Here is a 46,676-nt window from a genome sequence, read left to right as displayed (position 1 = left end):
TTGTCAAGTCTTATTTCTCTTTTTCGTACAAAAAAAGAGCGGGCTATCTTTTTCGATAACCTGCTCTTTTTCTTGATATTTGGACCTGCACCTTAACTAAATGACATTGCCCTTAAGGGATACTGTTTTGCGATCAGAATTTACAGGAAAGTCAGATTATTTATTAAAAAGCTTCATCATCTTAATATAACGGATTAACCATGTATCTGATCGGATTTACCGAATACCTTTTGTCCGTAAGTCTCGTCGGCAGACCACAACCTTGTTTGTCCGAGCTCCATCGTCCACAACCTCTCCAGTGGGAATCCGCGCCGTTCCCATTCGGCAAGAAGCCGGTCCAACGCCTCCTTCGGCGAATCGTCCGCAAGCCGGAAGGCATCGTAATGCATCGGTACGAAAATGCTCCCCCCGACGTCGACGAATGTCTGCACCGCTTCCTCCGGTGACATATGCGAGTCGCGCATGAACCACTCCGGCTCGTACGCCCCAATCGGAATCAAGGCAACGCGAATCTCGCCGTACTTCTCACCGATTTCGCGGAAGACTCCATCATAGCCGCTGTCGCCGGCGAAATACAGACAATCCATGCCATGGCGCATCACCCAGCCACCCCAATGCGACGTATTCGTGTCCCACGGCGTCCGACGCGTCCAATGTTTGGCCGGCACGAAGCCGAACGTTACGCCACCGATGCGCTTCTCGGACCACCAAGAGAGTTCCTCGACTCGACGGAAGCCCCTGCGGCGGAACCACCCGGCGAGCCCCTCTGGTACGAGCGAGACGAAGTCGCCCGGCAGACGGCGCAGGCTGCCTAAGTGAAGGTGGTCGTAGTGCGCATGCGACAACACCACAACGTCGATCGGCGGCAATGCCTTAATTGGGACACCTGGCGACGTCAGCCGCCGGGCAAAACCCATCCTCGCCGCCCACACTGGGTCCGTCACGATGTTAAGCCCACCGAGCTGGACAAGGAACGTCGAGTGCCCAATGAAAGTCACGGTCGGCTTCTCTCGGTTGCCGGAAAGTAGCACCACATCCGGTTCAACGCGGGGCACCAGAAAAGATAAATCCTTCTTCTTCGATCGGCGCTCCTTTTGCCATTGTCGCAAATCCGCTAAAGATTTGAGATTGGAAGAGCCGTCTGCATTTAAATACCTCTTAATCATTTGTATACCCTTATGCTCCTTCCGATGGGCATCCTTGGTCCTCATCGCCGACGAGCAGTGCGGGGCGGACATCGCGAGTCGTATCCCCACTCAAGCGACACTGGCGACCTGCCGATATTTACACGATCTTAGTATGATCGGGATAGCAATCCTGCTTAATTCGTCAACATTATGGACGATACCTGTGCTGCTCACACTGTTAGCGCTTTGGTGTAGGAACTATTGCAACATACTACCATTAATAATAAGCTTGTGGTTAAAAATTTTGAATTGATAATTCGGCAGCTTTCTAATATATGATTTAGACTGGCCTGATAAAAGAACAGAGCGGCGGACCAATACGCGAATATAAAGTCCTAGACTGCCGCTACCTTTATTCAGCTATCGTATCCGTCGTTCAATTTCCCCTATACCCTTCCTTAAGTTTCCACCTCCAACTCAAGCCTTTCAGAGCTCCATTTCCATAACTCGACAGCACGCTCGCGATTGTACGATTCCTCGGAAGATGCAATTTTTCGGGGACCGTCCCAGTATGTTCCGCTTTCGACCGAGCCGCTTAGCACAAGGTTTGCAAGATCGGCCCCGGATTGTTTGGTCGTGCGAATACTGGAGCGAACGAAACGCAATAGCGGCATGATATTATTCCACATAAATCGTAACAGAGGACTATAATCCCTCGTGAGGGCTGAGCCTTTGCCAGGCATCATACCGGGATTAAATGCTGCCACCGAGATGGAACGTTTGGATTGCTGAATTTGACGGGACAGCTCATAAGCAAAGTACAGATTGCAGAGCTTGGAAGTGGTGTAGCGAACCTGACCTTTTGCTAAATCAGACAGATTACCTAGCAGCCGATCGGATTCAACAGGATCAGCCAATATGGCGGGACTTGCGTAACGAGGAGCCGGCATTCCGGATTTCTTGCTGAAATCATGAGTATCGCTGCTTACGACGACGATACGTCCGTTTTCTTGAAGGTGATTTATTAATAACCGCACAAGCATGAAGTGACCCAGATGATTCACGCCAAAAGTGGCTTCAATACCATCGGCAGTCATTTGTGTACTTTGCACAAATTGAGTACCGGCATTGCAGACAATGACATGAAGTGGAGGAAGCTCCGCCTTTGAAAACTGCTCGACAAAGTGATGAATGGATGAGCTCGAGGCTAAGTCCAAAACCATCGCTGAGATATTAACATTTCCGGTAATCCGGATCAACTCATTAGCTGCTTCGTTGCCTCTATGTTGACTGCGTGCAGCAATTATGACATGCCATTCATGTGAAGCACTAGCAATAACTTGGGCTGCTTCAAACCCGAGCCCCGTATTTCCTCCTGTAATGATGATGGTTTTCTTGGCTTTCTTCATAATTATCATCTCCTGTCTTCGTTATATACAATACGATACGATATCGTATCGTATATGTCAAATAAAAAAACCTTGCTTCATCGCTGCAAGGTCCTTATTTGGGTTCTCTCATGCCGTTTACGACCAGCGCTATTCCTTGTTTAAGGGAAGCATCCAAATCCGTGGATGGGGGCTTAAACAACAATTGATACATAACAAAGCCAATCAACAGATCTGAAACCAGGTCAACATTGACCTTATCACTTAGCTTCTCTGTAGAACGGTGTTGAGTAATAATACTTGAAATTTCTTTAGTCTTGGGAAGAGAATGATTTTCCCAGAACGATTCGGATATTTGGGAACTGCCGGATATGGTTGAAATCAGCAGCGAGAGCATCTGCTTTCCAAGCGGCGTATTCATCTGCTGAGCGAAATTACGCGCAAGTTCGTATAAGACCTCGTTAAGATCCCCTTCTGCAGACGCTTTGAATTCAGGCTTTATTTGTTCGAGTGCTTCAACAATTAGAGCTTCCTTATTGTCCCACCTTCGGTAGATTGAGCTTTTCCCGACACCTGCACGTTGAGCGATCATTTCTATGCTTAGTTTCTCGACGCCGTACTCGGCGAGCAAGGACAATGTTGCATCCAAAATGCTGCGATGAACCTCGTTACTTCGTGGCCGACCGCGAGATTCGCCGGAAACTGAATTTTGCGTAATATCAATCTTTGTTCCCTCCCAGTCCTTTATTGATAAACATGTAAGTAATTATATCACAAAGATAGGCCCCCTCAACTCTCCACATTAGGCCCTGCAATCGTCTATAGGGTAACATGCAAATACTATATTTTGTGCAAAGATTACCATAGAACGTATATTATAAAAAGAGACTATACTACTGCCCGTTAGAATTAATGAGTGCCGTGCTACTTCACTTCGACTTTCATAGTGTTTGTATTAATAATGTATTCCTTTTTCTCATCTCCTATGGAAAACTTAGCAATCGCTGAGATCTCATACACACCTGGTGTGTCAAGTTTATGAGAGTATTGCTCTCTTAATTCATCTTGCGATTTTAAATTAGATCTTATTGCAGGTAATGTCATAACAAACTGGTTCACGTTTTTTCCTTGTGAGTCTTTAACGCTAAAGTAAAACACTCCCCCTGCATGCGTTAACTCGTAATCTTCAGTCGAAACGTTTTTCAGAGACGCTCCCATAACTAAATCCTTATTTACCTTGGATGAATTGGGTGCTGTAATTGTTGCAGAAAATGATGACTCGTCTGGAGTCTTCGACTTGTTTGAGCATCCTGTAATGCCGACCATTAACGCAATTGCTAATATAACAAAATATTTTTTAGACATCAGAATTAAGCTCCTTCTTGGTGAGTGACTAAGATTTGTCCTTTCCCCTGCCCTGCTGCAAGCCTTTTCTGCGTACTCTCTCAACCGCTTCCTTGCTGCTTTTCACGCCGAGCTTCTTCAGGATTTTGTTCACCTGATTTTTTAACGTGCTTTCCGCTTTATACAGCTTTTGTTCCATTTGTGGCTGTGTGTAGCCCTCTTCAATCAGCTCGAACACTTCCCGTTCCGCGGCGGTTAGCTCCTTCAGCTGTTCCTCGCGCTTGAGCCGAGAAAATTCCTTCAACAATGCCTCCATCGCTGACGGATGATGATAAGCGCTGCGGATCGCCTGAGGAATTTCCTTGAAGCGGGTTTTATCTATGTAATTAACGGCTCCGGCCGTAAAAGCTTGCGTAATCACATGCTCATCGTTTACAGATGTGAGCATGATGATTTTGGCGGGATGAATATCATGCATTTCCACCGCGGTATAAATCCCTTCCATCCCGCCTGTGGTTAGCTGTATATCCATAAGCACGACGTCGAACTCAAGCGTCTGCGCCAGCCGGATCGCTTCTGCCGACTGCATCGCCGCGCCAACGACGAGAATATCGTCCTCATGATTCAAGAAAGCCGTCATCGCTTTGATCCAATCCGGGTCGTCCTCAACCAGAAGCACTTTAATATGTTCATTTTTCAATTCGGAGCGAGCCTCCTTCATTCGTGTATCCGCCTAACCCGTGGAAAATGCAGCGTTATTTTTGTCCCCTTATTTACCGTACTTACAATATCGACAGATCCGCCGCTTTTGCGCATGACGTTGTAGACGTAGGATAAGCCAAGTCCGAAATTGCTGCTGCTCTTTTTCGTGCTATAGAAGGGCTCAAAGACATGAGCCAGCGTATCCGCCGCAATACCCGCTCCGGTATCCTCAATCGCCAATGAAACCCCTTTGCTATTTTCGGAGATAACGATCTGAATCGTGCCTCCGCCCGGCATGGCTTCGGCTGCATTCACGAGCAGGTTGCCGATGGCTTCCTTCAGATGCACGGCATCGCACATCAGATCCGGTCTAGCTAAGAAGTCCATATCGACCGACACCCGATCCTTATCCAACCGTTGCTGATTGTGCAGGATACATTGCTCCACCAGCTGATCCAAGCGGCAAAGCCGAGGCGTTAACACAATATCCTTCATTCGGCTATGTATCCGCTCAACCATCGCGAGCATATGCTCCGAGGAATCGGAAATGATTTGCAAATGCTGCCGGGACAGCTCGTCCTCCTTGAATACAGCCCGCTTCAGATTTTCCGAGCTGATCGCGATTTTGCCGATCTCGTTCTTGATCGTATGGTTAAGCAGATTCGCTCCCGTGCTTACGGCTTTCATCGCGTTATCAAGCGGATCACGTTCAATGCGCAGCTTAATGCCAAGCACACCATAGACAAACAGGCAGAGTAAAGCAACAACAAAAGAATAGATGAGGAAAAAGGATACATACCGAAAAAACTCGAAGCTCGGAAAGATGACCTTAGCCACATAAATAAACACGAGCGCAGCAAGCAATGTCGGTACCATAATTAACGTTGTGACCAGTCGGTTGCGGCGTCTGCTGCGATTATTTTCCTTCAGAAGGGAAACAATCAGCAAACAGCAAGCGCCTATATAATACGGAGCAGTCCAAATCAAGAGCAGCGTATAATCGATATTGAGTTCCGGATTGAACGGGGTAATAGCAAGCGTAACCAAGGCCGGAATCAATAACAGGCCCTTTAACAGCGCTTTCCACTTTGAGCTGTGGAGCAGCTCAGCATATACAAGGCTGAATATGAGGACCCCATAGGGAGTCAAGGTTAAGTTAAGGAACTGCAATGCGTTAGCCCATTCCTTCAGGTCGGCATCCCGCAGCTCGTCGGTTAAACCTCCAACGGATGCGCAGCCGAGAAAAATCGCCGCCCAGCGGTTTACTTCACTTCGTGGATTACTTGCTACGAGAACTAGGGCTGCTGCTAATAACACTGAGAAATAATAAAGCATCCTGTGAAGTCCTCCTTCCATCGGTGAATCAAGCTTTAGATAAACTTTCCCGTCTTCTCCAAACCACCCATGCGCTCCAGCCATACAACAAAGCACTGACATAGAAAAGCGTATTAATCGTCAGCCAATCGATCAAATAACCGCCGATTATGACCGCAATACCCGATGCAACCGATGTCCAGAAATGATAGGAGCCAATAAGCTTGCCTCTCGACCCCGCTGCAGTATGGTCCGCGATCAGCAGCTTCTCGCTCGTTTTCTGCATCGCGCTGCAAGCTCCCATTAGCAATTGCAGTCCAATAACCCATGCGTAGGAAGAGATCCACGGGAATGCCAGCATAGCAACCATCATACCTAATGAGCTTGCAATAAGGAGTGCATGGGCGTACCGATCGAGCCTATGGGACAAGAGCTGAGAGACAGCGGCCGAGCTTATCGTAAACACGGCGAAGGCCAGTCCGTATTTAGAATAACTGTTACCCAAGTTTTTAAGAAACAGCAAATAATAAGGATAGATCATCCCCGCAGCCAAAGTAAAAATACTTTGTGAACGAATGAGCCAACTTGTATTCAACCGCTACTCCCCCTTGTACTTTTCATGGAAATAATTCGTGAAGAGAGCGGTCGGATCGTATTGCCGTTTCTTATCGAAGAAGCTTGCTTGTTCCGGATAGGCGGACCGGAATTGCTTTACGGTCGGGTAAGCGACATAAGGAAGATAATAGGTCCCGCCTTGCCTAAGGGCGGCGTCGATAATACGCTGAATGCCCTGCTGCGCTTTCTCCTGTCCTGAATCCGTTAAAGAAACATTGAACAGAAGCACCAGGGCGAACATATCCTCTCTCGCATACGATAACGCGGCCTCTTGATCTTGGTTTACATATCGAACCGTGATGTTCAACAGATTCAAATCTTCCTCCTTTAGCAGGGGACCAAGTACCTCGATAAAGCGATCGAATTTTTCAACGGGAATAAAATATTCCTGCAGCAGATCATTCCGGCCCGCTTTACGGTACTCCATAAACTCAGAATCTGAGCGCATGACGTTATTGCGACTAATTCGGTTGCCGTCTTGCTTCTTAAAGTAGCTCGTTTGTAAGTCCCATAACACCTGCTTGCCCCAATCAAAGGATCGGTTCAAATGGAATAACAGCTTGGCAGGAATGACCCCTTGTTCCTTGGTCGCGAGCTTATTATTTCCCTTCAGAGGCATTGTGCGGTCCACACGATAGTTCATGGCATACATCTCAGTTAGATAAGAATCCGGTGCAACGGAGATACGCGCAATATGCATGTGGACATCACGATCGGGAAGAACCTTGGATGTGAAGTAGGAAACGTAGTTTTCTCTTGCGAGAACGTCCGTAGAGATCGTATAAAGCTCGTCCTCTGCAAGTGACAATGTAACCTCTAGTATAATGCCGAATAAACCAAAGCCGCCAAGCGCCAGCCGGAATAACTCTGGATTCTGGCTGCGGCTTACCTGAATAACCTGTCCATCCGCCATTAACAGCTTAAAGGACTCCACGCTCTTGATTAATGATCCATTCCGGATATCTCTGCCATGGGCATTAATGCTGATCGAACCGCCAACGGTAAAAATATTTTGGGACTGCATCGTTTTAATCGACAAGCCATAAGGATTAATTCTATCCTGGATATCTGCCCATGTTGCGCCTGCCTGCACCGTAATCTTCTTAGCGCTTGGATCGAATGATACAATTTTGTTGAAGGCCGATATATCGACAACGATTCCGTCCTCATAATAGGTATGGCCGCCTTGGCTATGTCTCTGCCCTGCAATGGATACCTTAAGATTCTTTTCTTTCGCTTCCAGAATAGTTTCAATCAGCTGCTGTTCTTCTTTGCCCGTTACAACCCGCTCTACCTTAACAGGATGAAGCTTACTGTAATCTGTGATGAGATAGGGATCCTGATCCGTTGAATTTGTATGAATGTAAGAGTATATACACAAACCGACAAGCAGCGCGAATGCTAACGCTTTTTTCATCCTATTTCCCCGCATTGTTTTCTCTAATTGTACTATACTTTCAAAAACGCAGGCAGGCTGCCCTTCAAGTAGATTTTCCCACCTGAGAAGCAGCCTGTGTAATAGAATTTTCACGATTTCTATTTTTGCTTAGCTGAACGAGTTTACTCCGGCTCTTCAAGCGTCATCCGTCCGAGTTTTCCCGAGCGAAGATCGCGTAAAAGTATCCCTGCAGCCTTCTCGTAATCGACATTCCCGCCGCTTACTAAGCAACCGCGTCGCCGGCCAATGTCTTCAAGAACGTCAATAGCCGCTTGCATATCCGGCAATTCGGAAGGAAGCTCCTCGATTCCATAACGATCCTTAAGGACCGAGCCGTAGCGTTCAACAAGAATTCGCAGGACGAAGCATGCAACTTCTGCGATATCGATGACTTGCTCCTTAATCGCTCCTGTAGCCGCGAGTCTAAATCCAGCAACCGGATCATCGAATCTAGGCCACAATATCCCCGGGGTATCCAAGAGCTCCAGCTCTCCTCCGAAACGGATCCACTGCTGCCCCTTCGTTACACCCGGACGATCTCCCGTGAGTGCAATATTACGTCCCGCCAGTCGATTGATCAATGTGGATTTCCCCACGTTCGGAATTCCTACAATAAGCGCACGGACGGGGCGAGGCTTCATTCCTTTGTTGATTTGACGCTGGATTTTCTCCTGAAGAAGCTCCTTTGCTTTACCTGCAAGCTCTTTCACTCCGGTACCCGCATTGGCATCTATCGCATGCGTGGAGTGTCCTTGTTCACGGAAATGCCGGCTCCATTCCGCCGTCATCTCTACATCCGCCAAATCTGCTTTGTTAAGCAGAATAAGCCGGGGCTTAGTACCGGTTATCTCGTCGATCATCGGATTGCGGCTAGACTGCGGGATTCTTGCATCTAACAGCTCGAATACGACATCAATTAATTTAAGCTTTTCCTCGATTTGACGTTTTGCCCGGGTCATATGACCGGGAAACCATTGTATGGTCATGATTACACCCTTCCTTACCAAAAAGCATGACGAAGGAGGAATCTCTTCCCCCTTGGCGTTAATGCGATATAAAGCTGAAATCCTTGATAGGCCAGAAGATCAGATCTGCACGCCCAATGATGCGTTCCACGGGAATGAAGCCGATCATTCGACTATCCTCGCTATTAGAACGGTTGTCTCCCATTACGAATAACATCCCCTCCGGCACGAGGCCATCCGGATTCCTGCTGTTCGGGAAGTTGCTGCGGTCGGGTTCGTTACTATTGTATAAGACTCCTGCTGCGTGAGCCTTCTCATGAGCATCCTTTAAGTAATTCTCTTCAAGCGGCTTCCCATTTATGTATATAGTGTCGCCCTCGACTTTAACCGTTTCTCCCGGCAAGCCGATTACGCGTTTAATGAAATCCCGTCCCTCGTCCGGAACATGGAATACAATGACTTCTCCGCGCTCAGGCTGACGGATATCATACAAGATTTTGTTAACAATAATCCGTTCCCGATCCCAGAAGTTCGGCTGCATGGACGGACCGTCAACGATAAATGGACTAACGAGCAGCCACCGAATGACGAATACGAGCAAGCCGGCTATCGCTAGCGCCTTGATCCATTCCGTTATTTCGTTACCCGCACGGGAAGGCTTCTTGGGTTCCCCTGAACTAGGGTTACCTGAATCAGAATCTCCTGAGTGCGTTTCATGCAGCTGATCCGGTTGATCATTGTTAATCGCTTGTTCATCGGCAACAGGATTTGTTCCTAGCTCGGCCGATTCGTTTGGTTTATTATTCCGAAGATGTTCCATTCGTAACCGCCTCTAACTTTCTTTAGAAAATGCAAAAAGGAGGACTTGAACTTAAGCCAAGCCCTCCTTTGACGCAAATTATCGAATTTCTTTGATCCGTGCTGCTTTACCGCGCAGGTTGCGCAAGTAGTACAGTTTCGCGCGACGAACTTTACCGCGGCGAGCCACTTCGATTTTCTCTAAACGCGGGGAATGTACCGGGAAAGCACGTTCAACACCAACGCCATAAGAAATTTTACGAACCGTGAATGTTTCGCTGATTCCGCCGCCGCGACGTTTGATTACAACGCCTTCGAACAGCTGTACGCGCTCACGGGAACCCTCGACGACTTTTACATGCACTTTAAGCGTATCGCCTGGACGGAAATTAGGAATGTCCTTGCGAAGCTGCTCTTGTGTAATCGCTTGAATAAGGATACTCATAGAGTTTTCACTCCTTCCATAACAGACGTTCGTACCCCGCTCCCCGAATGCTCTCATTCGGATCATGGCGTGCAGCGGACCGTCCTACTTTTGTCTTACCGTCTATTAACTCCATTCAGAGTCGCAGAGGTTACACAAAACAACATTTGAAATTTTATCACATAAAAGCGTGAATTACAACCATAAGTTAGTTATAACACGGATCGGCTACCTTTCAGCGCGAAATCAAACTGTAAAAACAACTGTATGTAATACAGGTCAAGCTGCCGCCCGAGTCCCCTCAGCTATCCGTTTTACACTCATTCTTCACAGCTTCCCGTGTTTTCCGTTCTGTGTTCAACCATTTACGTTCTTCAGGCGTCAATTCTGCTTGCTGGAGCAGCTCGGGTCGTCTCGTAAGCGTTCGCTGCAGCGATTGACGTCTGCGCCATTTGGCGATTTCTGCATGATGGCCGGATAATAAGGCGTCTGGGACCTTCCATCCGCGAAATTCCGCAGGACGCGTATAATGCGGATATTCCAGCAACCCCTCGCTGAACGAATCCGTAATCGCCGATGTTTCGTTGCCTAACACGCCAGGGAGCAGCCGCACGACAGAGTCAATGATGACCATAGCAGGAATTTCGCCGCCTGTTAGGACATAATCTCCTATAGAAAGCTCGTCCGTCACAAGAAACTCCCGTATACGTTCGTCATAGCCCTCGTAGTGACCGCAGATGAATATTAGGTGTGATTCCTCCGATAACTCCTGAGCCTTCTGTTGCGAGAATGTGGCACCCTGAGGACATAAGAGAATGACACGAGGAGGCTTCTTCTCTTCCTGTATTTCGCTTAACAAATGCTCTACAGCTCCGAAGATTGGCTCTGCCTTAAGCACCATTCCGCCTCCGCCCCCATAAGGCATATCATCAACGGTATTATGCTTATTGCCCGAGAAGTCGCGGAAATTAACCGTGGAAAGCGAGACGATTCCTTTGTCCCTAGCTTTCCCTAGAATACTTGTACCGAAAACACCCGCGAACATTTCCGGGAATAATGTCAACACATCAATCCGCATCGCTAGAGCAACCCTTCCATCAGGTGCACTTGAACCTTGCGGGCAACGATATCCACGTCGAGCACCACATCATCAATAACGGGAAGAAGAAGCTCTTTGCCCTTGGTCAGCTTAACAACCCAAATATCGTTGGCTCCTGGGGATAGAATATCCGTGATGATGCCTAATGGCTCACCATCATCGGTTTCGACCGCGCAACCTATAATATCGCGGAAGTAATATTCTCCTTCATCCAGCTCAACGCGTTCCGCCTCGCTTACCTTTAGCTCCCAGCCTTTGTACTTCTCCACCTGATTGATATTATCGAAGCCCTTGAGCTTAAGAATGAACATCTTCTTCTGCTCACGGGAGGACACTATCTCGATTGTAATCGGTTGCCCGGATTCTGGCGGGAACATCAATAGCTTGTTGCCCACCTTAAAGCGCACTTCCGGGAAATCCGTCTGCGGCCAGACCTTTACTTCACCTTTGATGCCGTGTGTATTTACGACTTTACCAATATTGAGCAAGCGCTCTTCCGTCATGGAAGCAGCCCCTTTCCGCAAGAAAACTTCAGCAATTATAATAATATAGCACCGAAGCCTTGTATCGCAAATCCGTTAAGCTGCGTACGGCAGCGCTTGCGTCTTCTCATGCCGTTTTTTCTGCATACCGAGCAGCACCAGTATCATCAAATAATAGCCCCAATAGAGGATAAATTCCTCCAAGGAGGGATTCTGTGTATAACCGAGAAACGCTTTGAAGAAGATTCCCACTTGACCGTTAATAACAGGCTGATTGCCCGTATCGCGAATATACTGGGTTTCGTCGACGGGATGCTCCGGCATGAATGCCGTAATGTTGTATACTTCTCCTCTTTCCCCTCCTGCCGTTTTGTAAAGACTGCCCAGCACACCGATATCCTGCATAATACCGACAGCCTGAACGAGTAATCCGGCGGAGATTACCATAAGGAACACGCTAGTTATTCTAAAGAAGCTTTTGAGCTTGATCTTTTTCGTTCCCTTGAAGAAAAGATAACCCACAACCATCGCCAGTATTAAGCCGATAAGTGCCCCCCAGCTTTCCAGTGCCTTCTGAATGTCTCCGCCCGTAATGGCCGCAAAGAAAAAAACCGTCTCCACGCCTTCGCGCACGACAACAAGAAAGGAATGGACAACCATATTGACCGCTCCGCCAACTGTTAGTATCGCGGCGATCTTATTCTCGACTTTACCTTGCAGGTTGCGGCTTTGCTGGGTCATGAACATGACCATATGAGTCAGTAATCCGCACGAGACAAGCATAATACCGATTTTTAAGTAATTTTGACTGCCCATGGTTGCAAAACCCGTTAGTAAAATCTGAAAAACAAGCGCAACGCCATAGCTTGCGACCAGAGCCAATATCACTCCGACCCAAACCCATTTATTCCATCTTGTTTGGTCGATCCGGGTTAAGTAAGTCAGAATAACCCCTACAATCAATATCGCTTCCAGCGCTTCACGAAAAGTGATTAAAAACGCTTGTAAATCCATAATTTCATCCTCAACCTTTTTCCGTGTTTTAGTTAAGGAAAACACTTGCGCCTAGGGCACAAGTGTTTCCGCTTTAGATTTCAATTGAATTAACGAAGAATGATGATTTCCTTCTTGTCATAGAAAACGCCATTATCGAATAATTCAGCTACTGCGCGAAGCGGGATAAAGGAGCTTCCATTAACAACCTCAACCGGTTGATCCAACTCAAGCTTCTCATTAACTATACCGTTCTGAACAATTATAGCTGAACCGACAACAAGCTCGGTTTTCTTACCGTCTTTAATAATCGATACCTTTTTCGCCAAATGGTCATAACTAACCTCAGCTTTGACTGCATCGGCAATTAAACGAACTGGAACTAATGTGCGGCTTGTATTTTTGTTAATGTAAGGTGCGTTTAACGCTGTATGGGCTTGACCATCCACCGTATATTTAATATTGCCGATTTTCAGCTGAGTACCATCAGTAACAACGAGATCTTTCAGCATTTGAAACGAGCTGCTCTTGGCGGCAGCAAGATCGGAATTATCGATCGCATTGGCGAATTGCTCTGCGAACACGATTGCCTCAATATACTTTTCATTACCTAGAAATACTTCTTGTGCAGCTAGGAACATAATGCCTTCCATAGCATAACCGCGGGCTCCTTGAAGATCTCCATCTGCCAGCTTTGTATAGGCATTCGTCACATACTCGGACACCTTGCCGATCATTGAACGTTGTAGAGCGGCTTGAATTTTATCTTTGTTCACTTTGCTCGCATCGCCGGAGGCAAACACATCGCGGATATAATCGGCGTCTACCGCGCTGCCGCCTTTCAAGTAGGTATATATCGTCATGTAGAAGAAGTATGCTTCTGTCATGGCTGCAGGCTGATCGGCCGCAGCTTTCGTTGGAATGCTTTCCGCATAAGTCAGAACAGCCAGCGCGAAGGTTTTGATAAGTGTTTTGTCCAGCACCTGACGGTGAACGTTAAAGTCATTCGCGTTGCTTTCAGCAAGGTCAGCTTGCAGCTGTTCGATCGTGCCTTTCAAAATCGCTTCCATATTCAAGCTAAATTTCGAATCGCGTTTGACTACAGTGCTTTGCAAAGCACCCTCATAGATTTGAATGACCTTGTCAAGATCGATTTTAGCTGAAGCGAAATCTCCCTTTGTTAGGGCAGGTCTGATATTGTTATTGATCAAGTCGCGGATCGAAAAGTAGAAATACCATTGCAGGCCTTTATCAATCGCTTGCTTGGCTTGACCCACATTTAATGTACCTTTGATGGCATTGTCCAAAACAAGCGTGATGTTATCATCGATTTTCGGATTGTCTGCTTTAATCGTAGCATCAATACGTTTGACTTCTGTTTGAAATTTACTTACATATGCCGCTTGAACATCAGCCAATACCGTGTTTTCTGTGAATAAAGCTTTAATGTCTGCGAAAGCCTTAACCCGCTCAGCTATTACCGCATCTTCCGTAATATTGAACTTGCTCTCAGCACTAACAACGGATGCTAACATAAATACAGAAGATAATACCAGAGTAAGGCTTAACATGATCGACAATAATTTGCGCAATTTGATCTCTCCCAATTTCATCAATTTTATAAAATCCCTTTTCTACGGGCAAACCATACGGCACCGCCGCCAATCAACACAACACCGCCAATGGCCATAACCGAAACCCATGGATTGGTTTTGTCGGAACGGTCCATCGGGGCGTGCTCAGCACCCGCTTCTTCAGAGATCGAATCGGGTGAAGCTTCTGCGGTTGCAGGATCTCCAGCTGCAGCCAAGGACGTTTCGGATGGGGCAGCTTCAACAGTAGCAGCAGCCTCGTTTGCTTCGGGCTCCTCAGAGGGAGCAGCACTTGCGCTCTCGCTTGCAGCAGCAGTTTCCGACGCCGAAGGCTCGGGCGCTTCGCTGGCGACTGCCTTCCCGGTTTCCTTCGGCTCCTCCGAATTGTTCACGGGCTGCACCGTTGTACCGGGCCCTTCTTTAGAGGGTGTGGTTTCCTTCACGGGCTCTTTCTCTTCACTAGGTTCTGGCAGCTTTACGTATACCTTGTAGGGAAACGAAGGCTTTACCTTTGCGTAAATGAAGTTCACTTTCACCTTAAACACTTCAGGTTGTACTTCTTTCTTGCCGACTCCGAACAATCCGGGATTGCCGAGCGCCGTTAACGCATCTTCGAAAGCTTGATTGATATCCCCTGAACCTGAGTTCATATACGGCGATAAAGTGTCATACGTTGCTTTCGCTTTTGCTAGCAGAAGCTTCGCTGCGGCATAATCATTCAAATCTTCGATCGCATATTTAAATCTGCGATCCAAGTTCATAACAAGAACGGCTTTGAAATTGGCAATGGTCAGCTTCGCGTCTTTTTCTTGAAAATTATTATCCAGAGTATCCGCAACAGCAGTGCCGAAATGCGATTTGATTTCCGTCCTTCTGACTTTGTAGGCTTCCTCAGCCTTTTTCCAATCGGGTGAAGCGCCGCTTATGGATGCTTCTACCAATTTGAACGTTTCCGCAACATCTTCGGTATTGGCATCCCCGTAGGAATAGGCCAAAGCATGGGATGGGGCTAGAAATAACAACGCGATGGCAACCGCCAATCCATATTGAAACCATCGTTTCATCTGAACACTCCCCGTATGTAGTTCGCTTTCCATGGATAATGATAATCAATCTCAATTGGACTGTCAATCCCTTTTGAAGTAATATTTTTAATTGTTTATGGTTTTTGTTTCCATTCGTATAGAATGATGTTGGCGTATACCGGATCAAAAAGTGCATTCGACTTGAATTCGGCAATTGGTGCCACTTGAGAACGTACACTTGGATCCTGCTGTTCAAATCCATGCAGGACATGATCAGTCAGCAGCACTCTCTTCCCGGAATTAGCAGCAACTATGGCATTAAAATAATCAAAGGTCAGGATTCGCCGATTCTCATAATCGGCTTGCAAATATTGCAATACCCGCGTCTCCTCCCAAGTGTATAGAACAACTGGAGTCTCCAAGCCTCTTACATAGTCATGAAGTTGATATACCGACGGAAGCTCTTCCGCTTGTTTCCTCAATAAGTCTGCACCATAAACGATCTGGGTGATCAGAAGCCCAGACAGAACAATGATTATTGCTGCTGATAGAGCAGCATGACCTTTACGGTACCTCTGCCGTATAGACCATAAGGAGAAAACCGTACGAATAGTAGCAGCGTAAAAAAGCAACAGAAGCGGACCTGCGACTGGCGAGATATGGCGCGGTTTTTCAATGTTTTGTCCGAATAATGCCCATACCAAGTAAAATCCGATACATGTAATTAACCATGCAGTATAACGTCGATTATGATGCTCTGATTCCTGGAAACCGCCTTTACCATGATACGTTTCCGTTCTCCTTAAAAGCCATTGCCCCGCGTAAACAGCTGTCAATAACAGCAAAAGCAATGCACCAATAACCGCTGATCGACTGAGCAGTACATCCCCGATCAGATTGCTCCCGAACAATTGGGCGATCCGTTGTCCAAACGGTATTTGGGTAGAAACGATCCCTCCTCCCCACTCCGAGAAGTGTCCCTTCACAAAAGCGATGGACAGCTTCCAAAAGCCGGATATGGTGCCTTCCGATAACGCCAGCCCGACGATCCATATGAGCTGGATTAAGCCAGCCGCCATGATGGATAACGCCAACCGAAGCCGTTTTCCTTCTTGATCCTTATTAATCTTGTACTGCTCAGCCCACAGCAGCAATATCGCGACTCCGAATGGGAAGAAAGACAGTCGCGTACCCATTAGAAATCCAAACAGGACAAGCACAAGCGCATGCCGGGCGCCAGATTTCGGGTGTTCCATCGCATGTCGAACGCTCCACAAAAACCACCAGAGCACAGCGATACCCGCGCACTCAGACATTGGCCTTGCAGCCATCAGCCATAAATAAGGTGTTGTCAGCACGAGTGAGGTAAGCCATAAGCTTAAGCTTGTGCTTCCTTTCACATACCTTCGTGCTAACAAGGTGATGGGAATGGCCGAACTAAAGGCAGCTACAGCATTAAACATGACCAACGCTAGAACAGGATCGGCCACCCATCGATGGATGATGGAAGCACCTGCAATAAAGTATGGGTATCCCGGAAAATGAGGCTGCATCGCTAGAAGATCATACCGCTCCAATGCCAAGACAAAATCCACCTCGTCCCAAGAACGGGCAAATGGACTTGCATACATCAAACTGAGATAAAAGAATCCTATAATGACGATAATGGCGGAACATACTGATGCAATTCTGACGGCGGCGATTCGCGACATGCGGTTTTCCTCTCCTCATTCTAAGGATCATTTCGGTCACTTTTTGTGACCGGCCGCCTCATTTCCTTGTATATAGCCGGAATAACCGAGTTCACGTATTCCTTGAATTTAATAAACGATTGTCCTTTCGTACGAACCTGATAAGTGATAGGCACTTCCTCTAAACGGAAGCCCTTTCTGATTAAATTCAGCGTCAGCACCTGCGCGTAGTTGTAATCGTGAATGATTTCCGCATTCTCCATCGCCTCGCGGGAAAATCCTCTCATCCCCGACTGCCCGTCACATATCCATTTGCGAAGCAGCAGTGATTGCAGAAACGTAAAAACATAATTACCCAATCTGCGATGAAGCTTCATTCCCCGGATTTGACCTTTAAACCGGGAGCCGAATGTATAGTCGGCTTGGTTAGCCATAATCGGCGAGATAACTTCAGGAATCAGCTCCGGCGGGTATTCATTGTCCGCATCGATCATGAGACCGATATCGGCATTTAATCGGCAGCATTGCGCCAAGCCCTCGCGTACGGCCGCCCCCAACCCCCGGTTCTTCTCGAAGGATACGATGTAATCTGCACCCGCTTGCTTTGCAACGACGACCGTATTATCTTTGGAGCCGTCATCGATCACGATGACCTCCACCGTGTATTCCGGGTGAAAAAGACGCGGTACTCGACTGATAACAGCGCCTATATTGCTCTCTTCGTTATGCGCGGGCATAAAGACGACGATTTTCTTTTTTTCCACGATATTAACCTTCCGTTCTCTTACGAGTCTTTGATGTGATCGAGCTTCATCGCTTCTGTTAATACCGGTCCGCGGCTATGGCTTGGATATGGAGCACCTAGCAGATAGCTAAGTGTGGGAGCCATGGAGATCAGCGAATGCTTCTCGTCAATCCGATGTCCCTGCTTGATAGTTGGACCATGCATGAAAAACGGAACGAATCTTTCCCCTTCATCCAAATGTCCATGTCCGCCTATTCCATCGGCTTGTCCATGATCGGCGCAGATGACCAAAGTCGTGTTCTTCATCATACCCCGGCTTTCCAGCCAACCGACAAAATCCTGGATCAACCTGTCGGCTTCCGCGATTTTCTGCAAGTATTCGTCGTATAGGACACCCCTGCTATGTCCGGTTTGATCGACACCGATCAATTGAGCAACCAGCAAATCCGGATTTTGCTCAGCCATGATCAGCTTGGCGCGTTCGATGATATTTCGATCCGCAGCGTCGTTATGCATGACGGCCGTTACGCTTTCCACGTCATCCCCCATGGAATCGATCAGATGGGCGATTCCAAGCAGACGACCGGTTTTGCCGACCTTGCGCAGCGAATCGAAGATACTCTCTACCTTGATGCCCAGCTTCCATACCATATTGGAGCGAATACCGTGCTCTCGCGGATAAGTTCCGGTAAACATAGAGGAAAAACAGACGACCGTACGCGCGGGGTATACGGTTTCCATCTGCGCATACTCCGTCCCTTCGGCTCTCAGCTTTTTCAGGAAAGGAGCATTCGCCTCTTCAAAGCGTTCTTTACGCATGCCGTCGATCACGATAACGATGACTTTATCATTTATCGCCTTCTCTGGTACAACGGCATTGTTCGTCAAGGAGCCATCTTCCTTCGGTTTCCAATCAAACAGATAAGCGTGAAGAATATAGCTGTACAGCCATAAACAAACGATAAATACAATCCAGGGAATCCAATGATCAGCTCTGAAATCAATGACATCATTGAGCGATGCGGTTGAATCGAAGAGTGAATAGAAATGATTCCAGATGAACAGCAGCAGCAAAAACTTAGGCATTTGCTCCTGAGCGTTCCCGCTTGTCGAGTCACTGTTTTTTAAGACGAGCTTCCAGAATCGGGTAAAATTCCACCATGACGTTCCAATCCGCAAATGATAGTAGAAAGTACCCCAAAAATAGACGGTGAAAAAGAAATACAAACCGAGTGCAAGTAAATAAAGCGTTAAGCTAGGAGCTTCCCATAGGAGCAATACCGCCAACAAAGGAAACCATAAATAATTACGCAGAAAAAGGGGGAAATCATAAAAATAGTAAATAGCGAACAACGGTAAAACAAACAGCAGTCCGAGCCCCGCCGAACACCAGAAATCGGTATCGGACCACTGCGCGAAGCGATACAACAAAAATACGCCAACTACGAATATCGGGGTGAACGGCTTTCCTTCATTCAGCAGATTCCAACATCTCGCCGCGACAATTTCGAAAGAGGAAGCTTTTTTCATGAGGGTATCCTCTCCTTTGCAGATTTTTGTTTATTTATAATCCATGCTTTCATTTCCCGCCAACCAATCGGCATACGAAGCAAGGAATAGCCTCCCATAACGTAAGCGAAAGCAAACTTGAACGTATGCGACAACAACGCTGCGGCATAAGCTTCCTTCCAACCGATGCCTAGCACAACAAGCGAAGCGCTCAAAGTGCTTTCATAAGTGCCGATGCCTCCTGGTGTAATATGGAACACTTGGCCGGCAATCGTTACACTGTTAGCCCAAATGAGAGAAACCGCTCCCAAATTCAGTTCCATCATGCGGGCGATCCCATAAATGACGGCAGCCTCCAGCATCCAGCTGACCGTAATGCATACCATGACAAAAAGCCCTTTGCCAGAAAACATCGTGGACTTGAAGTGTGCCCAATGCCTTTGCACAAAGGGAATTCTATGAAGAGGGGTCAGCTTGATCGCAACGACCGATACAATGAATCCCATTATAAGTATAAGGATCCACGCCCATGAAGCGGACAATCCGATCCACAATACTCCGATCAAAGAAATAACGCCTAATACGAGCATATCCATCAAACGCATAATGGCAACCGAGTGAAGAGCTTCATCCCACGTTTTACGTGCGTTTTTCATCAGAAATCCGGTACGGATTATATCTCCCGCTTTTACCGGAAGCAAATGATTGACAAGCAGGCTGTAGATAATTCCGTGAAAATAGATCCGGAAGCGCTCCTGTGATCCAGCATACATTCGCCAAGCTTGCGCCTTCAGCATAAAAGAGAGCAAATAAGTCCCAAACATAAACGCGAGCCATTGCGGCTCCTGGGCCAACGTACCCAAGTGGCGAAGGAAATCAGCCCAATCAAACCACTTCCAGGAAATAATAAGAAAACAAATAAACAACAATGCAGCAAGAAACGATTTCAAGCCTGTTTTAACTATCACGGAAATAACTCTCTCTTCCAATTTTAATGAGAACTATTCTCAACTATATGCATTGTTTTGTATTATAGCAGGTCTTCCGATCGAATGATAGATAAACCTCAAACATTCCATTAGCGCAGGCGTAAAGCAGATCTTTCATCAATTTGATTCGAAATAACTGTTATACCATTGCAGGAATTGTCTCATACCCTCTTCAATTCCGGTCTGGGGCGTGAAACCCGTTGCTAACCGGAGCTTGTCCGTGTCTGCATATGTCGCCAGAACATCCCCATCCTGCATGGGCAAATATTCGATGATGGCTTTCTTGCCAACACCTTCTTCTATTATTTGTATCAACCTCATCAGTTCAATCGGTTGGTTATTTCCGATGTTATAAATTTGATAGGGTGCGAAGCTTGTGCTCGGATCTGGATTCTCACGGTTCCATCGTTCATCGGGCTTAGGCGGTTGTGTTAGAAGTCTGACGGTACCTTCAATAACATCATCGATATAGGTGAAGTCTCTTAGCATTTTGCCATAATTGTATACTTGTATTGGATTACCCTCGGCGATTTTACGGGTAAATGAATAATAAGCCATATCCGGCCTTCCCCAAGGTCCATACACGGTGAAAAACCTCAGGCCCGTTGTAGGCAGCCCAAAAAGATGGCTATAGGAGTGAGCCATCAATTCATTGGCCTTCTTGGTGGCGGCATATAAGCTAAGCGGATGATCCGCGCGGTCATGAACGGAATAAGGCATCTTTGTATTGGCACCATACACTGAGCTGGACGAGGCATACATAAGATGGCCTACTTCATGATTGCGGCAAGCTTCCAGCACATTCATAAATCCGACAATGTTCGAATCGATGTAAGTGTGCGGATGGGTCAGACTCGACCGAACGCCGGCCTGACCGGCAAGATTAATAACAGCAGCAAAGGTAAAATCGCGAAATACTCGGTCTAATGCCGTCTTGTCTTCCACTCCAGCTTGAACAAACTTAAAGGAGCGGTTTTCTTCTAACATTTCCAACCTGGATTGTTTTAATGAAAGCTCATAATAATCGTTCATATTATCTATACCGACTACATGATATCCATCGGCTAGCAGCCTCTTGGCCAGATGAAATCCAATAAACCCGGCACAGCCGGTAATTAATATAGGTGAAATCACAATGATCACCCTCGTCCCCTTCACATTGAAAAAAGGGACCGATATATGCATAAATGCATTGACGGTCCCTGCTTGGCTATTCTGAAATAATGTCCACGATGACGCGCTTCCGCTCCTTAACAGCTGCGGAAGAGACTACGGTGCGTACCGCCTTAGCGATACGTCCCTGCTTGCCGATTACTTTGCCGACATCGTCGGGATGGACGGAAAGCTCGTACACCAGGCCTCTCGCGTCTTCCTTGACCTGAATTTGCACGTCTTCCGGATGATCCACCAACGCTCGGGCAATAACCCGAATCAATTGTTCCATGGCTCAGCCCTCCGGTACTTAGACGATTACTTCTGGAGCTTGGATTCGTGGTATTTCTTCATGACGCCTGCTTTGCTAAGAAGTGTGCGAACGGTATCGGACGCTTGCGCGCCGTTTTGCAGCCATTTCAAAGCTTTTTCCTCGTCGATTGTAACTTGAGCCGGTTGGGAAACCGGATTGTATACACCGATTTCTTCAATAAAGCGACCATCACGCGGGGAACGGGAATCCGATACCACTACGCGATAGAACGGAGCTTTGTGAGCACCGATACGTTTCAAACGAATACGAACTGACATTAACTTTCACCTCCTTGACTAAATAAACGCTGGGAAAACCTTTAGAACGGGAACTTCATGTTTTTGCCGCCGCCGAACATGTTTTTCAGGCCTTTCATGCCGCCCTTAGGACCCTTGGGACCCATCATGCCGGAAAACTGCTTCATCATTTTCTTCATATCCTCGAACTGCTTCAGAAGTCGATTAACATCCGCTACCGTTGTTCCGCTGCCTGCGGCAATCCGCTTGCGACGGCTGTAGTTGATGATATCAGGCTTCTTCTTCTCCACCTTCGTCATCGACTTGGCGATCGCTTCGGTGCGTGCGATTTGCTTCTCGTCGATTTTGAAGTTTGGATTGCCTTTAAGCTTGTTCATTCCGGGCATCATATCGAGTAACTGATCCAGCGGCCCCATCTTGCGAACCTGCTCCATCTGTTCAAGGAAGTCGTCGAAGGTGAAATCCGCGGTGCGCATCTTGCGCTCCATCTCTGCAGCCTTCTCTGCATCCATGTTACCCTGGGCTTTCTCAATAAGCGACAGCATATCCCCCATGCCGAGAATCCGCGAAGCCATCCGATCCGGATGGAACACCTCAAGCTGGTCAATCTTCTCGCCCGTTGAAGCGAATTTAATAGGGCAGCCCGTTACGGCTTTAACCGATAATGCAGCTCCGCCGCGTGTATCTCCATCTAACTTGGTAAGCACGACACCGGTTAATGCCAACTGCTCGTGAAAGCTCTTCGCTACATTAACGGCTTCTTGTCCAGTCATAGCATCGACGACTAGCAATACTTCATCGGGATTGACCGCCGAATGAATGTCCTTAATCTCCTGCATAAGTTCTTCATCGATCTGCAGACGTCCGGCAGTATCGATCAAAACATAATCATTGCCTTGGTCTTTGGCCAATTGCACGCCTTGCTTCGCAATCTCAACCGGGCTGACCTGATCGCCAAGCGTGAATACGGGCGCTCCGATCTGTTCGCCGAGCACTTGCAGCTGCTTGATGGCCGCAGGACGATAAATATCGCCCGCGACGAGCAGCGGCTTGTGATTCTGAGATTGCAGCAGCTTAGCGAGCTTGCCGGTTAAGGTTGTTTTACCCGCACCTTGCAACCCGGCCATCAGAATGACGGTTGGAGGCTTGTTCGCCTTCTTGAGCTTCTCTTGCGAGCCGCCCATGAGCTCCGTCATTTCCTTGTTAACGATATCGATAATGACCATCGCGGGAGTGAAGCTCTTCATCACTTCCTGACCGGTGGCACGTTCTTTCACCTTGGCGATGAATTCCTTAACGACTTTGAAGTTTACGTCCGCTTCCAGCAAAGCGAGGCGTACCTCTCGCATCGCATCATTTACGTCGTCTTCCGATACTTTACCTCGTGTCTTCAGCTTAGAGAATACGCTCTGAAGTCGGGTTGTTAATCCTTCGAATGCCATAATCCCATCCCTCCTTAGGGAACGGTTTTCACTTAATCTATTTCGTTATCTTGACCTCGCAGCTTAGCCACTGTCTCAGTGAGCGATTGACGCCACTCCAGCGGCAGACTCGCAATTTGCGACTCAAGCAGGTCGATACTAGACTGAAGATGCTCATGCCGTGAGACTAATCGAAGCTTAAGTTCATATTCTTCTAGAACCTGCTCAGCACGCTTTAGATGCTCGTAAACAGCCTGTCGGCTAATTTGAAAATCAGCGGCGATTTCACTGAGTGAATAATCATCGTGGAAATAACATTTGAGAAACGTTTGCTGTTTCTCCGTCAACAATGGTCCATAGAAATCATGCAGCACGTTGATCCGGTTTGTTTTCTGCAGTGCATGGTCATCCCAGGGCAACTAGCTCACTCCCTTCGTCAAGCACTAACGCGTCAAGGTAAAGAGCTTGACACCCAACTCACTTTTACTATGTTACGAAATATGCGGAGTGTTGTCAAGGGAATTTCCTTTACAGTGATCCTATTCCGTTATTGAGACAACAAGGAATAAAAGAGAATACGCCGAATAAGAAAATAAGCTGGTCACCTCTTGCTTTACATATAGCCTGTTGTCTTATATCAATAAGGAGCTGTTAGGTTAGATGAAACAAATTACTCTTCGCCAATCACGACATTCCGATGTTGAGACAATTGCTAATCTAAGGGCAATTGTACTTCGTAATGATTTAACCAGGTTAGGAAGGTTTGATGAACAGAAGGTGCGTCAACGCTTCCGCGATGCATTTGACTCCGATCACACTTGGATTATCGAGGCAGATTATTCATTTGTTGGCTGCTTCGCTTTTAAACCGACGTTAGAAGGTTATTTATTGGAACACTTCTATATTCATCCCGCTTTCCAAGGTAAAGGGATCGGCAGTCAAGTATTAAAAAACCTGCTTGGACAAAACAATGTAAAAGGAAAATGTGTAACATTAAATGTCCTGCAAGGAAGCCCTGCTAGACATCTTTATGAACGGTTTGGTTTTCAAGTTGACAGTGAGGATCCAATAGATGTTTACATGTCTAAAATTTGATACACATAGTAATCTTGTGCATGTACAGCTTTAAAACCAACAGATTCATATAACCCTAAGGCATGATCATTTTTCGTTTCGACCTCTAAGTGTACCGAATGACCAGCTGAGCTTTGATCTTTTAAGACTCTACGCAATACTTTTCGGCCGATTCCTTGCCCTTGCCACTCCGGTAGAATCGAAAAGCCATATATCCACGATTCCCCAGCCTCTAGCTTTAACCGGATTTTCCCTATCGTTTCCTGGTTCACTTCGATCATTAATATTTGACCGCTGTATCTGCTTTCCATCTCCCTAGCATCTTCTTCGTTCATACCGAACGCTTCAACTGACAAACGGATACGCATGTCTAAATCATCCGCAATTGCCAGTCGCAATGTAACATCGTCATCTTCCTCAAGAGATCTTTCTTGCCACTTCATCTGATGTTCCGAGAATGCATAATCTGCACCTTGTTTAATCAAAAAAGCTTTTGCTGCAACTGATCCAGCAGGTGCATTCAATAAAATTTTCTTGTATCCGATTTCTTTAGCTGTTTCCATGCCTTGTTGGAACAAACGATTGAAATGTCCCTTCCGTCGTTCACTTGGTTTAACCATGCCGCATACTTCGACTGTAGAACCAAAAGGATATAACCCCATAAACGCTACTAGTTCGTCATTTTCATAATGAAGAAAGTCTAGCTGAAAAGATTCGCGGCTTCCGAGCATTTCCCAGTTAAGTTTTAGTTGTACATAATCATAGGCTTCGCACTTTTTTTGCAGTTGTTCAATATCTTGAAGTTGCCGTTTCGTTAACATCGTTGTCTCCTATTAATTAGATAATTATCCCCTTTAAGCTTTATCGAACCAACAATAATTTCACCAATAAAATGAAATAAAGTAACTTGATTATTTGTGCTACTGATAAAATTAATTAGCCAAATAGATCTGGAATCCCAACCCAAAAAAGCAATTGTCTGTCCTGCGGATATCTATGCAGTTCCTAAACAGGTCGGTCTTATGGGCTTCGATGATATCGACACGTTGAAATATATTTCTCCCAGATTATGCTCCGTACGCGACATAACGCCGAAACAATTGGTACGAAGCATTACATTTATTTTTGGTTGTTTGCGATATAGTTCAGGCCCCAATTCTCTATTTGGAGAAGGATAGGATAAAGGCTCTTCCCTATCTCTGATAGCGAATACTCTACTTGGGAGGGATCTCGGAATACACTTGCCTGTTAATCAGCCCATCGCTTTCGAGCTCACGCAGCTGGCGACTGAGTGTTCGCTGCGTACCAACGGTTGCAGGGGCTTATCTTGTCGGAATGAAGTATAAACCTGCCGAATGTAAAAGTTAGTGGTATTGTACAAGTGTTTGGCATCTAAACACATCTGCTCGAAATATGGGAATAAGCGGTGACTATCCTTGATCCAAATCTGAAAAGTTTTGTAGGTGGCATCTGCCATGATTTCACCTCCTTCGACCAATACGAACATACGTTCGCTAATCTGGTTTTATTTTACCATAATATGCGCGATAGAGAGAGGTCTTTGAAGATATTTCACGGAAGTCGCCGATTCACCACCCTCTTAGCTCCTTGTGTCGCTTGAAGAGGGCGTCCTCTCGGCGGATATGATAGACACGGAACGCTTCACGTGAAAAGGGATTCTTTCAGTTCTAAAAGCCAAAGGAATCAACTGATTTTCAAGCTCAGCTTGATGATGGCATCGGCTGCCATTCGCGCGACAGCCTCCGCGCCTTGCTCATTCAAATGTGTATTGTCTTCGATCCCTTCAGGGTAGTTCGGAAGTTCGCACGGGCGCAGCCAGGTCAGCCATTCTCTCGATTTGGCGTCTCCCATTTCCTTGAAGGCGACGGCGCTTCGGCCGCACAAATCAATAAAAAGGACTTTTTCCTGAACGGCGAGCGCTTCCATCGACCTGGGATAATCGCCATGCGTGTTGATCAATAGACCGTCGACGTCAAAATGTCTGCGGCAAATGGACGAGATGAGCACGGGATGAGCCCCCTTCGCTCTCGCTCCGTCGATATATTGCTGCAAATACCGATGGTATGTGCTCCAAGGACTTGTATGAATTTCGGCATCTTCCTTACTGTCATTATGACCGAATTGAATGAACAAATAGTCGCCCGGCTTAATCATCTGCAAAATCTCCTCGAGCCTTCCTTCCTCGATAAAGCTCTTGGAACTTCTCCCGCACACTGCCTTATTTACAACCCGAACGGAATCGGGGATAAATAAATGAAGCTTATTCCCCCAGCCCTGCATGGGGTGCGATTCAGGCGGATAATCCGCCATTGTCGAATCACCAGCCAAATAAATCGTTTGTTTGTCCATAGCATCCACCTATTTCGTTAGATTGGTGTAGTTGATTTGACCTCTTCAATCCTGCGGTATCGAAACCGCGAAAATTCAGCCTCTCCGTTACCTGCCGCATAAATACCCAGACGAAGACCAATAAATTCGCCAAACGTATTATGGTTATAACCTGAGGCTTCAATCGATGAAGGATGCCGATTCCACCCAATACCATCAGTACTGTAAAACATCGTCACGGTATGGTGATCGTTCCTAAGCTTCAAATGAAGCCGGCAGCCCAAGCCTTGTACAGGATAGCCTTTGGTACCTCGCCGCATTCGGGAAATTTCATGCTCCGTAAAGCAAATCCCCGCATAACAGCGGTCGTTATAAAAGAGCACAAGACCCGCTTCAGCTTCAGGCCCGACCTTAATCTCAACTTCAGCTTCATAGGCCCTGTTGGGCGGAATGACGACCAGCGGTCCTGAATCCGCCGGTGAATCCCCTTTGGCCTTCAGCTTCAAGATGCCCCCGCCTGCTACATAACGTTCAGGATCCAGTTCCTTGTAGAATCGCCACTGCCAACCGAGCGCAGCACCTTGGAAATCGTCAGACAGCTCCGGAGTATTCCCTTTTACCGGCTTCATCTCTCCGTCCGTATCTTGCGATACGATCGGCCAGCCGTCTTCCGTCCACTCAATGGGGCTCAGCAAGGTTTGCCTTCCTAGCGTGTAATAATCCTTTTCATAGGCATGATAAACGAAATACCATTTTCCATCAGGTGTATCGATGAGCGTACCGTGCCCCTTGGACCACCAGCGTTCTTCCTTCGACCAAGTATGCACAAGAGGATTATAGGGAGAGTTCTCCCAAGGCCCTAAAGGATGTTTGCTCCTGGCTGCAACCGCCATATGGGTCGTCGCAGGACCAGCCGTTCCGCCTTGTGCGCAAATCAAATAATAATAATCGCCTCGGACTAGTAGCTTTGGGGATTCGAGAGCCATGCCTTCCACGACCCAATCCTCAGGGATTGGCCATCCTTTATAAACCGTTTGTAAGTCGCCGGTAACGGAAAGGCCGTCCGGGGCTAATGAAACAGCCCTTCCGTAGTTTACGTACAGGTACCTTTGCCCATCCGGCGCCAACAGGTGCCCCGGGTCTATCCCGTCTACTCTCAGATCAATCGGGTCGGACCAGGGCCCTTCCGCTTTCTCTGCATAGATGACATAATTCGTCCCGTTATCTGGAAAATAAATGTAAAAGAGTCCGTTCACATAGACCAGATCCGGTGCCCAAACATCTCCGACATAAGTCCGGAGAGCATGGCAAAGGGGGACCCAGTCGGTCAGATTGCGGGAATGCCATACGAGAAGCCCTGGAGCATACATGAAAGACGAGTGTGTCATGTAATAATCTTGACCTACCCGGACGATGGAAGGATCGGGATAATCGCCCCTTAGAATATCGATCGGATAGGTTGCGTTTATTTTCGAATTGGACATGGTCCTTATACACCTCACAGAAAAATCTTCCCGTCGTGGATAGCCCCCTCGACGATCCATGATACATCTGCATCAGTCAAGTGCAGACTTTAACACTTTCTAGTGTTACGAAGTAATCATTACTGCCGAATTGCGTGCCGTCTTTTTTATACCAGACCCCATTTTCCCCCGTTACTCCGACTTTCAGCGTATAGCTTCCATGTGAAAGTTTCGGGGAAACGTATTTCATATTAGAATCTGGTACCAAACTGTAAAAATCAATAATTGCGCGATGAATAAGTTCGTCTGTGTCATCATAGATGGAAAACTCCGCATAGCCGCCATGACAATCACTTGTACCGTAAACAATAATTTGTGATCCTTCAAAGGTATAAATTACTGAATCTCCTCGCCCATTTGAACGAAATGGCAAAGGTTCATCCATTCCTTCAAGAAAAACCTGGGAGATCGATTCACTCGCCCATACCGGCCAATATTCAAGAATGGAACATGTATCCTCTTTAACTACTGTGATGGGCAACCAAACCTGTGTGGCACTTGAAGCTTGACGAGGAAATGACCAACGATCTCCCATATAGATCGGTACTGTTTTCCCATCTGCTTCTAATGTAAAGACAAATGAACACTGAGAGTTATAGGTTAAACTGCCTTTCGGACAAAATAACCCTTGTTCTTTCCAAGGTCCATGTAAGTTGTTCGAAACGAAATAATAGTTGTCATTTCTTTCCCAGCTCGTTTTATTGGAGAACATCATAAAATAGCTGTCCCCGTGGCGGAACATTGCCGGCGATTCACCGCCAGGCGCAATATTTTCCGCAACCTTTTCCACTGCGGTCAGATAGTCATCGCTTAATCGATAAATGTTGCCTTCGTGAATCAATAAATAGGCTGTTCCATCCTCGTCAACGAAGGTACCCATGTCCCACATTTTAATGGGCTGCCCTTCGAAAAGCAGCGGTCCTTGAAACTTGAATGTACCGTCAATCGTATCGCAAGTCGCAAGCCCTATGCACGGATCCGTGTATTTCAAATTATCCGTGTGCATCAGCATGACAAAGGTGCCGGTTTTATGATTCTTTAGTACCTTTACCCGTTCTCCAATACGATCAGGGCCAAGTAGCCCTTGCTCCTGCGGCGGCAATACCAAGCCTTCAAAATGCCAATCCGACAGGTTATAAGAGGAATAACACGAAAAACCCACGAACTTATTAACATCGTTCGTTTTGTATTCTCCAAAAAGGTAGTATTTATCGCCTTCCTTTAACATACAAGCACCGTGTGCGTTGACCGTCTCCCCATTTTGATCAAACCACGGTACCCCGTTGAAAATATAAGCTTTATCCCTCATGATTTTATCCTCATCCCCGCTTTCCTGAAAAATTCGAGAGAGTATGATTCGGATCAAATTTCCGATATGTTTCACAAATTTTCGCAAACTTCTGTTCGGATGCATTCATATTGATTCCCCAGGCCCAGCAAGCTTCCACGGGCTTACGGAGAATATACTCATGCTTGCGCACAATACGATCAATATCGTCAGCATCGTAAATCAAGCTGCCATCCTGCATGCGAAGACTTTCGATCGAAGGGTAGCGATCGGTGTAATAACAGTCGGTTTCTAGTACGATGCCACCAGCGCCCAGCACCTCCTTAGCCACGGAGTAATACAAGTCGACGAAATCGCTCACACGGGGATAATCTCCGTAGAACATGTACATAACCCGCAGATTGTCATGCCTATTCAACAGCCGCTGAAAGACGTTTGTATCACCGCATTCAATATCAATTGTTGTATTGGGCGCATATCGGTGAATTTCGTCTATAATCAGTGAGAAACGGTCGGTCATAAAATCGGCGATCTGTTCACTGACTGTTTGCCAAGGCTTGTGTGATAACCCTTCTAGCTGCAAACTGCTTTGTCGCAGGCACAGGTTCGCTGTCTCCCATGGAGCTAGTACGCTTTCCCAGCATAGCCGAACTACATCGGCTTGCGCGTCTGCGGGAACATCGAAATTTGCGCTTGCCCATTGCTGAAGTTTCCGCGGATCGCCCCTAAGCGCAGTAATCTCTCCATCGCCAGGCTTCAAGTAGACACGTAGTCCGGCCTTATGTGTTCTTCGTACGAGGTTCAACCACCGCTGCTGCAAGCCGTTCTCATAAATGCCGTCCCGACTGAAACCGATGGCATCGAACGCGCCGCTACTAATAACTTTATCCAAATAGACTTCTTCGACATGAGAGAGATGACCTCCAGAATCCCAGGATTGCGGATGATGCCAGCCGGGAATCGTTACATACATGCCTGCTACACGTTCCCTTGTTCGTCCTATATCGGGTTTCCAGCCATTCTCTTGCATTGTGGTACGTTCGAAATTAGGTAGCGAACTCACATCCATTGCGGCCCATGCAACAGATGCGATTCGCTCTGTCGTCTCCTTGCTGTCGAATGGTTGCTCAGCCACAGTTAGCGGCCATTCACCTTGTCCCAATACAGTAAATCGTACAATTGCTGTCTCGTTAACAGGCAGCTTAAGCGTCATTACAGCTGACTCTACATCCTGCTGAACCGTGACGGAGGCATTAGCCGACGTCCGCACTGACAATCCTGCGTCGTTTGCTTTCGTATAATAAGCTGCTTCCTGTTGACTGAGGGCGATGGATTCGGAGAAGATGAAGTTTCCTTCCAGTGGTAGTGTATAATAGTCATTCCCCGCAAACCCAATAGCTTGAATCGCAATGTCAAAATAAGGCATATCCTCATAGAACACGTAGTCAACGCAAACTGAACCGCTAAGCCCTTCTTCTTCAAAAACCAAACGAAACATCGGGTTATCCGGCTCCTGCTTGTTAGGTATGAATAACTTGGCATACCAAAGCTTCCACTTCTCCCCACGTTCGGAGGTGAGTGCGAATTTATGCCCGTAAGCACCAATTAAATCCATGCCTCCAACACGGAACGATCCTGCTCCACTTGAAAAGGAAAGACGTTCATCGAAGGGGAATTGTCCGTGACAAAGTCGAAAACCAATCCATCGATCGTGGGTGTTGAAGGTAAAAAAGTCAGACCGGACTTCAATACGTGCCTGATCCGCTTTGAAATAATACTTACCTGTTTCCATAGTCAGACCCATTCAATTCACACTCCTACTAGTAATGTGTCGGCTTTACTTGCCATTAACCTTTTAACGCGCCGATCATGACACCCTTCATAAAATACTTTTGCAAAAATGGATATAAAGCCAAAATCGGCAATGTCGAAACTAGGATGGCAGCGTACTTTATCGTCGCGGCAACCTCTTGCTTGGACAGGAATGTGACATTCTGACCCATCATAATTTCCGTTTCGTTATCAATCAGTATTTGCCTCATCACAAGCTGTAGTGGATAGAGCTCACGATCTCTTAAGAAGATCATCGCATTGAACCAGCTGTTCCAATGGGCTACGCCGTAATAAAGAACCATAACCGCAATAACAGGCTTGGCTAAGGGCAGATAAATTCGGAATAGAACCATCCAGTGTCCAGCGCCGTCCATCCGTGTGCATTGACCGTCTCCCCATTATTATCAAACCACGGTACCCCGTTGAAAATATAAGCTTTATTCATCATGATTTTATCCTCGTCCCTGCTCAATTCTCGTATAGACACTGCGAGTAATCGATCGCTTCCGCATCATGCCCTGGTTTGCGCGACAGTTCGCCTAGCAGACTTATATAGAAAGACTTAATATAAAACAAAGTGTCCGAGTTGATTCCTTAACCAATTTCCAGGTTCAGCTTGTTGATGGCATCGGCCACCATTCGTGCGACTGCCTCTGCACCTTGCTCATTCAAATGCGTATTGTCTTCGATTCCTTCGGGGTAATTCGGATGTTCGCCCGGGCGCAGCCAGGTCAGCCATTCTTTTGATTTGGCGTCCCCCATTTCCTTGAAAGCGACAGCACTTCGGCCGCACAAATCGATGAAAGGGACTTTTTCCTGAACGGCCAGCGCTTCCATCGATCGAGGATAATCGCCGTGCGTGTTGATCAGAAGGCCATCAACGTCAAAATGTCTGCGGCAAAGAGGCGAGATGAGTACGGGATGAGCCCCCTTCTCTCTCGCCCCGTCAATATATTGCCGTAAATGCCAATGGTACGTGTTCCAAGGACTTGTATGTCTTTCGGCATCTTCCTTACTGTCGTTGTGACCAAATTGAATAAACAAGTAGTCACCCGTCTTGATCATTTGTAAAATTTCTTCAAGTCTTCCTTCCTCGATAAAGCTTTTGGAGCTTCTCCCACACACGGCCTTATTCACAACCCGAACGGAATCAGGAATAAATAAATGGATCTTGTTCCCCCAACCTTGCATGGGGTACGAATGAGGCAGATAATCCGCCATTGTCGAATCGCCAGCCAAGTAAATCGTTTGTTTTCCCAAAGCATCCACCACCAATTATTAATAAGCACCGGTTTGCATATTCCAGCCCGGCGCTTTTTTTGCTTGATTTATTCCGTTATAGACACTCAGACGCCGAACTTATCCGCCAGCCTTTGGGCTAGCTCATCGTCTGAGAGAGGATTGCGGTGCGTGTTCTCCAAATAAATGTGTTTCTCCGTTTCCGGCATCAGAAAATTCTTGTACCACGCGAAGAAATCGGGGCTGTCGCCATGCATGCGAAGCCAGCGGCGGAGCGTGTCCATGTTCTCCACCGTGCTCTTGATATTCGTCAGCCAGTCTGCCCGGAAGAAATTCGCCCATTTCCCATGCTCGGCTTCCTTCATCGCAGCAAGGCCCTTCTCGTATTTCCACATCGCCTGTGAAGCATAAACGAAGGCTAACGAGTAATTTCCCTCGTGGTAAGCCTTATACGATTGACCCAGCTTATCGAAGCCCTCGCAGCCAGACAAATGCAGCTCAGCGTGAAACCGCAAATGATCCTTTAACCGAAGGCGGTCAGGCTCCACCAGCTCCGGCAACAGCTCTTCAATCCGGCCCATCAGCTCGATCCAACCCGGAATAGCGTCAACGCACTTCCGGCGCAGCCGCTCGACCTGCTCCGGAAAATCGACTTCTCCGGTTACCCAATACAATCGTCTGTCCCGTTGATCCGCCTTCCCTTGAAGCCAGTGTCCGACGATTTGGCGGGCCGGATGGTGATAGAATTCGTCTCCCGCCCGGTCGTCTTCGTTCGGACCATATGAAATCGTCCGTCGCGCATAGTCGCGGAACATCTCGGCGATTTCCGGAGAACCCGAGGGGAACATTCGGCGGACAAACGACCCAAGATGCTCTTCAGTATCCGCCTTCCCACGCGTCCACAACTCCCGTATCAAGTCCAGCGTATATACGTGCGGCCGGATGTTGCCGCTGTTGACGAGCACGTAATCCTTAGCGCTGACCCGAAATGCCTCCCCTATCTCTCTTCTTATCAACTCGGCATCGGCCGGGAACAACGTTAAATGATTGGAGGCCTGCAGATCGTGAAACGTCACATGGTAGTAAATGCCGTGCTTCCCTTTTTCATGCGGCTCGGGCAAAGCCGGTACCCGCAGATTCAGGTTGCCGTGGCGCCGGGACACCATCTTGCCGTATCCATTGTCCGCCCAAACCTTGATAACGTCGTCCGGAACATTGACATGACCTGCTTTATATAATTCCGAGATCTCCCCATACAATGCCACGCAATACTGCGGATCGGCTACCTTGCTGCGAACCATATCGTATTGTTTGCGTATGACTCGGCTGATCATTTCTCCGCGTTTCTCGGGCGTGTCGAATGCGGGATCGTTTATCCAGAAAGGCTGGTCTCCTTGTCCGCGGAAAGATAGAACCCGAACAATGTTGCGGTCCTTCTGCTTCTCGATCGCTTCTTCCCACAATGCCTCGAACAGCTCCGGGTTCTCTTGATAGCTCGCTTTCTTTCCTTCATACGCTCTCAGAAACATCTCGGCGCCTAATGGCTCTGCATGGTGGTGAGTAATCCATAATCCCATCTCTGCCGCCAAATCGGCATGGATCCCGTGCTTCGGCAGATCGGTGCCGGGTATGACCATATTCCCTCCGCAGCGCAGCAGCGCCTCGAAGACCGGCTGCCATACCTCGCGGGTCGGCGGGTATTCCTCCTTCCACCCGATCAGGCACACCTCGTCATTGACGAACCAGCCGCGGAACCGGACGAACGGTTCCGGCGAATCGTAATCGTCGGCAGACATTTCAATTCGGCTGCGCTGTACGGGAGGCAGGTCCGCCCAAAACCAGAACGGATCGATGCCGAGATATTTCCCGCTATACTCAAGCATGCCGAAAACCAGTCCAAGATCGTCTGACGCAGCAATATGAAGTGTCGTTCTATCGCCATCTTGGAAGAAGCGGAAGCAAAACGCCTCCGGCCGTTCCGGGCACCGGTCTTCAGGTACCGCATAGCGGATCACCACGTCTGCAGGAGTCTCCGCCGCTGCCGAAGAGAACCTCGGAACTGCCCCCAGCACCTGTTCATGATCCCGCTTCACCATCTCCCAAGCATGACGGATAGGCGAAGCCGGATTGGGCGGAATGCGGTAAATCGTATTGTTGTCAATGATAAACACCAACTTATATCTCCTCCTCACTAATAACTGAGGTGCTTTTTTTTATTGATTGTAAGATGGGGTTAACCTCTGGCCAGTGCATGGAAGTTCTCTTCAACATAGCCATTTAGCTCAAAAGCGTTTTGGTTGGGTACAATTATCGCCGGAGATTAATTAGAGCTGCTTTTTTATAACTAATTCTTCGAAAACCACCATATTTTCCAGAGGACCGACGTCGGGATTATCCCTTAAGCGATCCGATGAACATGCCTTTGTTGAAATACTTCTGCAGGAACGGATAAATGACCAGCAATGGCAATGCCGTAATCAGGATCGCCGCCATTCGCGCCGCCGGGGTGTATTCAAATATCGGATCGATGAGTTCACCGATTTTTTCGTCCTCCAGAATTAACATCTGTCTTAAAAATACCTGCAGCGGCCATTTCGAACTGTCGTTCAAATAGATCACGGCCGAAAAATAGGTATTCCAGTTTCCTACAATACCAAACAAGGTAAACGTGGCAATCACAGGCTTAGACAAAGGGAGGATGAGAGTTGCAAACAATCTCCACTCCCCGCATCCGTCGATCCTTGCAGATTCCTTAAGTTCATAAGGCAGCGATGTGAAGAAGCCGCGTATGACGATTACGCTAAACGCACTTACGGCTCCCGGCAACCAAAGCGCCCAATACGTATCGACAAGATGAAGCCCGGATACGACCAGGTAAGTTGGGATGAGGCCGCCGGAGAATAGCATCGTAAATAGGATCAAAAAATTAATCGCCGATCGACCCCTGAGCCAGCGTTCCGACAATCCATATGCCATCAAAGCAGTCAACGTCATACTAATGAAGGTTCCGAAGGCGGTAATGATGACTGAGCTCTTGAACGCGCTGACGAAACCGGGGTTGTGCAGCAAATATTGATAGGCTTCGAGCGTCCAGGAGCTTGGGATGAGGAAGAAGCCTCGCGTGTAGTAGTCCCCCTGCGGTGCGAACGAAGTTGACACGATATAGAGCAGTGGAAACAGGATCAACAGCGTGAAGACGATCAGGAAGGCGTATACTAAGACCGTAAACACCTGGTCTCCCTTCGACATTTGTTTCATCTTTAGTAGACTCCCTCCTCTCCGAACCGCTTGGCGATCTTATTGGCTGCGACAATCATCACGAGTCCAACGACGGATTTAAACAATCCGACCGCGGTCGAGTAGCTAAAGTCACCCTGCACGAGACCTATGCGGTATACGAACGTTTCGAATACGTCCGACACTTGGAGGTTCAACGGATTTTGCAGCAAGAAAATATGCTCGAAGCCAACATCGATAAAATTACCGAGCCGCAAAATAAACATAATCACAATGACTGTTTTCAACGACGGCAAAGTAATATGCCAAATCTGACGCAGCCTGCTGGCGCCGTCCACCTTCGCGGCCTCATACAATGCTGGATCGATCGAGGCAATCGCCGCCAAATAGATAATCGCGCCCCAGCCGGCCCCCTGCCAAATATTATGGAATAACCAAATGAAGCGGAAACTCCCCGAGTTTGACAAAAAATTGATGCTGTCAATCCCTAAAGTATTGAGGAGCACGTTCACTCCGCCATCCTGTGTACGAAGGAACAACATCGTGATCCCGACGATAACGACCCAGGATAAAAAATGAGGCGCATATAATATAGTTTGAATCGAGTTCTTAAAATATTTGTTGCTCACTTCATTGAGAAGAAGCGCAACCATGATTGTAATCGGGAATGCAATGAACGTATCCAGCAGGTTCAGGTACAATGTGTTTTTTAATAAAAGCAAGAAGTCGTGCTCCGAAAAGAGGCGAACAAAATTTTTGAGCCCGATCCACTCGCTCTTCCAGACGCCTCGGAACGGCGAATAGTTCTTAAATGCGATGAACACACCGAACATCGGTACGTATTTAAAAACGAGGAAAACCAACAAACCCGGGAAGATCATCAAATAAAACGGGAAAGCGCGCTTCAGATAATCATTTCTTTTATTCGCCGAGGGTAATCTTTCGGATCCAACGGACTGCGCAAGTGTAGCGGGTTGATTCATGGTCTCCAAGCTCCCTTCTATTGTGTCGCAACACAAGCGCCAAGATGAGAACAGGCCGCAAGTGAGGATGCGGCCTGTTCTAACCTGGCTTGTGAAATCGGTTATTTCTTGGCTGCTTCGTTGATTTCTTTTATAATTTGTTCACCGCCGCCTGCAAGCCATTCCTTGGAAGCCTGTTCGATATATTCGATCGGCTGGTTGCCAACTATAATCCGTACAACTGCTTCTTCGAACTTGACGTCCAACGTAGCCCATTTATCCTTATACGCTTCCGAGTAGAATGTGAATCCAAACGCCGGATCCTTCCAGACATATTTCTTTGCGAGTTCCTCATAGGCATTATGACGGTCGATTTCTTCCTGGCTTGACCAGAGGTAGACAATGAAATCAGTGCCAGGGCGTTTAAACAGGTTGCTGTTCAAATAGCGCGGTTGGTTGTTTTCCCACTGCTCAGTAACTTGATAGGTGCCGTCGGCATTCTTCGTGTAGTCGACTCCTTCAATACCATTCTTCATAATCGAACTGCCTTCATCGGTGACCCACCAATCGAAAATTTGCAAAATCCGATCTATCTTCTCATCATCCGCCTTCGCGTTAATGACCACCTTTAGCGTGCCCGTCTTTTCGGCAGTGCTTCCTCGGACACCCGTCGGTCCGACAGGCGGAGCCATTGGCACAAGCTCCGGATTCAGGCTCGGGTTGGCCTTCTTGATATCCTCTTGGAGGACATGGTAGGCGTTATGATAGTGGTACAGCCCTATCTTGTTGCCTTTCTGCATTTCAAGAACTTCATTCCCTTTGCGAAGCACAAAGTCTTGATCCAGTACTTTTTCGTCGTAAGCCTTCTTCAAGAAGGCAAGATAAGCCTTATACTCCTCTACTTGCGTATGACGCGGGATCAGCTTTCCGTCTTTCTCCATCCAATCACTTGCAATGCCGAACGCATTCCGGACCAGCGGGTTCATATTCATGCCGATCGTGTCACCGTTAACGCCGTTCTGGTCGGGGTCCTGCGTCGCAAACGCCTTAGCGATTTCATAAAGCTTGTCGACCGTAAACTCATCTTCAGTGGGAAGCGATATGCCAAGGTTATCCAACCAATCCTTGCGAATTTGTACCGTGTCCCGCGCTATCCAGGAGATACTCGGGATCCCGTATAGCTTACCTTCCGGATTCAGCAGCTTCATCGCTTCGCTGTCGAGCGGGAATGCCTTATTCAGATTCGGGTATTTCGCCCATACTCCGCTCAAATCTGCGAATGCGCCTTCGGATGACCAATTCAGAAACTCGGCTCCGGAGGATCTGTAAATGTCCGGAAGATCGCCGGAGGCTGCCATAACCTTAAACTTTTCATTATATTCTGGTCCGTTAATGAGCTGCAGCTTGATGTCGACATTGAATTTCTCGTTCAAATACTTGATGGTCGCATGATCATCCGTCCATTTCCCGCCGCTCCAATACTGTGTAGCGATCGTAATCGGGATCTTCTTTTCATTTTTTGCCGGTTCCGACGCTGGGGCTTCCCCCGTGTTTGTCGACGTGTTATTCGTCGACGTGTTTTCCTTCGTTGCATTTCCGCCGCTGTTGCTAGTTGAACAACCGACGATCAGGCTGAGAGACAGGAACAACATTGCGACCGCTTTCAAAAGCTTCATAGTAACGCTCCCCTTATGGTGTTTTTTATTACAACTCTATTTTATAGCCTCTTCAAGCCTCTAAAATTGTACAATCTAACGAAATGTTATCCTTTCTTATGAACGGGATCCTTACCGAAATGACCGTTCCCTGATTCGGGAAGGAATGGATATTGACTCCGTAGTCTTTGCCGTAATAAAGCACCAACCGATTGTGCACGTTCGTAAGCCCGAGTGAGTCAGACGCTTTCACTCCATGATTTGGCTGTTCGGTGATCCTCATCAGCCGCTCTTTCAGATTTTGCAGAATTATGGCATCGATTCCGGACCCATTGTCCGCAATCTCAATAATTAAGTCATTTCCTTCGGGATACGCGCTAACCATCACAGCGGCCTTCCCATTACGGGGCTCAACCGCATATTTCACGGCATTCTCGACGATTGGCTGTATAGAAAGCTTGATGATGCGCGCGTGCAAATATTTATCGTCCACATAAACCTTGCTTTCGAAATGCCGGGTAAACCGAATGTGGATAATCTCGAGGTATCGCTTCAGATGATCCAATTCCTCTGCAAGACTAATCTCCGACTGCTCCAGCTTTGCCGTAAACCTGTAAAACGAAGCCAAATTTTCCGCCATCTTTTCGATTTTGGGGACCCCCTCCAGATAGGCGATGCTTTTGATGATATCGAGCGTGTTGTATAAGAGGTGCGGGTTGATTTGATTTTGCAGCGCTTGAATCGTCGCTTCCTTCTGAAGCAGCTGCGTCTGGACTTCTTTAAGCTCCATTTTGTATACCGTATTTACCAGCTCACTCAGCCGTCCGGCCATACGATTGAAGCTTAAACTCAGCAACTGGATCTCGTCGTGCCCTTGAGTGACGGGCGCCCGTACGGTTAAATCGCCGGTCTGCAGCTTTTCCATCGCTTTTTTCAGTTGGATCATCGGTCGGGTGATGTGATTTGCAGCGATCGGCACCGCAAGCATGATGAACAGGATGAGCAAAACCATCACAACGACGGCGGATATCTGCGCGATTTGGAGACCAGTGGCCATCTCCTTCAGAGGCACCAACGCAATCGTCTTCCAACCGGTCAGTTCGGAAATGCTGTAGGAAACAAGATACTGATTGCCCTGCCATGTCTGAAGGTTGTTTGGCTTGTCCAACGCAAGCCATGAAAGCTCGGTTTCCTCGATTGGGGAAGCGAGGATGTCCTCGCCGGGGTGGTATACGATTCTTCCGTCCGAGGATACCATAAGGATGTAGCCGGTATCGCCTATCCGCATATTTCCAATCATGTTCTTGATTTCGGTCAATCTCATATGCAATACAAGCCGACCCGATAGGGTTGTGTCCTTCACGTCAAAGATTGGAATGGCAACAGCAATGAGCGGAATGGTTCGACCGTCCTCGTAGAACGTCGGGAATAATTCCAGTTTTGTATTCAGGGGCCGCCCGTACCACGGAAGTCTTGCCAGTTGGGCATCCGTGAAAGAGCCCGACGCCTGCAGAACTCTCCGATCCTGCGACATGAGATAGATGTTCTCGATCTCGGGATAATTAAACGCAATGTACTTGTTGAGAGTGTCTCTGATCATGTAACGATTCTCCAGACTCATCGTCGAATCGTCTCTGAGCCAATCCTGAATCAAGCTCGAATTGTCCTGCTGCAGTATGCTTGAATAACGCAGCACACCCGCGTTCATGGCGTATGTGGATCTGGCAATCTGCCCAATATAAGTTTCCAACTGATGATTCAGACCTACCGTCGTGGTTTCGGCGATATTGTAAAAATCCTGCTGCGTCGCCCGGCTGTAGTAGAAATGAGAGATATAGTTCATGGATAATACAGCGACCAATGCGATACTGATAAAGCTGGCGACGATTTTCTGCCTTAAGGATAGACGTTGGAACAGCTGCTTCATATTCATTTTCATATCCCCATACTCTTTCGATATTCATTCGGGGACATCCCCGTCACATTTTTGAACACCCGTATAAAATAATGCTGGCTTGAAAAGCCGACCTTCTCGGCAATCAAGTAAATTTTATCGTCAGAGCTCCGAAGCCATTCCTTCGCTTTCTCAACCCGTACCTGGTTAATATAGGTAATGAGCGACTCTCCGGTATACCTCTTAAACAGCGAACCGAAATGGGAGATGCTTACATTCGTATACTCCGCCATTTGTGTCAGGGTAAGATCGTCCTGGTAATGGGCATGAATGAAATCACATGCCGATTTAATGATTTGTTTGAATTCCTTCTTATTGCGTTCCGGATAAAGAAACCAGAATTCCGCCAATTTGCCCAGATGCTGTCGAATTTCCGGATCTGGAACCCCGCTAAAGTGAACCATCAAGGAATGCTCCGCTTCGATGCTGGTCAACAAGAAGCTGATCTTTGATTCCACAATCCGGAGCAAGCTCAGGTAAGCGCCATAGTTTACATGTTTGATCGTGCGGATATTGTCAACAAGTTGATACAGGCATTTCATGCCCCCTGCCGGGTCAATATCGTTGATCGTATCGAAAAACGTCTGGATTTTCATCAAATAATGGTTCATTTTCTCGATTTCCGTCAATTTCCCCATCACTTCGAACAGAGAGTCCTGAAGTTCTTCCCGTTTTACGGGCTTAAGCAGATATTTATTGACGCCGTAACTGATTGCTTTTTGCGCATATTGAAAATTTTCATATCCGCTGATGATAATGATCGCCATTGGGATTTTATTCTCCGAAATGTTCCGCACCAGTTCCAGACCGTCCATCACCGGCATCATAATATCCGTTATCAATACAGTCGGCCACAATTGCTGAATCATGTGCCATGCTTCCATGCCGTTCGTAGCGTCGCCTACGACTTTAATATCATGGCCGAAACTCTCTACCATTTCTACAATGGCCGCTCTGATCCAAGGCTCGTCTTCTGCCACCATAACCTTAAGCATATTGAACCTCCCTCTTCTTTTTCATAATCGAAACAAACGGAGCCCCCGTCCGAAATGATGATGGGGGCTCCTAGTTATCCACTGTCACATCGATAAAATCAAGCATCTTCTCCGCGTGTAACGGTAAATTTCCACCGCGGCGTATTTGGAATTATCCGCCAGCTTTCTGATTTTACTTACTGATCGTTTCATGTGACATGTCCTTTTTTTCTACAATTATGCTCGTACCCTTTATGAAAAACAAGCCTTTCAACTCTCCAACTAATGGTATTAACGGAAGGGAGAACGCAACCGACGAATCGGACTATGCTTTAAAAACTTTGATAAACCTCTCACGCTAGAGGCTATGGCTGATGTCATCGGCGGACACCACAGCACTTATGTACGCTTTTTAAAAAGACAACGACTATAAGAATTTTTCAATAAATCCATTCCGTTAGAATTAAAAAAAAGCAAGGAACTCCTGTTGCAACATCCTTTAAATACAAATAAAAGAAATCGCTCCGATGGCCGGTTTTTGAAGATGCTAACTATTTCAGTTCCGTCTTTAGAAAGTTTGAACAGATCAGTCCCAACCAATTTAGAAAGTTATATCATCCTCAGGTAGACATGCCTTGATATAGCTGGGCGCACAACAAAGACGCGCAGTATGGCCTACTACGCGTCAGCAGCAAAACGCACACGACACCAGTCCGGGTCAATAACCGCCGCCAGTGTCAGTGTCGAGCCAATCAGGCAATTATAGAAAGGACACAGCCGCACGATTCTGGTGCTTAGCAAACTTAATGATGGCCTCGTACTGTGACTTCGCGATCCTTCTCTGAGACATCGGGAGAAGTGGATTTTTCACAACCACAGCAAGCTTTTTAAGCTCCTGCATTTCCTCTGGGGTAACTTTAACGGTTGTACGCTTCACCATATACTCTCCTTTCAATTCACTTCTGATTTTCACTTTCATCCTGATCTGTAACTTCTTCAAGAACGGTTGCGGATAATTCTTCATTTGCCTTGCCCTTCAAATAAGAAAGCCCGGCATATCCAGCCAATAATGCGCTGCTGATGACAGCAAAGTCGTTATCCGTTTCTGCTAAGGCTAAAGCCGTTTTAGCTAAAATACCGGTTCCAATAGCAATCAACAAATCCCCTAAAAACCCTAAGTCAAAGAACACTCTTCTTGACGCATTGCTCTTCCTTCGATAGCCCAGTATAAAGAATATATAATGATAAGACCTTCGCAGCCGCAGTAATAAACGATTTTTAGGAAAATCAACTTCTTCGTCCTCAAATTCAATGACTACCTTCGGTAATTCAATAGTTCCGTTTTTTACAAAATGACCAATTAATCCGCCGATAAGACTCATAATAATAGGCAGACGAAACACTTCCATAAAGCCTGGAATCGTGGTAATGTCTGCCATATCAATCCCCCCATATGATATGTGGAAATTACAAAAAGAGACCCTGCAATTGGGCCAGAAAATAAGACTTCAAATCGAATATAAGAAAAATGGGTTCCCCCCAAATTTATGCCCATAGGCAGCACGATATTCCTTATCATTAATTACTCAGCCATTCTTCCCACCCTAATTTTGCTTGCCCATTATCGCGGCGGAACAGACCCATACTTGTGAAAGGTTCATCGTGTTCAGGATCATACAGGAAACTCCATACCGCCATCTCTTTGTTCATGTCTCTTGCCCGATCAAAAAATGTTTTTATGAATTGTTCCTGTTCGGCCTCGCTGCTTTCCCAACCTTTCACCAAGGTTGAGCTGTGCCAGCCGATTTCGGTGAAAAGTATTGGTTTATCTCCGGTGAATTGTCGGATACTGCTATAGTAATCGGTTGGAATATCGGACGGGTCCTTATAAATGATGCCGGGATAAGTCGTAAACGCGACCGCATCCGCCTTGGTGAAACGGTCCAGCAGCGCCCACTCCGGTTGGTCAGGATTGTTGATACCACCAAATAATCCGCCATGCAGCCCTTTCATTTTTTCAAGCTGAAATACGGTGAAAACGACCGTGTCCGGGGATTTCGCTTTTATTGCATCATAAACGTCATCAAAAAGCCGGACAAAGATATCAAAATCTTCTTCCGAGTTTTCATAGAGCGTATTGACTTCGATCCCAAGCCCCAAGTACTTCGGTTTATGTTTGCCGGTAAAATCCGTTGCTAGATCCCGGTAAGTTTTGCGTGTATTCTCATCTAATTTGCGAAGCACTTTTCCCTTGGAATCGAAAAACTGAGCCGCGATAATCGGCGTGTAACCGTACTGACCGGATAAAGTTGCAACCACTTCAGGTGCGGCACCTTTCACTCCGAGCTCCGTCCAATCTCCCGCCCACATTACCGCGTCGACCTTCTTATCGATTTTATTAAAAAAATCGGAGATATCATCCGGCTGAAAGCTTTTCGGAGACAAGGAGACACCTTTAAGCGGTTTGTTCAACGGCTCGCTGCTCTCGCCCTCATTGCCAGGATCGTAGATCGGAGACCCATTGTGCTCCTTAAATTCGGAGACTTGCTCTTTGGTAATGTAAGATACCGTTCCGAGCAATAAGAGAATGAGTGCGATGCGACCGGTTAAAAACCACGATTTTGTTCGCCGAGAGAAAGGTTGAACTTGAATGAATCTATTCAGATAAAAGCTTGCCAGGAAACACGCCAACGCGATTGCCATTAGAATAACACCGGTAACCGTCCATATTCTAGTGACATCCTGTTCGAATTTGCCGTACATGTTTATGATGTTTTCTTTGAACTTTTCGAACTTGATGACGGATTCCAAACGTTCGGACGGATTGATGCGGCCAACAGCAAAAACCACACCGAACAGCACTGCTGAAACCGCGCCCAGCACAAGTCCGGTCCAGCGTAATAACGTTTTCGGATAGAACGTGATCGCAAGTCCCGCAACAAAAACCATGGCCGTTATGAACCAGAGCGTTTGCTGCGTGTGGCGTATCAAATCATAACGCGCCTTCATTTGTTGAATTCGCTCGGCTTCGATGTAGACACCTTCGAGCGGCAAAGCGACGGGGAGCCGGTTATCCATTTCTGTGAATAGGCGATTTTGTTCTTCTTTTGGCAGGTCAGAGGCCTGTAAACGTTCTTGGACGCGGTTCAATACCTCTGTCCGTAAGGTGGGTATTTCAAGCGGCTGTATGTTCTCACTATTTCTAAGTAATACATCCCAGACCGAGCGTTCCACTTCCTGTATTTTCTCTTCGATCCACTCGGGGGTAATAATAGTCCGTGCAGATTCGCTCAATATATCGAGGAACTCGTTTTCTGTGACTTGGCCCGACTCCGGAGCATTCTGCATTTTGTCCAAAAATTGTTCAGTAAATAACGTGTACGCTGCATCGTACATCAAGCCTTCCGATAAATACTCTCCCAAGGAGTACGGTTTGAGGATGGTCAAATGCAGGGAGTTCAAGAGTATGCAAAGTATGATTAATACTACCGACAACATAGTAAACGGAATATATGTCAAGCCTTTCAAAATCTTCACGATGGCAGCTCCTTCACACGCGTGTCGACCTTGATTTAATTTCGACATAATGCGACTTGAGTCCTGCCTTGATTCGGATTGTTGGAAAAGATGATTATTTCAAGTATGTTAAAAAAACACCCCCTATGAACATAAAGCCATAGTAGGGTGCATAAATAAATCTTCAATTATTTAGTTTCCGTATCCTCAGCCTTTTCATCCCCAGCCATTCCTGCAAACAAAGCATGCACGAATTGATCCGCATCGAATGGCTCCAGGTCGTCCATCTTCTCGCCTAACCCGACAAACTTCACAGGGAGCGAAAGCTCGTTGCGGATGGCAATGACGATTCCACCCTTGGCTGTACCGTCCAGCTTGGTCAGTACTAATCCGGTTACACCGCTCTTCTCTCCAAACAACTTCGCTTGCTGCAAGGCATTCTGACCGGTTGTTGCGTCAAGCACCAGCAGTGTTTCGTGCGGCGCACCTGAAATTTCTCTTTGGATTACACGATGAATCTTAGAGAGCTCCTCCATTAAATTCACCTTGTTCTGCAGCCGACCCGCCGTATCGCATATCAGAACATCAACGTTTCGTTGCTTCGCCGCCACTGCCGCGTCGAACATAACCGCGGCAGGATCGGAGCCCGATTCCTGCTTGATTACGTCAACTCCCACACGCTCGCCCCATACCTGCAGCTGCTCAATCGCTCCCGCGCGGAAAGTATCTCCTGCCGCCAAGAGAACCTTCTTGCCCTGTTGCTTATATCGCCATGCCAGCTTTCCGATCGTAGTTGTCTTACCCACGCCATTTACGCCAACGAACAAAATAACCGTTATCCCGTTCGGGTTGCTGTTCAAGTCAGGACTCTCATCGGTGCCTTTAAGCATATTAACGAGCTTCTCTGACAGAATAGGCTGCAGCTCAGACGGCTGTTCGATCTTACGCTTCTTCACTTCCGCACGCAGATCATCGATCAAGCCCATAACCGTGTTCACGCCGACATCTGCACCGATCAGAATTTCTTCCAGCTCCTCGAAGAATTCTTCATCGATTTTCTTGCGTCTTGTGAACAGCTCCTCTACCTTGCCAACGAAAGCGTCGCGTGTCTTCGCCAACCCATCGCGGAATTTACTCGTTACCGCTTCGGTCTTAGATGCGATACTTTCCTTCAGTCTCTTGAAAAAACTCATTTTTGTTACCTCCAGCCTGTTGCTCTTTTAACATACTATCACTCTATGCCGTTCTTAAAATAAGCACTGATTGACCAAAATATCGGTGCATTTAGCACGCTGTGAGCGTGTTAAATCCTCCAATCGCAGCATTTCGGTGCATTTAGCACGCTGTGAGCGTGTTATATCCTCCAATCGCAGCATTTCGGTGCATTTAGCACGCTGTGAGCGTGTTAAAGCCTCCAATCGCAGCATTTCGGTGCATTTAGCACGCTGTGAGCGTGTTAAATCCTCCAATCGCAGCATTTCGGTGCATTTAGCACGCTGTGAGCGTGTTAAAGCCTCCAATCGCAGCATTTCGGTGCATTTAGCACGCTGTGAGCGTGTTGTACTCCCTCAGTATGATGAGTTTATCTCACGTATGCTCGCTTATTCGCAGGATTTCAGATAACTTGGATAAGCTTTGAATGGGGTATAGGGATAGTAACCATAAGTGACAAGGGGTTGGTGCAGTTAA

42 protein-coding genes and 3 pseudogenes are annotated in these 46,676 nt (G+C 47.2%); 1 reads left to right on the top strand and 44 read right to left on the bottom strand.

Features of this window, described 5'->3' with window-relative positions; translation table 11 throughout:
- Positions 1-194: 194 nt before the first annotated feature.
- The 25 genes from ACESLK_RS23145 to ylxM form a co-directional block, all read right to left on the bottom strand.
- Positions 195-1,166 (bottom strand): MBL fold metallo-hydrolase, encoded by a 972-nt coding sequence (locus ACESLK_RS23145; protein WP_373232075.1) that lies wholly within the window; start codon positions 1,164-1,166, stop codon positions 195-197.
- A 419-nt stretch (positions 1,167-1,585) separates the two neighbouring features.
- Entirely contained in the window at positions 1,586-2,536 is a 951-nt protein-coding gene (locus ACESLK_RS23140) for an SDR family NAD(P)-dependent oxidoreductase (protein WP_373232074.1), read from the bottom strand.
- A 94-nt stretch (positions 2,537-2,630) separates the two neighbouring features.
- A complete protein-coding gene (locus tag ACESLK_RS23135; protein ID WP_373232073.1) occupies positions 2,631-3,164 on the bottom strand; it encodes a TetR/AcrR family transcriptional regulator in 534 nt (177 codons plus the stop codon).
- Between the two features lie 275 nt (positions 3,165-3,439).
- Positions 3,440-3,880, bottom strand: a complete 441-nt coding sequence (locus tag ACESLK_RS23130; RefSeq protein ID WP_373232072.1) for a hypothetical protein — start codon at positions 3,878-3,880, stop codon at positions 3,440-3,442.
- A 28-nt stretch (positions 3,881-3,908) separates the two neighbouring features.
- Positions 3,909-4,559, bottom strand: coding sequence for a response regulator transcription factor (locus ACESLK_RS23125; protein WP_373232071.1), 651 nt, complete (start codon positions 4,557-4,559; stop codon positions 3,909-3,911).
- Positions 4,560-4,576: 17 nt separating this feature from the next.
- Positions 4,577-5,896 (bottom strand): sensor histidine kinase, encoded by a 1,320-nt coding sequence (locus ACESLK_RS23120; RefSeq protein WP_373232070.1) that lies wholly within the window; start codon positions 5,894-5,896, stop codon positions 4,577-4,579.
- A 28-nt stretch (positions 5,897-5,924) separates the two neighbouring features.
- Positions 5,925-6,470 (bottom strand): MFS transporter, encoded by a 546-nt coding sequence (locus tag ACESLK_RS23115; RefSeq protein ID WP_373232069.1) that lies wholly within the window; start codon positions 6,468-6,470, stop codon positions 5,925-5,927.
- A gap of 3 nt (positions 6,471-6,473) precedes the next feature.
- Positions 6,474-7,907: an FAD-binding protein gene (locus tag ACESLK_RS23110; protein WP_373232068.1), complete on the bottom strand. Its 1,434-nt coding sequence runs from the start codon at positions 7,905-7,907 to the stop codon at positions 6,474-6,476.
- A gap of 143 nt (positions 7,908-8,050) precedes the next feature.
- Positions 8,051-8,914, bottom strand: coding sequence for a ribosome biogenesis GTPase YlqF (gene ylqF, locus ACESLK_RS23105; RefSeq protein ID WP_373232067.1), 864 nt, complete (start codon positions 8,912-8,914; stop codon positions 8,051-8,053).
- A 58-nt stretch (positions 8,915-8,972) separates the two neighbouring features.
- The gene (gene lepB, locus ACESLK_RS23100) at positions 8,973-9,713 is read right to left on the bottom strand and encodes a signal peptidase I (RefSeq protein WP_373232066.1); all 741 of its coding nucleotides are present in this window, start codon (positions 9,711-9,713) and stop codon (positions 8,973-8,975) included.
- A 78-nt stretch (positions 9,714-9,791) separates the two neighbouring features.
- Positions 9,792-10,136 (bottom strand): 50S ribosomal protein L19, encoded by a 345-nt coding sequence (gene rplS / locus ACESLK_RS23095; RefSeq protein ID WP_373232065.1) that lies wholly within the window; start codon positions 10,134-10,136, stop codon positions 9,792-9,794.
- A 280-nt stretch (positions 10,137-10,416) separates the two neighbouring features.
- Positions 10,417-11,193, bottom strand: coding sequence for a tRNA (guanosine(37)-N1)-methyltransferase TrmD (gene trmD / locus ACESLK_RS23090; protein WP_373232064.1), 777 nt, complete (start codon positions 11,191-11,193; stop codon positions 10,417-10,419).
- A gap of 2 nt (positions 11,194-11,195) precedes the next feature.
- On the bottom strand, positions 11,196-11,717 hold the full coding sequence (rimM, locus tag ACESLK_RS23085) for a ribosome maturation factor RimM (RefSeq protein ID WP_373232063.1): 522 nt from the start codon (positions 11,715-11,717) through the stop codon (positions 11,196-11,198).
- A gap of 75 nt (positions 11,718-11,792) precedes the next feature.
- Positions 11,793-12,710, bottom strand: a complete 918-nt coding sequence (locus tag ACESLK_RS23080; RefSeq protein ID WP_373232062.1) for an FTR1 family iron permease — start codon at positions 12,708-12,710, stop codon at positions 11,793-11,795.
- A gap of 89 nt (positions 12,711-12,799) precedes the next feature.
- The gene (locus tag ACESLK_RS23075; protein ID WP_373232061.1) at positions 12,800-14,281 is read right to left on the bottom strand and encodes a stalk domain-containing protein; all 1,482 of its coding nucleotides are present in this window, start codon (positions 14,279-14,281) and stop codon (positions 12,800-12,802) included.
- A 26-nt stretch (positions 14,282-14,307) separates the two neighbouring features.
- The gene (locus tag ACESLK_RS23070) at positions 14,308-15,345 is read right to left on the bottom strand and encodes a hypothetical protein (protein WP_373232060.1); all 1,038 of its coding nucleotides are present in this window, start codon (positions 15,343-15,345) and stop codon (positions 14,308-14,310) included.
- A 95-nt stretch (positions 15,346-15,440) separates the two neighbouring features.
- A complete protein-coding gene (locus tag ACESLK_RS23065) occupies positions 15,441-17,018 on the bottom strand; it encodes a hypothetical protein (protein WP_373232059.1) in 1,578 nt (525 codons plus the stop codon).
- Positions 17,019-17,038: 20 nt separating this feature from the next.
- Positions 17,039-17,734, bottom strand: coding sequence for a glycosyltransferase family 2 protein (locus ACESLK_RS23060; RefSeq protein ID WP_373232077.1), 696 nt, complete (start codon positions 17,732-17,734; stop codon positions 17,039-17,041).
- A gap of 47 nt (positions 17,735-17,781) precedes the next feature.
- Complete coding sequence (locus tag ACESLK_RS23055; protein ID WP_373232058.1) at positions 17,782-19,272, bottom strand: alkaline phosphatase family protein; 1,491 nt, start codon at positions 19,270-19,272, stop codon at positions 17,782-17,784.
- The gene (locus tag ACESLK_RS23050) at positions 19,269-20,219 is read right to left on the bottom strand and encodes a lysylphosphatidylglycerol synthase transmembrane domain-containing protein (protein WP_373232057.1); all 951 of its coding nucleotides are present in this window, start codon (positions 20,217-20,219) and stop codon (positions 19,269-19,271) included. Before ACESLK_RS23050 ends, ACESLK_RS23055 begins: the two co-directional genes overlap by 4 nt.
- A 138-nt stretch (positions 20,220-20,357) precedes the next feature.
- Entirely contained in the window at positions 20,358-21,383 is a 1,026-nt protein-coding gene (locus ACESLK_RS23045; RefSeq protein ID WP_373232056.1) for an NAD-dependent epimerase, read from the bottom strand.
- Between the two features lie 67 nt (positions 21,384-21,450).
- Entirely contained in the window at positions 21,451-21,684 is a 234-nt protein-coding gene (locus tag ACESLK_RS23040) for a KH domain-containing protein (protein ID WP_373232055.1), read from the bottom strand.
- Positions 21,685-21,710: 26 nt separating this feature from the next.
- Positions 21,711-21,983 carry a 30S ribosomal protein S16 gene (gene rpsP / locus ACESLK_RS23035; RefSeq protein WP_373232054.1) on the bottom strand — a complete coding sequence of 91 codons (273 nt, stop codon included), beginning with the start codon at positions 21,981-21,983 and terminating at the stop codon, positions 21,711-21,713.
- Positions 21,984-22,024: 41 nt separating this feature from the next.
- Positions 22,025-23,404, bottom strand: coding sequence for a signal recognition particle protein (gene ffh / locus ACESLK_RS23030; RefSeq protein ID WP_373232053.1), 1,380 nt, complete (start codon positions 23,402-23,404; stop codon positions 22,025-22,027).
- A gap of 32 nt (positions 23,405-23,436) precedes the next feature.
- The gene (ylxM, locus tag ACESLK_RS23025; RefSeq protein WP_373232052.1) at positions 23,437-23,802 is read right to left on the bottom strand and encodes a YlxM family DNA-binding protein; all 366 of its coding nucleotides are present in this window, start codon (positions 23,800-23,802) and stop codon (positions 23,437-23,439) included.
- Positions 23,803-24,043: 241 nt separating this feature from the next.
- Here ylxM and ACESLK_RS23020 point away from each other — a divergent pair, with 241 nt between their 5' ends.
- The gene (locus tag ACESLK_RS23020; RefSeq protein WP_373232051.1) at positions 24,044-24,478 is read left to right on the top strand and encodes a GNAT family N-acetyltransferase; all 435 of its coding nucleotides are present in this window, start codon (positions 24,044-24,046) and stop codon (positions 24,476-24,478) included.
- Here the strand turns inward: ACESLK_RS23020 and ACESLK_RS23015 are convergent.
- The 19 genes and pseudogenes from ACESLK_RS23015 to ftsY all read right to left on the bottom strand — a co-directional run bounded on the left by ACESLK_RS23015 (position 24,460) and on the right by ftsY (position 46,180).
- Positions 24,460-25,278 carry a GNAT family N-acetyltransferase gene (locus ACESLK_RS23015; RefSeq protein ID WP_373232050.1) on the bottom strand — a complete coding sequence of 273 codons (819 nt, stop codon included), beginning with the start codon at positions 25,276-25,278 and terminating at the stop codon, positions 24,460-24,462. The two genes, ACESLK_RS23020 and ACESLK_RS23015, sit on opposite strands and share 19 nt — an antisense overlap.
- Before the next feature lie 298 nt (positions 25,279-25,576).
- Positions 25,577-25,710, bottom strand: a pseudogene (locus tag ACESLK_RS23010) (winged helix-turn-helix transcriptional regulator).
- Positions 25,711-25,763: 53 nt separating this feature from the next.
- Positions 25,764-25,934: pseudogene (locus tag ACESLK_RS23005) on the bottom strand (RNA-guided endonuclease InsQ/TnpB family protein); the annotation flags it as partial.
- 227 nt (positions 25,935-26,161) lie between these two features.
- Positions 26,162-26,827 carry a rhamnogalacturonan acetylesterase gene (locus ACESLK_RS23000; protein WP_373232049.1) on the bottom strand — a complete coding sequence of 222 codons (666 nt, stop codon included), beginning with the start codon at positions 26,825-26,827 and terminating at the stop codon, positions 26,162-26,164.
- Positions 26,828-26,844: 17 nt separating this feature from the next.
- A complete protein-coding gene (locus ACESLK_RS22995; RefSeq protein ID WP_373232048.1) occupies positions 26,845-28,290 on the bottom strand; it encodes a family 43 glycosylhydrolase in 1,446 nt (481 codons plus the stop codon).
- Positions 28,291-28,366: 76 nt separating this feature from the next.
- Positions 28,367-29,638, bottom strand: a complete 1,272-nt coding sequence (locus tag ACESLK_RS22990) for a family 43 glycosylhydrolase (RefSeq protein ID WP_373232047.1) — start codon at positions 29,636-29,638, stop codon at positions 28,367-28,369.
- A gap of 10 nt (positions 29,639-29,648) precedes the next feature.
- Entirely contained in the window at positions 29,649-31,421 is a 1,773-nt protein-coding gene (locus tag ACESLK_RS22985) for a hypothetical protein (protein WP_373232046.1), read from the bottom strand.
- A 43-nt stretch (positions 31,422-31,464) separates the two neighbouring features.
- A pseudogene (locus ACESLK_RS22980) lies at positions 31,465-31,836 on the bottom strand (carbohydrate ABC transporter permease); the annotation flags it as partial.
- A gap of 208 nt (positions 31,837-32,044) precedes the next feature.
- A complete protein-coding gene (locus ACESLK_RS22975) occupies positions 32,045-32,710 on the bottom strand; it encodes a rhamnogalacturonan acetylesterase (RefSeq protein WP_373232045.1) in 666 nt (221 codons plus the stop codon).
- Between the two features lie 86 nt (positions 32,711-32,796).
- Complete coding sequence (locus ACESLK_RS22970; RefSeq protein ID WP_373232076.1) at positions 32,797-34,860, bottom strand: glycosyl hydrolase 115 family protein; 2,064 nt, start codon at positions 34,858-34,860, stop codon at positions 32,797-32,799.
- A 220-nt stretch (positions 34,861-35,080) separates the two neighbouring features.
- Entirely contained in the window at positions 35,081-35,947 is an 867-nt protein-coding gene (locus ACESLK_RS22965) for a carbohydrate ABC transporter permease (protein ID WP_373232044.1), read from the bottom strand.
- Between the two features lie 2 nt (positions 35,948-35,949).
- Positions 35,950-36,909 carry an ABC transporter permease gene (locus ACESLK_RS22960; RefSeq protein ID WP_373232043.1) on the bottom strand — a complete coding sequence of 320 codons (960 nt, stop codon included), beginning with the start codon at positions 36,907-36,909 and terminating at the stop codon, positions 35,950-35,952.
- 101 nt (positions 36,910-37,010) lie between these two features.
- Complete coding sequence (locus ACESLK_RS22955) at positions 37,011-38,564, bottom strand: extracellular solute-binding protein (RefSeq protein ID WP_373232042.1); 1,554 nt, start codon at positions 38,562-38,564, stop codon at positions 37,011-37,013.
- A 52-nt stretch (positions 38,565-38,616) separates the two neighbouring features.
- Positions 38,617-40,482: a cache domain-containing sensor histidine kinase gene (locus ACESLK_RS22950; protein WP_373232041.1), complete on the bottom strand. Its 1,866-nt coding sequence runs from the start codon at positions 40,480-40,482 to the stop codon at positions 38,617-38,619.
- A complete protein-coding gene (locus ACESLK_RS22945; protein ID WP_373232040.1) occupies positions 40,479-41,492 on the bottom strand; it encodes a response regulator transcription factor in 1,014 nt (337 codons plus the stop codon). The genes ACESLK_RS22950 and ACESLK_RS22945 overlap by 4 nt, the downstream gene beginning before the upstream one ends.
- 739 nt (positions 41,493-42,231) lie before the next feature.
- Positions 42,232-42,408 (bottom strand): hypothetical protein, encoded by a 177-nt coding sequence (locus ACESLK_RS22940; RefSeq protein WP_373232039.1) that lies wholly within the window; start codon positions 42,406-42,408, stop codon positions 42,232-42,234.
- Between the two features lie 19 nt (positions 42,409-42,427).
- Positions 42,428-42,910 (bottom strand): hypothetical protein, encoded by a 483-nt coding sequence (locus ACESLK_RS22935; RefSeq protein ID WP_373232038.1) that lies wholly within the window; start codon positions 42,908-42,910, stop codon positions 42,428-42,430.
- A gap of 139 nt (positions 42,911-43,049) precedes the next feature.
- Positions 43,050-45,008, bottom strand: coding sequence for a hypothetical protein (locus ACESLK_RS22930; protein ID WP_373232037.1), 1,959 nt, complete (start codon positions 45,006-45,008; stop codon positions 43,050-43,052).
- A gap of 167 nt (positions 45,009-45,175) precedes the next feature.
- The gene (gene ftsY, locus ACESLK_RS22925; protein WP_373232036.1) at positions 45,176-46,180 is read right to left on the bottom strand and encodes a signal recognition particle-docking protein FtsY; all 1,005 of its coding nucleotides are present in this window, start codon (positions 46,178-46,180) and stop codon (positions 45,176-45,178) included.
- Between the last annotated feature and the right edge of the window lie 496 nt (positions 46,181-46,676).

The sequence above is a fragment of the Cohnella sp. genome, assembly GCF_041640265.1.
Taxonomy (GTDB): domain Bacteria; phylum Bacillota; class Bacilli; order Paenibacillales; family Paenibacillaceae; genus Cohnella.
This window is presented reverse-complemented; position numbering and strand designations above follow the sequence as displayed.

Excerpts from the sequence above, each read along its gene's own strand:
- ACESLK_RS23060 (WP_373232077.1), bottom strand. The coding sequence starts at position 17,734 with ATGCCCGCGCATAACGAAGAGAGCAATATAGGCGCTGTTATCAGTCGA.
- ACESLK_RS23130 (WP_373232072.1), bottom strand. The coding sequence starts at position 3,880 with ATGTCTAAAAAATATTTTGTTATATTAGCAATTGCGTTAATGGTCGGC.
- ACESLK_RS23055 (WP_373232058.1), bottom strand. The coding sequence starts at position 19,272 with ATGAAAAAAGCTTCCTCTTTCGAAATTGTCGCGGCGAGATGTTGGAAT.
- ffh (WP_373232053.1), bottom strand. The coding sequence starts at position 23,404 with ATGGCATTCGAAGGATTAACAACCCGACTTCAGAGCGTATTCTCTAAG.
- ACESLK_RS22965 (WP_373232044.1), bottom strand. The coding sequence starts at position 35,947 with ATGAAACAAATGTCGAAGGGAGACCAGGTGTTTACGGTCTTAGTATAC.
- ACESLK_RS23065 (WP_373232059.1), bottom strand. The coding sequence starts at position 17,018 with ATGTCGCGAATCGCCGCCGTCAGAATTGCATCAGTATGTTCCGCCATT.
- trmD (WP_373232064.1), bottom strand. The coding sequence starts at position 11,193 with ATGCGGATTGATGTGTTGACATTATTCCCGGAAATGTTCGCGGGTGTT.
- lepB (WP_373232066.1), bottom strand. The coding sequence starts at position 9,713 with ATGGAACATCTTCGGAATAATAAACCAAACGAATCGGCCGAGCTAGGA.
- ylqF (WP_373232067.1), bottom strand. The coding sequence starts at position 8,914 with ATGACCATACAATGGTTTCCCGGTCATATGACCCGGGCAAAACGTCAA.
- ACESLK_RS23000 (WP_373232049.1), bottom strand. The coding sequence starts at position 26,827 with ATGGACAAACAAACGATTTATTTGGCTGGTGATTCGACAATGGCGGAT.
- rplS (WP_373232065.1), bottom strand. The coding sequence starts at position 10,136 with ATGAGTATCCTTATTCAAGCGATTACACAAGAGCAGCTTCGCAAGGAC.
- ACESLK_RS23145 (WP_373232075.1), bottom strand. The coding sequence starts at position 1,166 with ATGATTAAGAGGTATTTAAATGCAGACGGCTCTTCCAATCTCAAATCT.
- ACESLK_RS23140 (WP_373232074.1), bottom strand. The coding sequence starts at position 2,536 with ATGAAGAAAGCCAAGAAAACCATCATCATTACAGGAGGAAATACGGGG.
- ACESLK_RS23120 (WP_373232070.1), bottom strand. The coding sequence starts at position 5,896 with ATGCTTTATTATTTCTCAGTGTTATTAGCAGCAGCCCTAGTTCTCGTA.
- ACESLK_RS22950 (WP_373232041.1), bottom strand. The coding sequence starts at position 40,482 with ATGAAAATGAATATGAAGCAGCTGTTCCAACGTCTATCCTTAAGGCAG.
- ACESLK_RS23020 (WP_373232051.1), top strand. The coding sequence starts at position 24,044 with ATGAAACAAATTACTCTTCGCCAATCACGACATTCCGATGTTGAGACA.
- ACESLK_RS22995 (WP_373232048.1), bottom strand. The coding sequence starts at position 28,290 with ATGTCCAATTCGAAAATAAACGCAACCTATCCGATCGATATTCTAAGG.
- ACESLK_RS23015 (WP_373232050.1), bottom strand. The coding sequence starts at position 25,278 with ATGTTAACGAAACGGCAACTTCAAGATATTGAACAACTGCAAAAAAAG.
- ftsY (WP_373232036.1), bottom strand. The coding sequence starts at position 46,180 with ATGAGTTTTTTCAAGAGACTGAAGGAAAGTATCGCATCTAAGACCGAA.
- rpsP (WP_373232054.1), bottom strand. The coding sequence starts at position 21,983 with ATGTCAGTTCGTATTCGTTTGAAACGTATCGGTGCTCACAAAGCTCCG.
- ACESLK_RS22985 (WP_373232046.1), bottom strand. The coding sequence starts at position 31,421 with ATGGGTCTGACTATGGAAACAGGTAAGTATTATTTCAAAGCGGATCAG.
- ACESLK_RS23110 (WP_373232068.1), bottom strand. The coding sequence starts at position 7,907 with ATGAAAAAAGCGTTAGCATTCGCGCTGCTTGTCGGTTTGTGTATATAC.
- ACESLK_RS22960 (WP_373232043.1), bottom strand. The coding sequence starts at position 36,909 with ATGAATCAACCCGCTACACTTGCGCAGTCCGTTGGATCCGAAAGATTA.
- ACESLK_RS23080 (WP_373232062.1), bottom strand. The coding sequence starts at position 12,710 with ATGGATTTACAAGCGTTTTTAATCACTTTTCGTGAAGCGCTGGAAGCG.
- ACESLK_RS23070 (WP_373232060.1), bottom strand. The coding sequence starts at position 15,345 with ATGAAACGATGGTTTCAATATGGATTGGCGGTTGCCATCGCGTTGTTA.
- ACESLK_RS22955 (WP_373232042.1), bottom strand. The coding sequence starts at position 38,564 with ATGAAGCTTTTGAAAGCGGTCGCAATGTTGTTCCTGTCTCTCAGCCTG.
- ACESLK_RS22945 (WP_373232040.1), bottom strand. The coding sequence starts at position 41,492 with ATGCTTAAGGTTATGGTGGCAGAAGACGAGCCTTGGATCAGAGCGGCC.
- ACESLK_RS22990 (WP_373232047.1), bottom strand. The coding sequence starts at position 29,638 with ATGAGGGATAAAGCTTATATTTTCAACGGGGTACCGTGGTTTGATCAA.
- ACESLK_RS23040 (WP_373232055.1), bottom strand. The coding sequence starts at position 21,684 with ATGGAACAATTGATTCGGGTTATTGCCCGAGCGTTGGTGGATCATCCG.
- rimM (WP_373232063.1), bottom strand. The coding sequence starts at position 11,717 with ATGACGGAAGAGCGCTTGCTCAATATTGGTAAAGTCGTAAATACACAC.
- ACESLK_RS22935 (WP_373232038.1), bottom strand. The coding sequence starts at position 42,910 with ATGGCAGACATTACCACGATTCCAGGCTTTATGGAAGTGTTTCGTCTG.